The sequence below is a fragment of the Streptomyces sp. Tue6028 genome (assembly GCF_002300165.1).
In the GTDB taxonomy this organism is placed as follows: Bacteria; Actinomycetota; Actinomycetes; order Streptomycetales; family Streptomycetaceae; genus Streptomyces; species Streptomyces siamensis.
Map to the genome: position 1 here is coordinate 513871 of NZ_MLCE01000021.1, position 41653 is coordinate 555523.

General features: G+C 71.6%; 32 protein-coding genes (1 of these 32 cut by a window edge). 17 read left to right on the forward strand and 15 right to left on the reverse strand.

Features of this window, described 5'->3' with window-relative positions:
• Positions 1–2034, forward strand: partial view of an ATP-dependent Clp protease ATP-binding subunit gene (locus tag BKI49_RS20710; RefSeq protein ID WP_095935746.1) — the 3' portion only. It extends 492 nt beyond the left edge of the window; the window shows 2034 of its 2526 coding nt (coding positions 493–2526); its start codon lies off the left edge, out of view; the stop codon is at positions 2032–2034.
• Positions 2035–2139: 105 nt separating this feature from the next.
• Here the strand turns inward: BKI49_RS20710 and BKI49_RS20715 are convergent, their stop codons facing one another.
• The 3 genes from BKI49_RS20715 to BKI49_RS20725 all read right to left on the reverse strand — a co-directional run bounded on the left by BKI49_RS20715 (position 2140) and on the right by BKI49_RS20725 (position 9199).
• The gene (locus tag BKI49_RS20715; RefSeq protein ID WP_095935747.1) at positions 2140–5454 is read right to left on the reverse strand and encodes a serine protease; all 3315 of its coding nucleotides are present in this window, start codon (positions 5452–5454) and stop codon (positions 2140–2142) included.
• Complete coding sequence (locus BKI49_RS20720; RefSeq protein WP_095935748.1) at positions 5454–5804, reverse strand: trypco2 family protein; 351 nt, start codon at positions 5802–5804, stop codon at positions 5454–5456. The genes BKI49_RS20715 and BKI49_RS20720 overlap by 1 nt, the downstream gene beginning before the upstream one ends.
• An 80-nt stretch (positions 5805–5884) precedes the next feature.
• Positions 5885–9199 (reverse strand): NACHT domain-containing protein, encoded by a 3315-nt coding sequence (locus BKI49_RS20725; protein WP_095935749.1) that lies wholly within the window; start codon positions 9197–9199, stop codon positions 5885–5887.
• Positions 9200–9665: 466 nt separating this feature from the next.
• Between BKI49_RS20725 and BKI49_RS20730 the strand changes: the two genes are divergently transcribed.
• Positions 9666–10283 (forward strand): M23 family metallopeptidase, encoded by a 618-nt coding sequence (locus BKI49_RS20730; protein WP_095935750.1) that lies wholly within the window; start codon positions 9666–9668, stop codon positions 10281–10283.
• Positions 10284–10350: 67 nt separating this feature from the next.
• On the opposite strand, the gene BKI49_RS20735 is transcribed toward BKI49_RS20730, so the two are convergent.
• Positions 10351–10944 (reverse strand): TetR/AcrR family transcriptional regulator, encoded by a 594-nt coding sequence (locus tag BKI49_RS20735; protein ID WP_095935751.1) that lies wholly within the window; start codon positions 10942–10944, stop codon positions 10351–10353.
• Between the two features lie 192 nt (positions 10945–11136).
• Here BKI49_RS20735 and BKI49_RS20740 point away from each other — a divergent pair, with 192 nt between their 5' ends.
• The 3 genes from BKI49_RS20740 (at position 11137) to BKI49_RS20750 (ending at position 13916) form a co-directional block, all read left to right on the forward strand.
• A complete protein-coding gene (locus tag BKI49_RS20740) occupies positions 11137–12726 on the forward strand; it encodes an MDR family MFS transporter (RefSeq protein ID WP_095935752.1) in 1590 nt (529 codons plus the stop codon).
• A 246-nt stretch (positions 12727–12972) separates the two neighbouring features.
• Positions 12973–13404 carry a helix-turn-helix transcriptional regulator gene (locus tag BKI49_RS20745; protein WP_095935753.1) on the forward strand — a complete coding sequence of 144 codons (432 nt, stop codon included), beginning with the start codon at positions 12973–12975 and terminating at the stop codon, positions 13402–13404.
• 74 nt (positions 13405–13478) lie between these two features.
• Positions 13479–13916 (forward strand): VOC family protein, encoded by a 438-nt coding sequence (locus tag BKI49_RS20750; RefSeq protein WP_095935754.1) that lies wholly within the window; start codon positions 13479–13481, stop codon positions 13914–13916.
• A 60-nt stretch (positions 13917–13976) separates the two neighbouring features.
• Here BKI49_RS20750 and cseC read toward each other — a convergent pair whose 3' ends face one another.
• From cseC to BKI49_RS20775, 5 genes are all read right to left on the reverse strand, one after another.
• A complete protein-coding gene (gene cseC / locus BKI49_RS20755; RefSeq protein WP_257004882.1) occupies positions 13977–15563 on the reverse strand; it encodes a two-component system sensor histidine kinase CseC in 1587 nt (528 codons plus the stop codon).
• A gap of 8 nt (positions 15564–15571) precedes the next feature.
• The gene (gene cseB, locus BKI49_RS20760) at positions 15572–16279 is read right to left on the reverse strand and encodes a two-component system response regulator CseB (protein ID WP_095935756.1); all 708 of its coding nucleotides are present in this window, start codon (positions 16277–16279) and stop codon (positions 15572–15574) included.
• Positions 16280–16289: 10 nt separating this feature from the next.
• Positions 16290–16940 carry a hypothetical protein gene (locus tag BKI49_RS20765; protein WP_373557570.1) on the reverse strand — a complete coding sequence of 217 codons (651 nt, stop codon included), beginning with the start codon at positions 16938–16940 and terminating at the stop codon, positions 16290–16292.
• Complete coding sequence (locus BKI49_RS20770; RefSeq protein WP_095935757.1) at positions 16928–17479, reverse strand: SigE family RNA polymerase sigma factor; 552 nt, start codon at positions 17477–17479, stop codon at positions 16928–16930. The genes BKI49_RS20765 and BKI49_RS20770 overlap by 13 nt, the downstream gene beginning before the upstream one ends.
• Positions 17480–17732: 253 nt before the next feature.
• Positions 17733–18641, reverse strand: a complete 909-nt coding sequence (locus tag BKI49_RS20775) for an HhH-GPD family protein (protein ID WP_095935758.1) — start codon at positions 18639–18641, stop codon at positions 17733–17735.
• 220 nt (positions 18642–18861) lie between these two features.
• Here BKI49_RS20775 and BKI49_RS35080 point away from each other — a divergent pair, with 220 nt between their 5' ends.
• Positions 18862–19698 (forward strand): hypothetical protein, encoded by an 837-nt coding sequence (locus tag BKI49_RS35080; protein WP_095935759.1) that lies wholly within the window; start codon positions 18862–18864, stop codon positions 19696–19698.
• 228 nt (positions 19699–19926) lie between these two features.
• On the opposite strand, the gene disA is transcribed toward BKI49_RS35080, so the two are convergent.
• Entirely contained in the window at positions 19927–21051 is a 1125-nt protein-coding gene (gene disA / locus BKI49_RS20785; protein ID WP_095935760.1) for a DNA integrity scanning diadenylate cyclase DisA, read from the reverse strand.
• Between the two features lie 68 nt (positions 21052–21119).
• Positions 21120–22529: a DNA repair protein RadA gene (radA, locus tag BKI49_RS20790; protein WP_095935761.1), complete on the reverse strand. Its 1410-nt coding sequence runs from the start codon at positions 22527–22529 to the stop codon at positions 21120–21122.
• 298 nt (positions 22530–22827) lie between these two features.
• Here radA and BKI49_RS20795 point away from each other — a divergent pair, with 298 nt between their 5' ends.
• Positions 22828–24579, forward strand: a complete 1752-nt coding sequence (locus BKI49_RS20795; RefSeq protein ID WP_373557571.1) for a BACON domain-containing protein — start codon at positions 22828–22830, stop codon at positions 24577–24579.
• A gap of 123 nt (positions 24580–24702) precedes the next feature.
• Here the strand turns inward: BKI49_RS20795 and BKI49_RS20800 are convergent, their stop codons facing one another.
• Positions 24703–25551, reverse strand: a complete 849-nt coding sequence (locus BKI49_RS20800) for a DUF3109 family protein (protein ID WP_095935763.1) — start codon at positions 25549–25551, stop codon at positions 24703–24705.
• A 71-nt stretch (positions 25552–25622) separates the two neighbouring features.
• On the opposite strand from BKI49_RS20800, the gene BKI49_RS20805 reads away from it, so the two are divergent.
• From BKI49_RS20805 to ilvD, 4 genes are all read left to right on the forward strand, one after another.
• Positions 25623–26555, forward strand: a complete 933-nt coding sequence (locus BKI49_RS20805; protein WP_095935764.1) for a Ppx/GppA family phosphatase — start codon at positions 25623–25625, stop codon at positions 26553–26555.
• A 706-nt stretch (positions 26556–27261) separates the two neighbouring features.
• Complete coding sequence (locus BKI49_RS20810; protein WP_095935765.1) at positions 27262–28086, forward strand: sugar phosphate isomerase/epimerase family protein; 825 nt, start codon at positions 27262–27264, stop codon at positions 28084–28086.
• Entirely contained in the window at positions 28083–28700 is a 618-nt protein-coding gene (locus BKI49_RS20815) for a TetR/AcrR family transcriptional regulator (protein ID WP_095935766.1), read from the forward strand. Before BKI49_RS20810 ends, BKI49_RS20815 begins: the two co-directional genes overlap by 4 nt.
• Before the next feature lie 181 nt (positions 28701–28881).
• Entirely contained in the window at positions 28882–30735 is a 1854-nt protein-coding gene (ilvD, locus tag BKI49_RS20820; protein ID WP_095935767.1) for a dihydroxy-acid dehydratase, read from the forward strand.
• A gap of 143 nt (positions 30736–30878) precedes the next feature.
• Here ilvD and BKI49_RS20825 read toward each other — a convergent pair whose 3' ends face one another.
• Positions 30879–33254: a serine/threonine-protein kinase gene (locus BKI49_RS20825; protein ID WP_095935768.1), complete on the reverse strand. Its 2376-nt coding sequence runs from the start codon at positions 33252–33254 to the stop codon at positions 30879–30881.
• A 134-nt stretch (positions 33255–33388) separates the two neighbouring features.
• Between BKI49_RS20825 and BKI49_RS20830 the strand changes: the two genes are divergently transcribed.
• From BKI49_RS20830 to BKI49_RS20840, 3 genes are all read left to right on the forward strand, one after another.
• Positions 33389–33724 (forward strand): peptidase, encoded by a 336-nt coding sequence (locus BKI49_RS20830; protein WP_095935769.1) that lies wholly within the window; start codon positions 33389–33391, stop codon positions 33722–33724.
• An 82-nt stretch (positions 33725–33806) separates the two neighbouring features.
• Complete coding sequence (locus BKI49_RS20835; RefSeq protein WP_095935770.1) at positions 33807–34301, forward strand: hypothetical protein; 495 nt, start codon at positions 33807–33809, stop codon at positions 34299–34301.
• A gap of 377 nt (positions 34302–34678) precedes the next feature.
• Positions 34679–35470: a class I SAM-dependent methyltransferase gene (locus tag BKI49_RS20840; RefSeq protein ID WP_095935771.1), complete on the forward strand. Its 792-nt coding sequence runs from the start codon at positions 34679–34681 to the stop codon at positions 35468–35470.
• On the opposite strand, the gene BKI49_RS20845 is transcribed toward BKI49_RS20840, so the two are convergent.
• On the reverse strand, positions 35434–36855 hold the full coding sequence (locus BKI49_RS20845) for a SulP family inorganic anion transporter (RefSeq protein WP_095935772.1): 1422 nt from the start codon (positions 36853–36855) through the stop codon (positions 35434–35436). The genes BKI49_RS20840 and BKI49_RS20845 overlap by 37 nt on opposite strands.
• A 322-nt stretch (positions 36856–37177) precedes the next feature.
• On the opposite strand from BKI49_RS20845, the gene BKI49_RS20850 reads away from it, so the two are divergent.
• From BKI49_RS20850 to proC, 3 genes are all read left to right on the forward strand, one after another.
• Complete coding sequence (locus BKI49_RS20850) at positions 37178–38137, forward strand: ABC transporter ATP-binding protein (RefSeq protein ID WP_441350891.1); 960 nt, start codon at positions 37178–37180, stop codon at positions 38135–38137.
• Positions 38134–38958, forward strand: coding sequence for an ABC transporter permease (locus tag BKI49_RS20855; protein WP_095935774.1), 825 nt, complete (start codon positions 38134–38136; stop codon positions 38956–38958). The genes BKI49_RS20850 and BKI49_RS20855 overlap by 4 nt, the downstream gene beginning before the upstream one ends.
• A 96-nt stretch (positions 38959–39054) precedes the next feature.
• Complete coding sequence (gene proC / locus BKI49_RS20860; protein WP_095935775.1) at positions 39055–39864, forward strand: pyrroline-5-carboxylate reductase; 810 nt, start codon at positions 39055–39057, stop codon at positions 39862–39864.
• Positions 39865–40057: 193 nt separating this feature from the next.
• Here proC and trpS read toward each other — a convergent pair whose 3' ends face one another.
• Positions 40058–41056, reverse strand: a complete 999-nt coding sequence (trpS, locus tag BKI49_RS20865; protein WP_095935776.1) for a tryptophan--tRNA ligase — start codon at positions 41054–41056, stop codon at positions 40058–40060.
• Positions 41057–41653: the final 597 nt, after the last annotated feature.

Sequence of the window (41653 nt, forward strand, 5' to 3'; positions counted from 1 at the left end):
CTGGTCCTCGACCAGTTCGGCCGGAATCTCACCCAGGCCGCTCGCGAGTCCAAGCTCGACCCGGTCATCGGGCGCGAGAAGGAGATCGAGCGGGTCATGCAGGTGCTGTCCCGCCGCACCAAGAACAACCCGGTCCTCATCGGTGAGCCCGGCGTCGGCAAGACCGCCGTCGTCGAGGGCCTCGCCCAGGCCATCGTCAAGGGCGAGGTGCCCGAGACCCTCAAGGACAAGCACCTCTACACCCTGGACCTCGGTGCGCTGGTTGCCGGCTCCCGCTACCGCGGTGACTTCGAGGAGCGCCTGAAGAAGGTGCTCAAGGAGATCCGCACCCGCGGCGACATCATCCTGTTCATCGACGAGCTCCACACGCTGGTCGGTGCGGGTGCCGCCGAGGGCGCCATCGACGCCGCTTCGATCCTGAAGCCGATGCTGGCGCGCGGTGAACTCCAGACCATCGGTGCGACCACGCTCGACGAGTACCGCAAGCACCTGGAGAAGGACGCGGCCCTGGAGCGCCGCTTCCAGCCCATCCAGGTCGCGGAGCCGTCCCTGCCGCACACCATCGAGATCCTCAAGGGTCTGCGCGACCGGTACGAGGCGCACCACCGCGTCTCCATCACCGACGAGGCACTGGTGCAGGCCGCCACCCTGGCCGACCGGTACATCTCGGACCGCTTCCTGCCGGACAAGGCGATCGACCTGATCGACGAGGCCGGTTCCCGGATGCGCATCCGCCGGATGACCGCGCCGCCGGACCTCCGCGAGTTCGACGAGAAGATCGCCGGCGTCCGCCGCGACAAGGAGTCCGCGATCGACTCGCAGGACTTCGAGAAGGCCGCGTCCCTGCGCGACAAGGAGAAGCAGCTCCTGGCCGCCAAGGCCAAGCGGGAGAAGGAGTGGAAGGCCGGCGACATGGACGTCGTCGCCGAGGTCGACGGCGAGCTGATCGCCGAGGTCCTCGCGACCGCCACCGGCATCCCGGTCTTCAAGCTGACCGAGGAGGAGTCCTCGCGTCTGCTCCGCATGGAGGACGAGCTCCACAAGCGGGTCATCGGGCAGAAGGACGCCATCAAGGCGCTCTCGCAGGCGATCCGTCGTACGCGAGCGGGTCTGAAGGACCCGAAGCGTCCCGGTGGTTCGTTCATCTTCGCGGGCCCGTCGGGTGTCGGTAAGACCGAGCTCTCGAAGACCCTCGCCGAGTTCCTCTTCGGTGACGAGGACGCGCTGATCTCCCTCGACATGTCGGAGTTCAGCGAGAAGCACACGGTGTCGCGTCTCTTCGGTTCGCCCCCCGGATACGTGGGCTACGAAGAGGGCGGCCAGCTGACCGAGAAGGTCCGTCGCAAGCCGTTCTCCGTCGTCCTGTTCGACGAGGTGGAGAAGGCCCACCCGGACATCTTCAACTCGCTGCTGCAGATCCTGGAGGACGGTCGTCTGACCGACTCCCAGGGCCGGGTCGTGGACTTCAAGAACACGGTCATCATCATGACGACCAACCTCGGCACCCGGGACATCTCCAAGGGCTTCAACCTCGGCTTCGCAGCCGCGGGTGACGTCAAGACCGGCTACGAGCGCATGAAGGCCAAGGTCAACGACGAGCTGAAGCAGCACTTCCGCCCGGAGTTCCTGAACCGTGTCGACGACACGGTGGTCTTCCACCAGCTCACCGAGGAAGACATCATCCAGATCGTCGACCTCATGATCGCCAAGGTGGACGAGCGGCTGAAGGACCGGGACATGGGCATCGAGCTCAGCCCGACCGCCAAGTCGCTCCTCGCGAAGAAGGGGTACGACCCCGTCCTGGGCGCCCGGCCGCTGCGCCGGACCATCCAGCGCGAGATCGAGGACGTCCTCTCCGAGAAGATCCTCTTCGGGGAGCTGCGTCCCGGCCACATCGTGGTCGTCGACACGGAGGGCGAGGGCGACGCCAAGACCTTCACCTTCCGGGGTGAGGAGAAGTCCGCGCTCCCCGACGTCCCGCCGATCGAGCAGGCGGCCGGCGGTGCCGGACCGAACCTGAGCAAGGACGCGTGACACCGCGCCCGCGCGGAGCATGACAGCGACGCCCGACCGGGCGTCACCAGGGTGGCCCCCCGGAACCACGGTTCCGGGGGGCCACCCTTTTGTGCGAGAAGGGCCCTAGAACTCTCCGGGCCTCAGCACGCGCCCATTGGCCTCGATCACCAGCCCGGGGTGATGCCCCAGCGGGGACAGGTCGAGCGGAGCGTTCCGCGGGTAGTGGAGGGTGAGGCGGACGAGCGAGGGAAATACCCGGGCGAGATCCACCGCGGAACCGCCGCGGCCCACCGATCTCAGCGTCAGACTTCGAATTCCGGGCAAGGGGTCGAGTTCGCGCGGTTTGCGGGGAAGCAACTCAAGACCTTCGATACTGGGCGGCTCGATCTGCCGCGGCAGGTACAGAGAAGGCAGCGAGAAGTCCAGGCTGTGCAGTGAAGGAGCCCTCGACGCCGCGAGCAGCAGTGAGTGCGCGTCACAGTCGCCCTGCACGACGAGTTCCTCCAGCAAAGGCCACTGACCGAGTTCGTTGATCACTATCGGTATCTGACTGGCGACGCGCAGATTCCGTACGTTCGGATGTCCGGCGGGCAATGGGATATCGCTGTCGAGAAGACTTCCCACCAAGGACAGGGACGTGAGCCGGTCGAGGCGCTGGACGGAAGCCAGATCCGCCTTCCGCACTTCGTGGAGTTCCAGACCCAGTGAGGTGAGCGCCAGTCCTTCCAGCGCGGACAGGTCCCGTACCCGCGGGCAGGCGGTGAGCCGCAGGGAAGTCAGCCCGGACAACTGCCGTGCGAAGGAGAGGGAGACCAGGCGAGGATTGTCGACCACTTCGATTTCCCGGATGCCTTCGTGCGGCAGGAACGCGCGGAGTTCTCCGTCGTCGAGCGGTGTGTCCACGACCAGCCGGCCGATGGGCCCGCAGTGACGCAGCGCCGCCGTCATGCCGTTGTCGACGACGATGACCTGGTCGTCCGCCAGGTCCATGTGGGCGAGGACCTCACGGGCGTAGTCGTCCGCCGGATAGCGCGGCCACGCCGTGGTGAGGACGGCGCGGACCTCCGGGGAGGGGTGCGGGGCGAACCGCCGCAGCAGGGGCATCGACGCGGGGCCCCCGATGTCGCGGACCAACTGCACCACCGTTTCGGCCTGTTCGGCGCTCAGTTCCTCGGGGCCGGGCACGAGCGGCAGTACGTACGCGCCGAGGGATGTCAGCTTGGCGGCCAGGGTGGCGTCGGCCGGCGGGATCAGCGCCCGGACGCGGTCGGCGATCTGTTCCCGCACCTCCTCGTCCAGTACCACCGCGCTGATCGCGCACCGGGCCGCCAGGACGTGGATGTCGCCGCGGGTCCTGCCGTCCTCGGCCTGGTCGCCCCGTTCCACCAACCCCTCGACCAGACGCCGGACTTCACCGCGATGGCAGTGGCCGACGGCCAGCAGGACGATGTCCTGCCACTGTTCGTCGGCCGCGTGCTGCAGCAGCTCGCCCAGGCCGTCGCTCTCCTGGAGCTCCTTCGCCGCGAGGTAGTCCTGGAAGGTGCGGTGGATGAACTGGACGACCTTCTCGTTGCGTTCCTGGAGGAGGCCGCTGCGGTTGAGCAGGTGGACGAGTACGTCCTGCGGGGTGCCCTGGTCGCGGACCTGGGGCATGCCGCGCATCGCGAGCTCGATCTGCCGTGCCGCCTGGGCGTGGGTGAACTCGACGTGCCCGCTGCGCGCGAGCCACGCCGCGATGGTCTGGAGGAGCTGCTGGTGCTCCTCGACGCCCAGGCTGATGCCCTCCGGCGCACCCACCCTGCGCAGGGTGTCCCGGCCACCGAGGAGCATGGTCAGGGCGGCGTTGTAGAGGGACCAGCGGGATTCGGGCAGGAACCCCCTGCGGCGGCGGTGCAGCGCACAGACGACTCCGGCCAGCAGCGGGGTGCGGGCCAGTGAGCGCAGCGTCGTGTTGTGCCGCAACTCCCGTTCCAGGGTCTGTTCCAGGGTGCGCAGGTTCTCGTCCTCGGCGGCGGCCCGGTGGGCGTCGCGGAAGCCCGCGCATTCGAGGCGGGCCGCGTTGTGCCAGGCCTTGGAGAAGGCCAGGATGTCGTCGTCCCGCATGGGCAGCAGGCGGAGTTCCTCGAAGTGCTCCGAGGCCAGCCAGTCGCTGGCGACGGCGAGGGGCCGCACGGTGACCAGGCAGCGGTTGTGCGGGTGCATGCGCAGCAAGTCGGTGAGCCGGCGCCGTGCCGCGTCCCGTTCGGCCGGCGGCACCTCGTCGATGCCGTCGACCAGGATGAGGGCGCGGCCGGCCTCCAGCACGCGGCGCGCCCATCCCTCGGGGGCGCCGTCGAGGGGGAGTTCGGCGACCGAGGGAAGCTGCTGGGGCGAGGGGAAGGCCATGCCGAGGGTGGGCAGGCTCCGCATGGGGACGACGAAGGGCACCAGGTCGTTCAGTTCGGCGAGTTCGTGGCCGAGTGCCCCGCAGGCCGCGTGGGAGGCGAGCCACCACACCAGGGTGGTCTTGCCGGCTCCGGCCTCGCCGCGCAGCAGGGTCTTCGGGCGGTCGGCGAGCAGGTCGTTCACCCGGCGCGGCACGGCGACGGAGCCCTGCGCGGGTACGGGACCGGAGGGGCGTGCGGTGGGGACGGCCTCCAGGCTCAGATAGGCGGTGTCGAGGTCCCAGGTGGTCTCGGTGGTGCCGAGTTCGTCGATCCCGAAGATCTCGATCTTGCGGTAGCGGGTCCGCAGGGCGCGTGCGTAGTGCCGCTCGAACTCCTCGTCCCGGAGGTGGAATCCCGACACCGGCTCCAGGACGGGCGGCACATGGCCGGGTTCGGCGCCCATCACATGGCGGGGGAAGTCCGGCGCCTCCAGGATGCGTGACACGGGTACGGCCTCGACGCGGCGGTGGTCCCGGCCGTCCGGGACCTCCGTCACCACGCCGATGAGGACGGCCCCGGCGAACACAGGCGCTCCGGACAGTCCGGCGAGCGGTGACTCCCCGCGCCGGGGCGGGGCGACCGGCGGCCTGTCGAACTCGCACACCAGCGTCGACCGGATCCGCCCCGCCATGGGGAGCACGGTCCCGGTCAGCTGGTCGAACTCCAGGTGCTGTTCGGGCCCGTACCGTCCCACGGCGGGGAAGCCGACGGTCTGGCAGCCGGGCAGTGGGTCCGTGGTGTCGAGGACACCCCAGCGCAGCCGGGCGAGCGCCCACTTCTCCGGGGCGACCAGTTCCTCGCCGGTGAGCAGCAGCGCGACGTCGCTCTCCTCATCCCGCCAGATCGTCCGGCCCGGGATCGGCCGCTCGCTGTCCGGATGGACCGTGCGGATCCATTCCTTGTCGCGCAGGACGTGCGCACTGGTCAGCACGAGGCGCGGGGACAGCATCACGCCGCTGCCCTGCGAGCCCGCCAGGACCACCACGGTCCGTTCGGCCGCCGAGCGCAGCATCACGGTGCCGTGGAGGAGCCGCGGCCGAAGGCGTCGACACTTCCCTCGGTCTCGTTGCTCACCTTCAGCGGCGCGCCGGTACGGGCGTCCTGGGCCCGCAGGGTGAAGGACACCTTGTGCGTACGGCTGCCGGCGCGGGTGCCGTCGATGTTCGCGTCCACCACCCAGGCGCGCACCTTGGCGCCGGCCTTCACCTCCTTGCGCAGTTCGACGGTGAACTCCATCTGGATGTCGCCCAGTTCGAAGACGATGTCCTGCCCGGCCGCGTTGCGCGACGCGAGCAGCAGCTCGTCGCGGATGCTCCGCACGGCGTCGGACAGTCCGATGCGCGTCTCGTCGGGGTTGCTCATGGTCTCCCTCTTGCTGGTTCGGACAGGACGCCGGTGACGTCCGGCTCCTCGTTCTCCGGGCCGCGCCGCACACCGGGCGGCTACGTCTGCTGGGTCCAGGTCGTTCCGCCGAGGTGGCGCTGGGGCTGATGGACGACGGTCCGCTCCGGGAGCTGGTCGGCGCCGCACAACTCGCCCTCTCCGCCCGGGACGACGAGCAGCTCCCGCAGGCCGTGGGCGGCCTTCAGGGGGGAGACGTCCAGGCGGGTGCGGGTGGTGACGTCACCGATGATGTGCAGCTTCGTCAGGTGCGGGAAAACGGCCGGGACTCTCTCCAGGTCGAGGGTCCCGGCCATGTCGTCGAGGAGGAAGAGGTCGGTGACGCCTGGGAGTTCCAGGGAGTCCGGGCACAGTGCGAACAGGCTCACGCTCATCTGGAGATGGACGAGTTCGGGCAGTGCGGCGACGGCCGACCAGCCGTGGAGGAACCGGGTGTCCGCCGGCCAGCCGCTCGCGAGCAGAAAACCGAAGGTCAGCTCCTTCAGATGGCGCAGCGTCGCCAGCGGGCGCAGGTCCGGCTCGGGGCCCAGGTCGCTGAGGATCAGTGCCTCGATGGACTGTCCGGTCAGGGCCGACAGGTCGGTCAGGTGCGGGCAGGCGTCGATCTCCAGGCGGGTCAGCGTCGTCGCCCCGCCGAGGAAGGAGACGTCGGTGAGGGTGCTGTTGCTCCGGATGCACAGATGGGTGGGCGGGACCTCCGAGACGTACGCGCGTAACTGGTCGGCGGGCAGGTCGCCCTGGACGTCCACCATGGGGCGCCCGCCCAGCGCGCGCAGCGCCCGCAGCTGTGCGGCTTCGGTGACCAGGAAGTAGACCTCGTGCGGGTCGACCTGGGCGATGACCTCGCGGGCGAAGCGCTCGGTGTCGAACCGCGACCAGCTCCTGACGATCCGGTCACGGACCCGCGGGGAGTCGTGGCAGGCGAATCGGGTGAGGTACGGGATCGCCGCGTCCGACGCCAGGTGCAGCGCGGTCGCGACGACCGCGCCGGCCTCCTCGACGCTGAGTTCCTCGGGCCCGGGGAGCAGGTCCAGGACGAGGGGGCCGACGGTGGCGAGCTCGACGGCCTCCTGCGAGGTGGACGGCGGGATGAGTGTGCCGGTGCGTTCCTTGACCGCGAGCCGGACGGCGGGGTCGAGCTCGGCGGCGTGCTCCAGGCAGGCGGCGGCCAGCAGGAACACCCGGTTGCGCACCAGAACGTCCGTGGTCCGGTCGCCCACGGCGAGCAACTCGGTGAGGATGTCGGCACGTTCGCGCGGCCTGCTGTGGGCCACGGCCATCCGGATGACGTCCTCCCACTGGTCGTCGGCCGCGTGCTCGATCAGCAGGCCGATGTCCCACACCTCCACGGCCGCTCGTGCTCCCAGATAGTCCTGGAAGGTGCGGTGGATGAAGTCGACGGCGCCGGGGGCCGGTTCGCGCAACAGGCCGCTGCGCAGAAGGAGATGGCGGAAGACGGCCGCCGCGTCGCCCAGGGCTGCCGCGGCGGGCACCGAGGGGAGGGCCTCCTCGATGATCTGCTCGGCGCGTTCGCGGTCGAGTTCGGTACGGCCGTTGCGGATCAGCCAGTACGCGAGCCGCTGGAGCAGCTGGGTCTGCGGCTCCTGCTGCAGTTCGAGCGTCAGGATGTCGCGCTCCCGGTCCCGGCGGGTCAGCAGCATGGTGAGCGCGGCCTCGTACAGCTCCTTGCGTCCTTGCGGGAGATAGCCGCGCCGGTCGCGGTGGAGCGCGCAGATGAGCCCGCACATGAGCGGGTTGGTGGCGAGCCGGCCGAGATCTCCCTTGCTGCGTACGGCGGTCAGCAACTGGCTCTTGTACGTGGTGAGGGCCTCGTCCTCGTCCGGGCTGCCGATCCGTGCGGCGGTGTGCCAGCGCTCGATGAACGCGGCGACGTCCGCCGGGCTCATCGCGGAGAGGGTGAGCTCGGCGAAGTCGTCGTCCGTGAGCCAGTTCTCGCGCACCGCCGAGGGCCGTGAGGTGACCAGCCAGCGGTTGCCGGGATAGGCGCTGATGAGGTCGCTGAGCCAGACACGGGTCCGCTCCCGTTCGGCGTCGGGCACCTCGTCGATGCCGTCGACGAGGACCAGTCCGCGCCGGGAGCCGAGGACCCGGTCCGCCCAGCCCTCCGGCTGGCCGGCGGCGAGCGGGCAGCCGGTGGCCTCCAGGAAGCGGTCGGGCACGGGGAGCCGCTCCCCGTGCCGGGTGAGGGTGCGCAGGGGGAGCACGAAGGGGACCCGCTCGTGCAGGTACGACATCGGGCCCTGCGGTGCCGAGCGGGCGGCGGAGACGGCCAGCCACTGGACGAGGGTGGTCTTGCCGGAGCCGGCGACCCCGCGCAGCAGGACGCGTTCGTGGGCGGCGAGGGCCTGGTCGGCAGGGCGCGAGTCGAAGCGTTCGAGGTGGCGCCGGCCCGCCTCGGTCTTCGCCGGGGCCGGGACCGCACGCGCGCCGCGGTTGTCCGTGTCGGCGGGCCGCCGGTCGGGGGCGGCCGTGGGCGGGTGCGTGCCGGGCACCTCTTCCGCGGGTGCGGTGCCGGCGGTCTCCCCGGGTGCCGGGCCGGCGGTCTGCCAGGGTGCGCCGTCGTTCCGTCCGAGGCCCGGGCGGGAGGCGGTGAACGTGCCGGGCCGCACATAGCCGAGGAGTCGCTTGCGCGGGGCGGTCGCCTCCAGGCTCAGGTACGCGGCGTCCAGCGGCCACTTGCCGGGGGAGTTGGTCAGGTCGATCCCGTAGATCGTGAGCTGCCCCTGCTTCTTGGCGACATAGGCGAGGTAGCGGCGCTCGAACGAGGTGTCGCGGGCGTCGGGCCGCGGGACGCGGGTGATCAGCTCGTCGAGTTTCGCGACGAGCTCGGCCAGCAGGCGGGTCTGTTCCACCAGCGTGCGCGCCACGAACGTGGAGCGCTGGGTGAAGAAGTGCATGACGTGGACGCAGGCCCACTCGGTCAGGGAGTCGAGGAAGAAGGAGGCGTCGGCGGAGAGGTTCCCGGTGGGGGCCCGGTGGTGGAGCTTGCGGGCCAGTTCGCGGTGGCCGAGCCGGACGGCCTGGACGTCGTCCATGTCGAGGTCGCCGAGGGCGAGCAGCTTGCGGGACAGCGCGTCCGTGACCGCCGTCTCCTCGTCGGGCGGGAAGGGGCGCTCGCCCGGTGAGTCGAGCGCCGCCCGGACCAGCTGGGCGGCGAGGCGGCGGACGTCCTTCTCGGTGAGCGTGCGTTTCTCTCCGCGGAAGGAGACCAGGGCCGAGAGGCGTACCGGCTCGTCCACGAGGCCGGCTCCCGGGCCGTCGCGCCGGAAGAGTTTCTTGACCAGCGGCGCGATGAGGCTCGACGCCAGTTTCGTGCCCAGTACCGACGGATCCATACGGCCTCCCCCAAGAGCCCTGAACCAGGCAAGCAGCGTAGCCCCGGTCACATTCCCGGGGGGCTTGATCTTGCCGTCCGGTGACATGGCGCACAGGCGTTTTGTCCGGTACTAACCTGCCTAGTGGACAGGGCGAAACGGACATTCAGGACCTTTGACCCAGGGCTCTCGGAGCGGTCCGCGCGTCGCGGGGCCGAAGGGCCGCGAGGGGTTTTTTCCAGCGGGCGCAGCCCTCCGAAGTGCGGTTAAACCGTGTTTTGGGCGAGGGAAACGACAGATCTGGTACGGGATGTCCGAACTGTCAAGGTTCATTAAGTTTTTGGGTGAAGTACGACCTAACGTCGTAGGTCACACTGTTTGGGGGTCTGTGGGGTGGCGGGTTACCAAGGTGATGGGCCGCTCGCCGGACGACATGTCCACCGGGCGGTTTCCCGAGTCCCAGTCCCCGTTCTCGCGAGGTCCTCACATGTCGAAGCGCGTCACGTCCCGCCAGTCCCGTACGTCCCTGATTCGCACCCGGGCCGCCGTCCTGGCCGTGGGCCTCGGAGCCACGGCCGTACTGGGCGCCGGGGTCGCGAGCGCCGCCGAGACCGGCCTGAACAGTGCAGGCACCGTCAAGGCCGCGAACACCCTCCAGGCCCAGTCCGCCGCCGCCAAGAAGGGCGGCTCCTGGGTCGACCCGGTGAAGCGGTACGCCCTGTCCGCCAGCTTCAACCAGGCCGGCGGCATGTGGGCCCACAAGCACTCCGGCCAGGACTTCGCCGTGCCGCAGGGCACCCAGGTCGTCGCCGCGCACGGCGGCACCGTCGTGAAGGCCGGCCCCAACGGCGCCGGTGACGGCCCCGCGTACGGCAACGCCATCGTCATCAAGCACGGCAACGGCACGTACTCGCAGTACGCCCACCTGTCGCGCATCGACGTGCGGATAGGCCAGGTCGTCGGCACCGGTCAGCACATCGCGCTGTCCGGCAACACCGGCAACTCCAGCGGCCCGCACCTGCACTTCGAGATCCGTACCACCCCGAACTACGGGTCCGCGGTCGACCCCGTCGCCTTCCTGCGCGCTCAGGGTGTCGTCGTCTGATCACCTGACCCCCACAGGGTGATCACCCCGTAGGTGTGGCCGGGCGTCCCGAAAGGGGCGCCCGGCCTCATGCGGTGGCGCCGCCGTTGGCCTGTGTCACCAGATCGATCGCGACCTCCAGGACCGCCTTGCGCTTGTCCTCGGGGTCGCCTTCGACGTCCCTGAGGACGAACATCCCGGCGTGCATGGAGAAGAGCGCGCTGATGCACCGGACCTGGTCCTTCAGGTCGGCGTCCGGCTCCTTGAGCAGGTCGACCATCCGGATCATGCGGTCCTTGAAGTCCTCGCCCGTGCGCAGCTCGCGCACCGTCGCCTGGTTCTCCTGCATGAAGCGGAAGAGCGGGGCCGCCTCGGCGAGGGCGTCGCTGTAGCGGTGCAGGATCTCCTGCTTCGTCGCCAGCGTGCGCGGCTGCTGCGCCCCCCACTCGATCAGCTCGTCCATGGGCCGGGACAGGTCCTGGAAGAGGCTGATGAGGATGTCTTCCTTGGTCTTGAAGTGGTAGTAGAGCGCCGCCTTCGTCACGTCGAGGTGCTCGGCGATCTCGCGGAGCGAGGTCTTCTCGTAGCCCTGCTCGGAGAAGAGTTCGAGGGCCACGTCCTGGATGCGCTGGCGGGTGTCGCCGCGGCGCTGTCGCTTGGTGCCGTCCATGGTGCCGCCCATCCTCTTACTCCTCGCGCTCCCTGAAAACTTACCTGTCGACCGGCTGGTAAAACTAATTAAACTTACTTGACGCCCGGCTAGTTCGGGGTCTAGTTTCCCTGAGTGTAGTCAACTTGCCGGTCGGCAAGTAAGTAGTCGAGGGGCGGCGGCCGCATCAGAGGGCGGCGGCGGTACTCAGGGGAGTGGGAAACGATGGCGGACAACACGGCAGCGGCCGCACCGGTCGCCGAGGACGGCGGGAAACAGCCGCGCAGCGTACGGGTCGTACTGCTCGCGCTCATGATCGCGATGCTGCTCGCGATGCTCGACAACATGATCGTGGGTACGGCGATGCCCACGATCGTCGGTGAACTGGGCGGGCTGGAGCACCTGTCCTGGGTCGTCACCGCGTACACGCTCGCGACCGCCGCCTCGACCCCGATCTGGGGCAAGCTCGGCGACATGTACGGGCGCAAGGGCGCCTTCATGACCTCGATCGTGATCTTCCTGATCGGCTCCGCGCTCAGCGGCATGTCCCAGGACATGGGGCAGCTCATCGGCTTCCGCGCCGTCCAGGGTCTCGGCGCCGGCGGTCTCATGGTCGGCGTCATGGCGATCATCGGCGACCTGATCCCGCCGCGGGAGCGCGGCAAGTACCAGGGCATGATGGCCGGCGTCATGGCCTTCGCCATGATCCTCGGCCCACTGGTCGGCGGCTCCATCACCGACCACTGGGGCTGGCGCTGGTCCTTCTACATCAACCTTCCGCTCGGCGTCGTCGCGCTCCTCGCGGTCAGCGCCGTGCTGCACCTGCCCAGGAAGCGGGTCCAGGCGAAGATCGACTACCTCGGCGCCGGCCTGCTGGCGCTCGGCATCTCGTCGATCGTGCTGGTCACCACCTGGGGCGGCACCGAGTACTCCTGGGGCTCCGCGCGGATCATGGAGCTGATCGGCATCGGCGTCGCCGCGCTCGTCGGCTTCGTCTTCTGGCAGACCCGGGCCGCCGCGCCGATCATGCCGCTGCACATCTTCCGCAGCCGCAACTTCACCCTGATGTCCGTCATCGGCTTCATCACCGGCTTCGTGATGTTCGGTGCGGTGCTCTTCCTCCCGCTGTACCAGCAGTCCGTGCAGGGCGCGTCCGCGACCAACTCCGGTCTGCTGCTCCTGCCGATGCTCGGCGCGATGCTCGCCGTGTCGATGGTCGCGGGCCGGGTCACCACCAACAGCGGTCGCTACAAGGTCTTCCCGCTCGTCGGCAGCGTCCTGATGATCGTCGGGCTGTTCCTGCTAGCCCAGATGGACACCGGGACGACCCGCCTGACCTCGGGGCTGTACATGGCGGTGCTGGGCGCGGGCATGGGCTGCCTGATGCAGATCACCATGCTGGTCGCACAGAACAGCGTGGAGATGAAGGACATGGGTGTCGCGTCCTCCTCGACCACCCTGTTCCGGACCCTCGGTTCCTCCTTCGGCGTCGCCATCATGGGCGCCCTGTTCAACCACCGGGTGCAGGACGTGATGGCCGAGCGGGCCGGAGCACTCGGCTCCAAGGTGACGGAGCAGTCCGCGCAGCTCGACGCGGCCAGCCTGGCGAAGCTGCCCACCGCGGCGCGCGAGGCCTACCAGTACGCGGTGTCCTCCGGTACGCACTCCGCGTTCCTGCTCGGCTCCGTGGTGGCGGTGGTGGCGCTGGTCGCCGCCGTGTTCGTCAAGGAGGTCCCGCTGAAGGGGGCGGGCGCGCCCAAGCCGGACGACGCACAGGACGCGGCCCCCGCGGCGAGCATCGCCGAGGCGGTCTGACCCCCTCCGCGAACCCCACGAGTTCCGCGAGCTCCGGAGTTCGGCGAAATCAACCCGAGTTCCGCGCGTACTCGGACCGAAGGCCCCCGGCGTTGTCCGCCCCGGGGGCCTTCTCCCGTCTCCGGCGCCGGGCCCGCGACGGACCGGTCGCTCCGGCCCCGGCCCGCGACGGGCCGGGTGTTCCGGCGCCGGGCGACGGCCGCGGCGATGTCAGTGCCGCGTGCCACCATCGGGAGCGTGGACAGGATGCGGCAGCTGCGGCTGGCCAAGGATGCGATGGACCGGGACTGGGCCGAGCCCGGCCTCGATCTCGACGCGCTGGCCGCGCACGCCGGGTACTCGCGCTATCACTTCATCCGCGCCTTCAAGGCGGTGTACGGCGAGACGCCCGGCCAGTATCTGACGCACCGCCGCATCGAGCGGGCGGAGGAGATGCTGCGCACGGCGAACCTCTCGGTCACCGACATCTGCCACCTGGTCGGGTTCAGCAGCCTCGGCACCTTCTCGGCGAGCTTCAAGACGTGGACCGGACTGACACCGAGCGAGTACCGCGCGAAGCACGTGCGGAAGGGGGCCGCCCTCATCCCCGGCTGCTACGCCATGTTGTGGGCGGGCGGCTTCCGGCGCAGGGCCGCTTCCCCGTCCGCCGAGGACCGCAACTCTGAAGAAGCACCCTGAGCCGGCCCGCGCCTACGGTGGCGAGCAGGAGCTGGTGCCGGACGGGCAGCAGTGGACGACAGGAGAGCAGAGCCATGATCAAGGGCCTGGGCATCACCACCGTCTGGACGTTCGACCAGGAGCGGACCAAGGCCTTCTTCACCGAGAAGCTCGACTTCGAGGTGCGTAACGACCTGGCCATGGGGTCCATGCGGTGGATCACCGTGGGGGCCAAGGACCAGCCGGACGTCGAGCTCGCGCTGATGAGCCTGGACGGCCCGGGGCTCGACCCGGAGTCCGCGGAGGCGCTGAAGAAGCTGGTCGGCAAGGGCGCGCTGGGCGCAGGCGCCTTCCGTACCGACGACTGCCGCGGTGACTACGAGAAGTTCAAGGCGCGCGGAGTGGAGTTCCTCCAGGACCCCCAGGAGCGGCCGTACGGAATCGAGGCGATCTTCCGCGACGACAACGGCAACTGGTACTCGCTCACCCAGCGCAGCGAGGAGCTCGACTTCTCGAAGGACTTCGGCTGCTGAGCGTGCCCCCGCGTGCCGCGACCGCCCCCGGTCGGTGAGGGTTTCGGGGCCGCCGGACCCTCACTTGCCGGAGGCCGACGGCAGCATGGGATAGCTCCCGGTGTTCGTCGGGGCGTGCTCCGGCAGCCACAGCACCGCGACCGCACCCTCCGCGGGCACCTCGTCCGGAGCCCCGGCGGGCCGTACGTTGCGGAACGTCAGCCGGGCCCCGAGCACCCGGGCCTGCCCCGCGGCGATCGTGAGGCCCAGCCCGTGCCCATGGCCGGCGCGGTCGGTGCTGCCGGTACGGAAGCGGCTCGGGCCCTCGGCGAGGAGCTTCTCCGGGAAGCCGGGGCCGTGGTCGCGGACACGGATGACACGGCCCTCGACCGTGACCTCGACGGGCGGCCTGCCATGCCGGGAGGCGTTCGCGAGGAGGTTGAACAGGACGCGCTCCAGGCGCCGCGGGTCGGTCGTGACCTCCGACTCGTGGACCACGCGCACCTCGACGCCCGCGTCCTTGGCGGCCACGCGGCGCGTGACGAACTCGCCGAGCATGATGTCCTGCAGCTCGGCCCGCTCGGAGGCGCCGTCGAGGCGGGCGACCTCCAGGACGTCCTCGACGAGCGTGCGCATGGCCTGCGCCCGGTCCCGGACGAGTTCGGTGGGACGGCCGGGCGGCAGCAGCTCCGCCGCCGTCAGCAGCCCGGTCACCGGCGTGCGCAGCTCGTGGGCGATGTCGGCGGTCACCCGGCGCTCCGCCTCGATGCGCTGCTGGAGCGCGTCCGCCATCGCGTCGACGGCCCGCGCCAGGTCGTCGGTCTCGTCGCGCACGACACCGCCGATCGCGTCCCGCACCCGCACGTCGGTGTCGCCCTTGGCGACCTGGTTCGCGGCGGCCGCGGCCTTGCGCAGCCGGCGCGACAGCTGGCCGCCGATGAGTACGCCGAGCGCGCTGCCGCCGAACACGACCGCGATGGACCCGATGATCAGGGCCTGGTCGAGGTCCTTCATGACGTCCGCGTTGCGGTCGGTGAACCGCTCGTGCCAGGACAGCACCCGGCCGTCCCTGAGCGGTACGGCGGCCCAGATGTCGGGCACCCCGTGCGTGCCCTCGGAGATGTAGGTGGCCCGCCGGCCGTGCGAGACGCTCTCCAGCAGGTCAGCGGGGATGGACGGATCGTCGATCTTGGCCCCGAAGGGCGGTGGCCGGCCGGGTCCGTACATGCGCTGGGCGAGCTGGATGCGCTCGTCCGCGAGGTCCCGCGAGTTGTCGAGCATCGACACCCGGGCCGCGTTGTGCACGACCAGGCTCAGCGCGATCGCGACGAGTGCGCCGACCAGGGCGATCGCCGTGCTCAGCTTCCAGCGGATGCCGGTACGGATGTTCGTGCCCGAGTCGGAGCCGTCGTCGGCGGCACCGCCGGGACGCGGTCGCACGCCCGCATCCGTCCGTGCGCCCGGAACCGGGCCCGCACCCGTCCGTACGCCCGGAACCGCGCCGGTACCCGTCCGTGCGCCCGGAACCGGGCCCGCACCCGTCCGTACGCCCGGAACCGCGCCGGTACCCGTCCGTGCGCCCGGAACCGGGCCCGCATCCGTCCGTTTGCCCGGAACCGGGCGCCCGGCCGGCCCACCGGACCCCGGACGCCGAAATATCCCCCGCATATCCCTGCTCAGGCCTTCAACTTGTAGCCGAAGCCACGGACCGTCTCGATCCGGTCCTGGCCGATCTTCGTACGCAGCCGCTGCACGTGCACGTCGACGACGCGGGTGTCACCGCCCCAGCCGTAGTCCCACACGCGTTCGAGCAGCTTGTCGCGGCTCAGCACCGTACCCGGCGCGGCGGAGAACTCCAGCAGCAGCCGCATCTCGGTGGGCGTCAGCGCCACGTGCGCACCGCTCCTGCGCACCTCCATGCCCTCGGTGTCGATCTCCAGATCACCGAAGGCGAGGACCCCGCCGTCCACCGGGGCCGGCTCGTCGGCCGCCGCGCCCCGCCCGCCGTTGGCGTGCCCGAAGCGGCGCAGCACCGCGCGGATACGGGCGACCAGAACGGCCCCGTCGAAGGGCTTGGTCACATAGTCGTCGGCGCCGGCCTCCAGGCCGAGCACGACGTCGATCGAGTCGGCGCGCGCGGACAGCATGATCACGGGGACGGTCGACTCGTCCCGGATGCGGCGGCACAGCGAGACGCCGTCGAGCCCGGGGACCATCACGTCCAGCAGGGCGATGTCCGGGCGGTCGGCACGGAAAGCCTCCAGGCCCGACAGCCCGTCGGGCATGGCGGTCACCGCGAAGCCGTCGCGCTCCAGGGCGAGTTGCGTGGCCTCCCGGATGACGTCGTCGTCCTCGACGAACAGGACGTGGGTCTGCTCTGCCATCCGTCTGCTCTCAGTTCGCCTCGGGCGAGGGCGAGTCGGCGCCGCCCACCGCGTTGCTGTAGTCGTTGTGGATCCGGGACTCCTCGGTGAAGCGGGTCGCGGACCAGCCGTAGGTGATCACTTCTTCGCTGGAGGGGTACGACACCGGGTCGCCCTTCTCGTACAGCTGCTGGGTGACCACCAGATCGCCGCGGTCTATCTCCGCGTAGACCGGCGGCTCCTCGGCCTTGAACACATTCTGGTACCTGCCGTTGGCCTCGCGGTACACGTACGAGCCGATGCCGACGGCGTCGCCGCAGGTCATCACGTTGACCACGACGTCGTTCGAGGAGCTTTTGGTGAGGTTGCCGTACGACACGTCGACGGGGTACTCGTCGCCGACGCACGGCTTCAGGTCGCGCTTGACCGCCGCGCTGACCCCCGGGTCGTTCTTGACCAGCCGGACGGCGTCGACGCGCCGTGCCGCCTTGCTCGGCGAGGCGGCGGCCGTGGGCGTGGCCGCGCCCTTCGCGACGGCGTCGCCGCCCGCCGGGCCCTCGTCGCGGGCGCCGGTGCCACCGGTGGCGCAGGCGCTCACGAAAAGGCCGAGGGCGGTGAGCACGGCCGTGGCCGTACTCCCCGCCTTCAGGACCTGACTGGCCCGACTTTCTAGGCCGCGCAACGCTCCCGCTCCTCACCCGGTTCGAGCGCGCGGGCACCGCGCTCCGCGAGGTCGCGGCTCTCCAGCTCCTCGCGGAGCCGGGCCAGCGCCCGGTGCAGCGTGCTCTTGACCGTTCCGGCCGACATGCCGAGGGCGGCGGCCGTCTCCTCCGTGGACATCTGCTCCCAGTGTCGCAGCACCACGACACTGCGTTGCTTGGGAGCGAGAACCTTCATGATGTCCATCAGCAGCGCGCGGTCCGCGTGCTGCTCGGTGGAGTCCTCGACGCTGGCGTCCGGAAGCTGCTCGGTGGGCACCTCTTCGAGCTTGCGGGCCCGCCACCACTCGGTCCGGGTGTTGATCATGACGCGGCGCAGGTAGGCGTCGGCCAGCCGCTTGTCCGCGATGCCGTCCCAGCGGCCGTACGTCCGCACGAGCGCGGTCTGCAGCAGATCCTGCGCGTCGACCGGGTCGGGGACCAGGCGGCGGGCACTGCGCAGCAGCGCGTCCTGCCGGGTACGGACGTACTCCTCGAATTCGAGCACCTCGCCCTGCGCCATGATCAACCGCCTCCATCCCCGTTTCCGACCTGCCTGCTGCCGGTTGTCCGTCTGCTGTCGCACCGCCTGCGTGCCGCGGTCTGTGCGGCCGCTCCTGCGGTACGGCAATGAAGCTACGGAGGCGTTGTCACGGGGTTGTCCGAGACAGCCTGCGGCAAGCAATCGGCTGTCCGTCGGTTGTGTAACGGATGTAGGCGCGGGGTAAGAGAGAGGCTGCTTTCTGCCCGTACTGGTCCCGTTGTGGGTGTTTTTGTCAGGTCAGGGGGAGTCGATACAGAGCGCCGGGGAGCGGCTCCACCAGTCCGTCGGCGACGAGCCCGTCGAGCGCGCGCGCCCGCTGCACCGGTTCGCCCCACACACGGTCAAGTGCCGCCTGCGGCACGGGCGCGACCGCTTCCCGCAGTACGGCGAGCAGCTTTCCGCGCACCTGCCGGTCCGTTCCGGCGTACGTCTGACCGCGCCGGGGCGGGCCCTGGTGCTCCGGCTTGCCCGCCAGCTGCCACGCGCACTGCGCGGCGATGGGGCAGCGGTGACAGGTCTCGTTCTTCGCCGTGCAGACGAGCGCGCCGAGTTCCATGGAGGCGGCAGCCCAGCGGGACGCCGTGTGCTGGTCCTCGGGCAGCAGCGCCCGCGCGAGCTTGCGCTCGGCCGCGGTGGTGGCGTTCGGCGGGTACTGGACGCCGGTGACGGCCCGCGCGAACACCCGTCGCACATTCGTGTCCAGCACGGCGTGCCGCTGGCCGTAGGCGAATGACGCGACCGCCGCCGCCGTGTACTCCCCGATGCCGGGCAGTGCCAGCAGCTGGGCGTGCTCCGCCGGTACGTCGCCGCCGTGCCGCTCCGTTATGGCCACTGCGGCGCCGTGCAGGCGCAGCGCGCGTCGTGGGTAGCCGAGCCGTCCCCAGGCGCGGACGGCCTCTCCCGGGGCCTCCTTCGCCAGGTCGGCGGGGCGGGGCCAGCGGGCCAGCCACTGCTCGTACACGGGGAGTACGCGGTTGACCGGGGTCTGCTGGAGCATGAACTCGCTGACCATCACTCCCCAGGGACCGGCGTCGGGGCGCCGCCACGGGAGGTCACGGGCGTGCTCGTCGAACCAGGCGATGACGGGTGCGTGGAGCGTCTCGCCGGAGGCGTTCTGGGTGGGTTTGGTGGGTGCAGTCATGGCTCTGTCGATCCTGCCAGATCTTTGCAGCCCGTCCGGCGATTGAGCGCGGGCCCGTCCGGGCCGTCACGGTGTCCGGGCACGAAGTCCGCAGGTACCGGACGGGTGGGGGCGGAGGGGGTGAAAACTCGCCGTGTCCCGGGATGATGATCCGGAAAAGTTGCCGACAGGGCGGCGGGTGCGGCAAGCCGCGGCGCCGATCTCTCGTACAGTTTGCGCCGTGGGATCTCTGCGCAATCCTGTCGGGCCGCTTCCCTCCACCATCTACTGGCGTCGGAGGGCCGTTCTGCTGTCTGTGGTAGCGCTGTTGGCGTTGCTCATCGTGTGGGTGGTCGGTTCCGGAGGCGGAGGCGGAAAGCACGACAACGGCGGGTCCAACGGCAAGAACCCCGCGCCCACCATCACTCCCGGCCCCTCCGGTTCGGGTCCCGCGATCAGCCAACACCCGGGCGGGCGCGACGAGTCGAGCGGTAGCGGTAGCGGCGGCGGCGACGAGGGCGGCGACGGTGACGGCGACGCGAGCGGCGGCGGTTCGGCCGGCGGTGCCGGTTCCGGCGGCTCCGAGGAGAGCGGCGGCGGGACCGGAGGCGGCTCGGACGACGGGTCCAAGAACGGCGGCGGGTCGGGGGACCGGCTCCCGGCCGGCTCCACGCTCCCCAACTGCACACCCGGCAACGTGAAGTTGACGCTGCACAGCGAGCACAACAGCTACGCCCCCGACGAGACCCCCACGGTCGATCTCATCGCCAAGAACTCCTCGGGCAGCGCCTGCAAGCTCGATCTCGGCCCCGAGAACACCGTGCTGACGATCACTCAGGCCGGGAGCGACGACGACATCTGGTCCTCGGACGACTGCCCGAAGGGCGGCGGCAGCCAGTTGTACCGCGTGCCCGCCGACGACCAGGTGATCTACAAGGTGAAGTGGGACCGCAAGGCCAGCGCCCCCGAGTGCGCCACGCCTCCGGCGGGTTCGGCGTCCGCGGGCACGTACCTGGTGGAGGCGAAGGCGCCCGGACTGGTCAAGGCGCAGACGTCGTTCGTCCTGGCCAAGGACTGACCGAGGGCTGAGCGAGGGCTGAGCGAGGACTGGGCCCGGGAGTTCGGCGCGAGTGTCGAGCCCGGGCGCGGCACCCGGCTCGCGCGCCGGCCCCGAGCGCTCAGGCCTCGGGCAGGCCGCCCAGACCCGGGGCTCGGCCCGCGGGCCGAAAAGAAGGGGCCGGCCCGAGCGGTGAAGAGCCGGAGGGCCGAGGGCCCGGCGATCCGGCGGTACGTCTGGACGTACCGGCTAGACGTACCGCTCCAGGATCGACGACTCGGCCAGGCGGGACAGGCCCTCCCGGACACTGCGCGCCCGCGCTTCGCCCACGCCGTCGACCGTCTGGAGGTCGTCCACGCTGGCCGCGAGCAGCTTCTGCAGCCCGCCGAAGTGCTCGACGAGCCGGTCGATGATCGCGCCGGGCAGCCGGGGCACCTTCGCGAGCAGCCGGAAGCCGCGCGGCGAGACCGCGGAGTCCAGCGCCTCGGGGGAGCCGGTGTAGCCCAACGCCCTCGCCACGGTGGAGAGTTCGAGGAGCTCCGCGTGGGTCAGCGCGTCCAGCTCGGACAGTGCCTCGTCGACCGTGCGGGAGCGCTTGGCGGTCGGCTCCGGCACGTAGTCCCGTACGACGAGCTCGCGCTCGGGCTCCACGCCCGCGATCAACTCGTCCAGCTGGAGCGCGAGAAGACGCCCGTCGGTGCCCAGTTCGACCACGTACTCGGCGATCTCGGTGGCGATGCGGCGGACCATCTCCAGGCGCTGGGCGACCGCCGAGACGTCCCGGACGGTGACCAGGTCCTCGATCTCCAGCGCGGAGAGCGTGCCCGCGACCTCGTCGAGGCGGAGCTTGTAGCGCTCCAGGGTCGCGAGCGCCTGGTTGGCGCGGGAGAGGATCGCGGCGGAGTCCTCCAGGACCCGGCGCTGACCGTCGACGTACAGCGCGATCAGGCGCATCGACTGGGAGACCGAGACGACGGGGAAGCCGACCTGCTTGCTCACCCGGTCCGCGGTGCGGTGCCGCGTGCCCGTCTCCTCCGTGGGGATCGTCGGGTCGGGCACCAGCTGCACGCCCGCCCGGAGGATCTTGGTGATGTCCTTGTCGAGGACGATGCCGCCGTCGAGCTTGCACAGTTCGCGCAGCCGCGTGGCGGTGAATTCGACATCCAGGACAAAACCGCCCGTACACATCGCTTCGACGGTCTTGTCGGAGCCCAGCACGATGAGTCCGCCCGTGTTGCCGCGGAGAATCCGCTCGAGCCCGTCGCGCAGGGCCGTGCCGGGTGCCACGGCGCTCAGAGAGGCGCGCATCAGGCCATCGGCACCGGAGCTCCCACCGGACTTTCCGGGAGCTGCTGCCCGGTCGTTGGCTGCCACTGCACTCCTCCGGTCGCAGGTTTCCGGTCGCCCTCGGTTCGTACGGACGGGCGAGACCAGGGCAAAGTCTACCGGCGCTCTTCCTCCTCCCGTGGGGCCTCTCGACGACGGGAGCGAGGAAGGACCCGCAGCGCGTCGCCCATGTCGGCGACTTCCAGGACCTTCATACCGGGAGGGATCTTGCCCGGGTCGGTCGGTACGAGGGCGTGCGTGAAGCCCAGGCGGTGCGCTTCGGCGAGCCTGCGCTGGACGCCCGTGACCCGTCTGACCTCGCCCGCGAGCCCCACCTCGCCGATCGCCACGAGATTCTTGGGCAGCGGGGTGTCACTCGCGGCCGAGGCCAGCGCGAGCGCGATCGCGAGGTCCGCGGCGGGCTCGGAGAGCTTCACGCCGCCGACCGTCGCCGAGTAGATGTCCCGCTTGCCGAGGGCGCTGATCCGTCCGCGCTGCTCCAGGACGGCGAGCATCATCGAGACCCGGGAGGTCTCCAGGCCGGACGTCGTCCGGCGCGGGGAGGGGATCTGCGAGTCCACGGTCAGTGCCTGCACTTCGGCGACCAGGGGGCGGCGGCCTTCGAGCGTCACCGTGAGGCAGGTCCCGGGCACCGGCTCGTCGCGGCGCGTCAGGAACAGGCCCGAGGGGTCCGCGAGGCCCGTGATGCCCTCGTCGTGCAGCTCGAAACAGCCGACCTCGTCCGTCGTCCCGTACCGGTTCTTCACTCCTCGGACGAGCCGGAGGCGGGCGTGCCGGTCGCCCTCGAAGTGCAGCACGACGTCCACGAGGTGTTCGAGCAGGCGGGGGCCCGCGATGGCGCCGTCCTTGGTGACATGGCCCACGAGGAGGGTGGACATGCCCCGCTCCTTGGAGGCGCGGATGAGCGCTCCGGCGACCTCGCGCACCTGCGCCATGCCACCGGGGGCGCCGTCGATCTCCGGAGAGGCGACGGTCTGCACCGAGTCCATGATGAGCAGGGACGGCTTCACCGCGTCCAAGTGGCCGAGGACGGCAGCCAGATCGGTCTCCGCGGCGAGATAGAGGTGGTCGTCGATCGCCTTGATGCGGTCGGCGCGCAGCCGGACCTGGCTCGCCGACTCCTCGCCGGTCACATACAGCGTGCGGTGTTCGTCGCTGGCCGACTTCGCGGCGACGTCGAGCAGGAGGGTGGACTTGCCGACGCCGGGCTCGCCCGCGACCAGGACGACCGCGCCGGGCACCAGGCCGCCGCCGAGGACCCGGTCCAGCTCGGGCACGCCGGTGGAGCGGGCGGTGGCCTGACGGCCGTCGACCTGCCCGATCGGTACCGCGGAGGTGGTGACGCGGCCCGGCGCCGTGGTGCGCACGGCGGGCGCGCCGTACTCCTCGATCGTCCCCCATGCCTGGCACTCGGGGCAGCGGCCGAGCCACTTGGCCGTCTGCCAGCCGCACTCGGTGCAGCGGTAGGACGGCCGGTCCTTCGCGGATTTCGTACGGGCAGCCATGACGGAACCGTAACCGAGCCCACTGACACCCCGGCCTCGACCGGTGGGAGAGGCCGGGAGGCGGGGCCGGGGCGGTGGGCAGACGCTCGGCCGGGGCGTCCGCCGGGCCGGTGCCTCCCGGTCCGCCGGCCCACCCGACGGGGGTATCTGCCATGGCCTGCCATCGCCGCCCGTGACGGCCTGGGCCACGGGATCGAAGGTTCGTGTACCCGATTGAGGGATCGTTTCACCCGTACGGATTAAATGTGCTCAAGGTGGAAGAAGGGGCCACCTCAGGGCGCCTACGGTCGCACGGGTGATGAGCAGCAGTCCGGAGACCACCACGCACACCACCGGCGCACACCGGGCGCATGGACCTGCCCGCAAGCGGGTGGCGGCGCCCCGTGGCGCGAGCACCCGCACCCTGGCCCAGCGTCCTCCCGCGCGCTACGAACCGTACCTGGACGGCCTGTTCACCTACTGCCTGAGCGTGCTGTGCGACCACGACTCGGCCACCGCCGCCCTCGGCGACGTCCTCGCGCTGGCCGAGCGCCGGAGCCCGCGCGGCCCCGAGTCCGCGGCCGACCGCCGCGCCTGGCTGTACGCGCTGGCCCGCTGGTCCTGTCTGCGCAAGCTCACCGAAGCCCGGCGCAGACGCCAGGCGGCGCACGCCTCCGGGCGGCGCGCGGCCCACCGGTCGCACCAGGACGCCGCCGACCGGCGCGCGGCCGAGGCGCTCGGCGGCACCGTGTCCGAGGAGGTCAGGGCGCGGCGCCAGCGCGAACTCGCCCTGCTCGCCTGGCCGGAGGCCGCCGGCACCACTCCCGAGCAGCGCGAGGCGCTCGAACTCGCCGTGCGTCACCAGCTCGCCGCCCACGAGGTCGCCGCCGTCCTCGGCATGGACCTCGCCGCCGCCCGCGAGCTGCTCGCCTCCGCCGCCTGCGAGGTCGAACGCACCCGTGCCGCGCTCGCCGTCGTCGAGACCGGCGCCTGCCCCGGCGTCGCCCGCCTCACCGGCGACAACCAGCTCGTCCTGAGCGCCGCCCTGCGCTGCGAGCTGGTCCGGCACGTCGACGACTGCCCCCGCTGCCGCCGCACCGCCGAGCGCGCGGTCCCCGGCGCCTGGCCCGGCACCAGCGTCACCCCCGCCGCCCTGCCCGTCCTGGAGGCGCCCCGCCGGGCGCTGCACACCGCGATGGCCCACGCGTCGCGCGCGCGGAGCGGTGCTCCGCGCTTCGACCGGCGTGGCTTCCCGATGGACCCCAAGGACCACGCGGCCCGCCGGGACCGGCTCCGCGCGCGTGCCGTCACGACGACCGTCGTCGCCACCGTCGTCGCCGCACCGGTGCTCGCCCTCTGGGCGGCCTACCGGGGCGCGCCCCTCACTGGTGAAGGGACGGACGGCCGCCCGGTCACCGCGAGCGAGGCGCACGGCCCCGACGGCATGGAAGGCGACGGGTCGGGCGGCTACGAGAACGCGGGCAACGCCAGCGCCCGGCCCGATGCGCGCTTCACCAAGGGCAGTCGCTCGCCGGACGTCTCCGTGGAGGTCGTCAGTGCCCCCGGAAGCACCCCGGGGCAGGGCGCAGGGCAGCTCGCCGTGACGGCGGGCAACACTGGGGACACCACCCTCGTCACGCTGACCGCGTCCGGGAGTTCGCCGGTCCACTGGTCCGCCCGCACCGGAGCCTCGTGGCTCTACCTGAGCCAGTCCGCGGGGACCCTCGACCCGGGCGAGTCGGTGACGGTCAAGGTGTACGTCGATCATCTCCGGGAGCCGGTCGGCCACTGGAACGCGCAGGTGGCGATCGCCCCCGCGGGTGCCGTGGTCACGATCGCCGGCTACGGCAACGCGGGGCCCTCCGGCCCCGGGGGCCACGACCCGGCGCCGACGCCCAGCGACCCGGTCCCGACCGACCCCGGCTCCACCCCGCCGCCGTCCGACCCCGACCCGTCGCCGACGCCGTCCGACCCGACGACCTCCCCGACGCCCACCGAACCGACGCCGTCGGACCCGGGCGGTTCGACGCCGCCGCCGAGCGACAGCGGCGCGCCGACCCCGTCGTCGTAGGGCGACGTGTCCATACGGCCCCGGGGCCGTCGTCCGGGCCCGGCGCACCGGGCGCGGACGCTCCGCGGCCCCGTCGTCCCGGCCCGCCGTGCCCGCGGGCGTGGACGCCCCCCGTGCCCCGTCTCAGCCCGTCGGGTCCGCCGGGTGCGGTGCCAGCAGCGGCAGCTGCGACGCCAGCCGCTCCTCGCAGAGCTCGACGAGGCGGTCGTACCCCGCCTTGCCCATGAGCTCGATCAGCTCCGGGCGGTACGACACGTACACCGGGTCGCCCGCGCCGTGCGCGGAGGTCGCCGAGGTGCACCACCAGTGCAGGTCGTGGCCGCCGGGGCCCCAGCCGCGGCGGTCGTACTCGCCGATGGAGACCTGGAGCACCCGGGTGTCGTCGGGCCGGTCGATCCACTCGTACGTCCGTCGGACCGGCAGCTGCCAGCAGACGTCCGGCTTGGTCTCCAGCGGCTCCCGGCCCTCCTTCAGGGCGAGGATGTGCAGCGAGCAGCCCGCGCCGCCCGCGAAGCCCGGACGGTTCTGGAAGATGCACGAGCCCTGGTACGGGCGCGTCTGGCGGTCGCCGTCCTCGTCCTCGGAGACCCAGCCGGTCTTCGTGCCCACGTCATGGTGCTGCCAGATGTCCGGCGTGAGGCGCGCCACGTGCTCGGCCACCCGCTTCTCGTCGTCCTCGTCCGAGAAGTGGGCCCCCAGCGTGCAGCAGCCGTCGTCGGCGCGGCCCGCCTGGATGCCCTGGCAGCCGCTTCCGAAGATGCAGTTCCAGCGAGAGGTCAGCCATGTCAGATCGCACCGGAAGACCTGCTCGTCATCGGCCGGATCAGGAAATTCCACCCATGCGCGAGCGAAGTCGAGTCCCTTCTCGTCGGACACGGCGGCCTTCGTCGGGGACTTCTTGGGCTTGGGCGCCTTCGTCTGCGAAGAACCCTTGGCTGATTTGTCGGGCTTCGCCTTTTTCGTCTTTGGCACCCGTCCAGGGTAAGTCGCTTCTGCCCGCTCCGGGGACGGCCGACGGTCGTGGGGGCAGTAGCGTTCCGTATATGAGACTCGGTGTCCTCGACGTGGGTTCGAACACGGTGCATCTGCTGGTGGTGGACGCCCACCCCGGCGCCCGCCCGTTGCCCGCGCACTCGCACAAGGCCGACCTGCGGCTCGCCCAACTGCTCGACGGGAGCGGGGCGATCGACCCCGCGGGTGTCGACAAACTGGTCGAAACGGTCCAGGACGCGCTGGAGGCCGCCGAGGACAAGGGCGTCGAGGCGCTGCTGCCCTTCGCCACGTCCGCGGTCCGCGAGGCGCGCAACGCCGACGACGTCCTGGCCCGGGTGCAGGCCGAGACCGGCGTGGAGCTCCAGGTCCTGACCGGCGAGGAGGAGGCCAGACTCACCTTCCTCGCTGCCCGCCGCTGGTTCGGCTGGTCCGCGGGCAAGCTCCTCGTCCTCGACATCGGCGGCGGCTCCCTGGAGATCGCGTACGGCATGGACGAGGAGCCGGACGCGGCGGTGTCCCTGCCGCTGGGCGCGGGGCGGCTCACCGCCGGCTGGCTGCCGACCGACCCGGCCGATCCGGCCGACGTGAAGGCGCTGCGCCGCCATGTGCGGGCGCAGATCGCCCGCACGGTCGGAGAGTTCAGCCGCTTCGGCGCCCCCGACCATGTGGTCGCCACCTCCAAGACGTTCAAGCAACTGGCCCGCATCGCCGGCGCCGCGCGCTCCACGGAGGGCCTCTACGTCCAGCGCGAGCTGAAGCGGCGGGCCCTGGAGGACTGGGTGCCGCGTCTCGCGTCGATGACCGGGGAGGAGCGCGCGGAGCTTCCGGGCGTCTCCCCCGGCCGCTCGGGCCAGCTCCTCGCGGGCGCGCTCGTCGCCGAGGGTGCGATGGATCTCTTCGGCGTCGAGACCCTTGAGGTCTGCCCCTGGGCTCTCCGCGAGGGCGTCATCCTCCGCCGCCTGGACCACATGCCCTCGGAGTAGCCCCCACACGCCCCGCACGGGTGAAGGTGGTCCGGGTCCGGCGGGCCTGGGGGCGCGGGGAACTGCGCACCTGGTGGCACCCGGCGGGCACGGGTGAGCGTGGTCCAGGTCCGGCGGACCTAGGGGCGCGGGGAACTGCGCGCCCAGCGACACCCGGCGGTTACGGGTGAAGGTGGTCCGGGTCCGGCGGGCCTGGGGGCGCGGGGAACTGCGCACCTGGTGGCACCCGGCGGGCACGGGTGAGCGTGGTCGGGGTCCGGCGGACCCAGGGGCGCGCCCAGCCACACACAACCCGCACGGACCGGCGCATACCGAAACCGCCCCGCCCCGGACGGGGGGAGCGGCGCAGCCCGGTGGGGTGGCGCAGCCCGGTGGGGCGGCGTTGCCCCGTGGCGGTTGGCGACGCGGGGCGACCGCGGCACGGTGGGGGCCAGGCGCGCAGTTCCCCGCGCCCCTGGCCGGGTGGCCGCAACCCGCGCTCGACCGTGCGGCCCCACTCGACCCCGGGAACCGGGCGTACCGCCCCGGAGCCCCACCCCCAGGAACAGGACAAAACACCCCCGCACCGCCGAGACCCCCACCACGTGACGGAGCCCACCCCCGGCGCGAAAAGGCCGGGAGACCACGGGCCACAGCCCCTGACGCCCCCGGCCGGAAGCCCACCACCCACGGCTCCCGGCCGAACCCAACCCGTACTCTGTCCCTCGTGGCAGAACCAGTCGTGCGCATCGCGGATGCGAAGGTCGCGTTGTCCACGGCCTCCGTGTATCCGGAGTCGACGGCGACGGCCTTCGAGATCGCCGCACGCCTCGGCTACGACGGAGTCGAGGTCATGGTGTGGACCGACCCGGTCAGCCAGGACATCGAGGCACTGCGCAGGCTCAGCGACTACCACCAGATCCCGATCCTCGCCGTACACGCCCCCTGCCTGCTGATCACCCAGCGGGTGTGGTCCACCGACCCGTGGGTCAAGCTCCAGCGCGCCCGGGCGGCGGCGGAGAAGCTGGGCGCGTCGACCGTCGTGGTGCACCCCCCGTTCCGCTGGCAGCGCCAGTACGCGCGCGACTTCGTCAGCGGGATCTGGCGGATGGCGCACGAGACGGACGTACGGTTCGCCGTCGAGAACATGTACCCCTGGCGCTACCGCGACCGCGAGATGCTCGCGTACGCCCCCGAGTGGGACGTGACGAAGGACGACTACCGGCACTTCACGATCGACCTCAGCCACACCGCGACGGCCCGCACCGACGCCCTGCAGATGATCGACCGCATGGCCGACCGCCTCGGCCATGTCCACCTCGCCGACGGCAACGGCTCCAACAAGGACGAGCACCTGGTCCCGGGCCGCGGCACCCAGCCCTGCGCGGAGCTGCTCGAACGCCTCGCGCTGTCCGGGTTCGACGGCCACGTGGTCATCGAGGTCAACACCCGCCGCGCGATGTCCAGCGCCGAGCGCGAGGCCGACCTGGCCGAGGCCCTGGCCTTCACCCGGCTCCACCTCGCCTCCGCGGTGAAGGTGCCCCGCCGGTGACGGACGCCACGTCCCGCCGCGGCCGGGGGCGCCCCTCCCGCACGCAGACCGAGGCGGCCCCCGCCACCCGCGACCAGATTCTGGAGGCGGCCCGCGCCGAGTTCTCCGAGCGCGGCTACGAGAAGGCCTCGGTCCGGGGCATCGCGAAGGCCGCCGGGGTGGACTCCGCGCTCGTGCACCACTACTTCGGCACCAAGGAGCAGGTCTTCGAGGCGGCCATCGAGGTCGCCTTCGCACCCGCCCTGGCCGCTCCGGCCGCCATCGAGGACGGCCCCCTCGACGGCGTCGGCGAACGACTCACCCGCTTCGTGTTCGGTGTCTGGGAGAACCCGGCCACCCGCACCCCGCTCCTCGCGATCGTGCGCTCCGCCGTGAACAACGAAGCGGCCGCCGCCGTCTTCCGCCGCCTCGTGGCCGCCCAGCTGCTGCGCCGCATCGTCCAGCAGCTCGACCTCCCCGACGCCGAGCTGCGCGCCGAGCTCGCCGCCGCCCAGCTCGTCGGCACCGCGATGCTGCGCTACGTGATCAAGATCGAGCCGCTGGCGTCGGCCGACCTGGAGCGGATCGTGGCGCGGGTGGCGCCGGTGGTCCAGGGACACTTGACGAACCCCTGAGCGATCGGCCCCCCGGGCGGCGTACCGCTGTTTCACTGGCCGTACGCCGATGTCCGGACCCGTCGTTCGGCGTGCGGCCGGCGACCGAGATGTGCGTCCCGTATTTCGGACTGCCTGTCCGGATCCTGGAGCACCGGCGTACGCTCGACCCAGTCATAACTCTCCGAAGGAGCGAGCGACGATGCCCGAGCTGAGGTCCCGCACAGTCACCCACGGCCGCAACATGGCGGGCGCCCGCGCCCTTATGCGCGCCTCCGGTGTACCGGGCGCGGACATCGGGCGGAAGCCGATCATCGCGGTCGCCAACTCCTTCACGGAGTTCGTGCCGGGCCACACCCACCTCCAGCCGGTCGGCCGGATCGTCAGCGAGGCGATCAGGGAGGCGGGCGGCATCCCGCGCGAGTTCAACACGATCGCCGTCGACGACGGCATCGCCATGGGCCACGGCGGCATGCTCTACAGCCTGCCCTCCCGCGACCTGATCGCCGACAGCGTCGAGTACATGGTCGAGGCCCACTGCGCCGACGCGCTGATCTGCATCTCCAACTGCGACAAGATCACCCCGGGCATGCTGAACGCCGCCCTGCGGCTGAACATCCCGACGGTCTTCGTCTCCGGCGGCCCGATGGAGTCCGGCCGTGCGACCCTCGTCGACGGCACGGTCCGCACGCTCGACCTGGTCGACGCGATCTCCGACGCCGTGAACGACAAGATCTCGGACGAGGACATCCTCCGCATCGAGGAGAACGCCTGCCCGACCTGCGGCTCGTGTTCCGGCATGTTCACCGCCAACTCGATGAACTGCCTGACCGAGGCGATCGGCCTCTCCCTCCCGGGCAACGGCTCGGTCCTGGCCACGCACACCGCCCGCAAGGCGCTGTACGAGAACGCCGCCCGCACGGTCATGGACATCACCCGGCGCTACTACGAGCAGGACGACGAGACCGTCCTGCCCCGCAACGTCGCCACCTTCGCGGCCTTCCAGAACGCGATGGCCCTCGACATCGCCATGGGCGGCTCGACCAACACGATCCTGCACCTGCTGGCGGCGGCGCAGGAGGCGGGCGTCCCCTTCGGCCTGGAGGAGATCAACGAGGTCTCGCGCCGTGTGCCCTGCCTCGCCAAGGTCGCCCCGAACGTGGCGAAGGACCGCACGTACTACATGGAGGACGTGCACCGCGCCGGCGGCATCCCCGCGCTGTTGGGCGAACTGCACCGCGCGGGCCTGCTGAACGAGGACGTGCACGCCGTGCACAGCCCGTCCCTGGCCGACTGGCTCAAGACGTGGGACGTGCGCGGCGGCTCCCCGTCCGCCGAGGCGGTCGAAATGTGGCACGCGGCCCCCGGCTGCGTCCGCTCCGCCGAGGCGTTCTCCCAGTCCGAGCGCTGGGAGGCCCTCGACGAGGACGCCGAGGGCGGCTGCATCCGTTCCGCCGAGCACGCGTACTCCAAGGACGGCGGCCTGGCGGTCCTCACGGGCAACCTCGCCGTCGACGGCTGCGTCGTGAAGACGGCCGGCGTCGACGAGTCCATCTGGACCTTCGAGGGCCCGGCGGTCGTCTGCGAGTCGCAGGAGGAGGCCGTCCAGAAGATCCTCACCCAGCAGGTCAAGGAGGGCGACGTCGTCGTCATCCGCTACGAGGGCCCCAAGGGCGGCCCGGGCATGCAGGAGATGCTGTACCCGACCTCGTACCTGAAGGGCCGCGGCCTGGGCAAGACGTGCGCCCTGGTCACCGACGGCCGCTTCTCCGGCGGCACCTCGGGCCTGTCCATCGGCCACGCCTCCCCGGAGGCGGCCGCGGGCGGCACCATCGCCCTGGTGCGGGACGGCGACCGCATCCGCATCGACATCCCGAACCGCTCGATCGATCTGCTGGTGGCGGACGAGGAGCTGGACGCCCGCCGCGAGGCGCTGAACGGCGTGTACGCCCCCGCGAACCGTGACCGCAAGGTCTCCGCCGCCCTGCGCGCCTACGCCGCGATGGCGACCAGCGCGGACAAGGGCGCGGTGCGCGACGTCTCGAAGCTGGGCTGAGCCCGGCCGGCGGCCACGACGGCCGCCCGGACCGACAGCCGTGCGAGGGGCCGCTCCTTCAGGAGCGGCCCCTTCGCTTTCCCCTCACGCCCGGGCGTGAGGGGAAAGCGAAGGGGCCGCGTCGGAACCCCGGGGCTCGTGCCTCACCACGCAGACGGATCGCGGGCGTCGACCGCGAACAGCGAGCCGTCCGGGGCGGTCCCGTAGACCCTGCCCGGGGCGGCGACCGGAGCGGGAAGCACATTGACGAGAGAGCCCCGCCGGTCGCCGAGGCGTGCCTTCGTCTGGCCGAGCAGGGTGCCGCGCGCCGTGTCGACCGCGAGGAGCCTGCCGTCCACGGCGCTCAGGTACAGCCGGTTCCCGGCCACGACGGGCGCGGACGCCCAGCTGACGGACGTCTCCGCCCGCCACAGCTGCTTCGACGTCCTGGTGTCGACGGCCACCAGCGCGCCGCCGTCGGCCAGCAGATAGACGGTGTCGCCCGCCACGGCGGCCTGCGCGCCGGGCAGCGGGAAGCGCAACGCGACCCGCTCGGCCGCGCGGTGGGCGACGTCGTAGCGGACGACGGCGTCGGTGTAGCTGTCGGTGGCCGTCGAGGTGAACCACACCGCCCCGCTGTGCGCGCCCACGATGCTCAGCGTCCCGGCCAGGTGCCGCTGCCAGCTCATGGCACCGGTCTGCGGGTCGACCGCGGCCACCCGGGTCTCCTTCCCGGCCGCCGTCACCGCGTAGGCGACTCCGTCCCCGTACGAGGAGAAGCTCGGCATCGTCTGTCCCGGGAGGGTGTGCTGCCACTTCTCCTTGCCGGTGGCCGCGTCGAGTGCGGTGACCCGGGAGTCGGGGCCGGTGAGCAGGACGACGCCACCGGCGTGCGCGACGCGCCCCTCGTAGCGGGTGACGTCGCGGCTCCAGCGGGTCCTGCCCGTGGCCGGGTCGAGCGCCGACAGCTGCTTGCCGCCCCGGCTGAGGACGTGCAGGAGCCCGCCGGAGAGGACCGGTTCCTGGGCCACGTCGGTGCCCCGCCGGGCGGTGTCGTCCCGGGACCACAGCACCCGGCCGTCCGTCGCGTCGACGGCGGCCGCCAGCACACCGGGCCTGATGCAGTACAGGGTGTGCGGTGTGTACGTGCAGTGCGGCTGGCCCGTGGCCTCGGCGCCCCGTGCGGTCAGCTCGACCTCCCACGGCCGGAAGGCGCTCGCCGACCGCTGCCGGGTGTCCTTCTTCTGCGGTGCCGGGTCGTCCGATCCGGCGAGGAGGACCGTGGCTCCGACGGCCACCGCGACCGCGAGCCCGGCCGCCGCCACGGCGCGGAGCAGACGCCGCCGGGCCGACCGCGGCCCGGCCGGGTCTGTCTCCGTCCCTGATGTCCCGGGCGTCCCGGGCGTGCCGGGCGTGCCGGGCTGCGCGGGCCTGTTCTCGGGCGCGGGTGCCCCGGGACGCGCCGGACCGCTGCCGCGCGCGTGCGTCTCGTCGTCGGCCGCCGGACCGCTCCCGGCTCCGGACACCGGACCGCTCCAGGCATCGGACACAGGTCCGCTCCCGGACGCGGGACTCGCGTCGTCGGCCGCCGGGTCGGTCCACGGCGAGGCGGCCGAAGGGGAGGGTGCGTCCGCCCGTTCCTCCTGCGCGTGCCGCTCCGACTCCCCGTTCCGGGTGCGCTGTTCGGGTATGAACGCCTGGGTGTCGTACGAGGCCGACACCGAACGCAGCGCGGTCATCAGCTCGTCCGGTGTGGGCCGGTCCTCGGGCTCCTTGGCGAGGCACCGCGAGACCAGACCTGCGATGTCCTCCGGCACTCCTGTCAAGTCCGGCTCGTCGTGGACGACTTGATACGCGACGAGATACGGACTGTCCGAGTCGAAGGGCCCGCTCCCGGTGGCCGCGTGCACGATCACCGAGCCCAGCGCGAACACGTCGGCGGCCGGTCCGACCTGCCGTGGCCTGCGGAACTGCTCGGGAGCCATGAACGGCGGCGTGCCGATCAACTTGCCGGTCTCCGTGCGCAACTCGCTGTCCGAGGGCCGGGAGATGCCGAAGTCGATGACCTTGGGACCGTCGCCCGCCAGCAGCACGTTGCTCGGCTTGAGGTCGCGGTGCACGACACCGGCCCGGTGGATGTCGCGCAGCGCCTCGGCCAGCCCGGCCATCAGATGGCGCAGCCGGGCGGGCGGCAGCGCGCCGTTCCGCTTCACATGCTCGGCAAGGGTCGGCCCGGGGATGAACAGGGTGGCCATCCACGGGTGTCCGGCCTCCGGGTCGGCGTCCACCACGGGCGCGGTGAAGGCGCCGCTGACCCGTCGGGCCGCCGCGACCTCCTGCCTGAACCGCCCCCGGAATTCCGGGTCTTGAGCGAACTCGGCGTGGACGACCTTGACCGCGAGCCGTAGCCCGGAGGCGGACCGTGCGAGATGCACGATGCCCATGCCACCGGATCCGAGTTCTGCCTCCAGCAGGTACTGCCCGGCGTACCGCGGATGTTCCGCTTCCGGGTCCGTACCGGTGCTGCGCCGTGGCGGCATCACTCACCCCCGTGTGTTCGTCCGCACGCGCGACGCGCAGAGCCTAGTCGATGCTTCGTGCGAAACCTCGGCGGCTTGCTAGCCTCGGCGCTCAGCATGAACTTGGCGTGAACCATTCACGGGGGGAGGCCAGAATGGCCACGGAGGACATCGAGATCACGGGCGCGGCGGAGACGGCGGACGCCGAGGCTCTGAGCGCCGGGACACTGAGCGCCGAGGCGGCGCGGACGTACCCGCTCGCACCGGGGTACAGCGTCAACGTCCGCAGCGGCCCGGGCACCCACTACAGCATCGTCCGCACCCTGCCGGCCGGCTCCAGCATCCCGATCCGCTGCCAGTGCCCGGGCGAGACGGTCACCGGCCCGTACGGGACGTCGAAGATCTGGGACAACATCGCCAACGCGCAGTTCGTCGCGGACGCGTACGTGAAGACCGGCAGCGACGGATACGTCGCCCCGCGCTGCTCCTGACCGAGGACGGTCCCGGCCGTCGTCCGACGACGGCCGGGAATCCCGCGGCGGAGCGCCGGAGCGCCGGAGCGATAATCGTCGGGTGAGCGACGAGACAGAGACCGGCACCCCTGCAGGCCCCCGGCCCGAGCCCCTGCGTTTCTTCGGGACGACCTGGGTGGCGCACGAGGGCGGCTACACGGGTCGCCGGATCGGGGTCGCCGTGGGGTCGCTGGCCGCCGCGGTGGCCTCCTGCCTCGTACTCCGCTTCGCCTACCAGGGCCTCGCCATCGCGGACGTCGGCAAGCCGGTGACCGTACTGGTCGTGGTGATGTTCGCGGTGTGCAGCGCCCTCGCCTTCCGTCACACCTGGGACTCGTTCGCCAAGCGCCCCGACGCGGAGCGTCAGGCGTCGCTCCGCGGTCTGCTGGCCATCGGCTTCATCGGCTCCCTCTTTGCCTACTTCTTCCGCTCCCTCACCGAGGCCCCGGGCGAGCGACTGCACCGCGAGGAGTACGAGGAGGCCCGGCAGCAGTACGAGCGGCGCAGCAAGCGCCGTACGGGCAACCCGTCGAAGAAGCGGGGCCGACGCTCCTGACTCCTGGCCTCGGATCGGGGTCGGGACCCCGGTAGCCGGGGCTCGTTCGTGGTTCCTGTGCGTGGCTCGTGGGCGTGGGCGTGGGCGCGGGCGCGGGATCGGGCGCGGGATCGGGTGACCGACTGCGGGCAGGGCCGAGTCACCGCCGAGATGCCGGGCCGCCGAGGTGCCGAGATGCCGCGCAGCCCGGGCTGCCGCGATCCCGGGCTGCCGCGATGCCGGGCTCACCGGGGCGCGGTCCGCAGCCGCGGCAGGCCGAGCCGGAACCCGGTACGTGTCCCCGGGGGCAGGTACCGGACGACAGGCGGCGGCGCTCAGCCAGGGGCACCCGCCGAGGTCCCCTGCCCCCGGCTCGTACCACCCGCCACCATGGACACATGACCGCTTCCGCCTCCGCGTCCTCGCACGCCACCCGAGCCCACTCCTTCAACGCCGCCGCGGCCCAGTACGCCGCGAACCGCCCCTCCTACCCGCCGGCTCTCTTCGACGCGATCGAGGACCTGGCGTCCCGCCCGCTCGCGGGTGCGAGGGTCGTCGACGTGGGTGCGGGCACCGGCATCGCGACGGCGCTCCTGCACGCGCGGGGTGCGGACGTGCTCGCCGTGGAGCCCGGCGAGGGCATGACCGCGCAGTTCCGCCGCACCCTGCCCGGCGTCCCGATCGTCCGGGGCACCGGCGATGCCCTTCCGCTGGCCGACGCCTCCGTCGACTTCCTCACCTACGCCCAGGCCTGGCACTGGACCGACCCGGCTCACTCGGTGCCCGAGGCGCTGCGCGTCCTGCGTCCGGGCGGCGCCCTCGCCCTGTGGTGGAACACCGACGCCCTGGACGTTCAGTGGATCGCCGAGGAGGCCGAACGCGTCCAACGGCACTTCGGCATCGACCCGGTCGTGGAGAAGAGCGGCAGCGGCGCCCGGGCCGCCGCCGCGCTCGCCGCCGACCCGAGCCGACGGCTGGACTTCGACCGCCGCCAGGTCCGCTGGAGCCGCCGAGTCGCCCTCGACACGCATCTCGCCAACCTCGGCAGCCACTCGGCGTTCCTGGTCCTCGGCGAGGAGGCCACCCGGGCGTTCCTCGCCGAGGAGCGCCATCACCTCCTGCCCCTCTTCCCGGACGGAATCGTCGAGGAGACCTACGTCGTGGACCTGCTGGTGGCGACCCGCTCGTGATCCCGCCCGGCGGCCCAGCCCTCCAGGGCCGCCGCACACGCGTGGTCCAGATGTCGGAGCCCGCCCAACTCCAGCCGTACGTCACGGTCGTGAGGCAGCGCCTCCAACGCGTCCAGCAGCTTCGGCAGCCGCAGGAAGGTGGCGTTGCCGACCACCCGTACGACGATGCCCGCGGTCCCGCGGTCCTCCGTCTCCACGTGGACATGGCTGATGTCCCACGCCGTCTTCGCCACCGCGAGCGCCAGCCCGGCCAGCACGCCCTCGAACAGGTTCCCGACCACGATGGCCACGGCCGTCACCGTGAGCACCACCAGCTCGCCCCGGTGCGCCCGCCACAGCGGCCGCAGCTCCCGCACCGGCACGAGCTTGCAGCCCGCGTGCACCAGCAGCCCGGCCAGCGCGGCCACCGGGATCACGCCGAGCACTCCCGGCACCACGGCCGTGAAGAGCAGCAGCCACACCCCGTGCAGCACCCGCGAGGCCTTGGTCCGCGCCCCGGCCTGCACGTTCGCCGCGCTCCGCACGATCACCGCGGTCATCGGCAGCGCCCCGAGCATGCCGCACACGGCGTTGCCCGCGCCCTGCGCGATCAACTCACGGTCGTAGTCGGTGCGCGGACCCCGGTGCAGCCGGTCCACGGCCGCCGCGCTGAACAGGGACTCCGCCGAGGCGATCAGCGCGAACGCCAGCACCGTCCCGATCACGCCCACTTCCGTGAGCCGCCCCAGATCGTCGGCGGACGGCGGACGGACGGCGTCGAGCAGGCCGCGCACCTCGACGCGGCGCACCGACAGGTCGAACAGCCCGGTCACGAGTGAGGCGAGCGCCACCGCCACGAGCGGCGCCGGCACCAGGCGCGCCCCTCGCCGCCACCGCGGCCACAGCAGGAGTACGGCCACGGTGGCGCCGCCGACCGCCAGCGCCACCGGGTCCGCGTCACCCGCCAGCGACACCAGCCCGGCGATCTTCCCGAGCCCGCTGCCGGGCGCGGTCGCGTCGCCCATCGCGTACACCTGGCCGGCGATCAGGACGAGCCCGATCCCGGCGAGCATGCCGTGCACCACGGCCACGGACACGGCCCGGAACCACCGTCCGAGCCGCAGCACTCCGAGCGCGAGCTGCACCAGCCCGGCCGCGAGCACCAGCACACCCAGCGCCTCCACGCCGTACGCACGCACCGCCTCGTACACCAGGACGGTCAACCCGGCGGCGGGCCCGCTCACCTGGAGGCTGCTCCCGGGCAACGCCCCGGCCACCAGCCCGCCGACGATCCCGGTGACCAGCCCCAGTTCGGCGGGCACACCGGAGGCCATGGCGACCCCCACACAGAGGGGCAACGCGACGAGGAACACGACGAGGGACGCGAGTAGATCGGCTTTACGCATGACAACGGCACCTCCGGTCGACGAGCGGGAGATGCGTGGGTGCCGGGCCGGGGGAGGGCACGGCGGACCTGCCGACGCGTCACACGGTCACACGGCACCCGTCGTCCGGGCGCCGAGCGGCATATGTCCGCGCACTGAAATCCATTGTCAGGAAGGGGCGTTGATCGCGCACCCCTTCCGTGCGACAGCCATGTGAACACGGAAGCGAAACGTCCCGCGCACGCCCGGAGCGCTCCCTTCCGATCACGCCGACGCGCGCTTGCGCCGCCTCGTGCGACCGGGGTTGACCGGCGCGCCGCGCAGGAGGAATATTCATCGCATGATGATTATCCGGTCGCGTCCGCCCGACCCGTCGGACCCCTCCACTCCCATTGACCAGCCCGCTGTCCGCGCCCAGGAACTCACCGTCGTCCGAGGAACGCGCACCGTCCTCCGCGGACTCGAATTCGCCGTGCCCCGCGGCCAGATCACCGGACTGCTCGGCCCCTCCGGCTGCGGCAAGTCGACACTCATGCGCTCCATCGTCGGCACCCAGGCGAAGGTCACCGGCACACTCGACGTCCTGGGCCGCCCCGCCGGCGACCCCGCACTCCGCTCCCGCATCGGCTACGTCACCCAGGCCCCCTCCGTCTACGACGACCTGACCGTCCGCCAGAACCTCGACTACTTCGCCGCGATCCTCGACCCCGGCCGCGCCGCCGCCGAACGCCGCCGCGCCGACGTCACCCAGGCCATCGCCGACGTCGACCTCACCTCCCACGCCGACGCCCTCGCCGGCAACCTCTCCGGCGGCCAGCGCAGCCGCGTCTCCCTGGCGGTCGCCCTCCTCGGCACCCCGGAACTCCTCGTCCTCGACGAACCGACCGTGGGCCTCGACCCCGTCCTGCGCCGCGACCTGTGGAACCTCTTCCACACCATCGCCGCGGAGCGGAACGCGACCCTGCTCGTCTCCTCCCATGTCATGGACGAAGCCGAGCGCTGCCACCGCCTCCTGCTCATGCGCGAGGGCCGGATCCTCGCGGACGACACCCCCGACGCCCTGCGCGCACGCTTCGACTCCGACACCGTCGAAGCCGCCTTCCTCCGCCTGGTCGACGAGGCGACAGCGGCCGGCAACCAGCCGGCGAAGGACGCCGAGCGGGCACCGGACACCAAGCCGGCGAAGGACGCCAAGTCGGCGCCGGACGACGAGACCGCGACGGGCGGAGCGTCCGCGGCGGGCGACGGACAGGGAACCGACCCCCGCACCGGCGACCCCACCCGAAAGGAGACCGCCCGATGAGCACCACCAGCACCACCAGCGGCACGTCACCCGCGAGCCCCGGCACCAGCGCTTCGGCGGCCCCCGCACCACGCCCGAACGCACTCAGCCTCTCGCGCACCACCGCGACGGCGACCCGCGTGCTGCGCCAGCTCCGCCACGACCCGCGCACCATCGCCCTGATGATCCTCATCCCGTGCGTGATGCTCTTCCTGCTGCGCTACGTCTTCGACGGGAGCCCCGCCACCTTCGACTCCATCGGCGCCTCCCTCCTCGGGATCTTCCCGCTGATCACGATGTTCCTGGTGACCTCGATCGCCACACTCCGCGAACGCACCTCGGGCACCCTCGAACGCCTCCTCGCCATGCCCCTCGGCAAGGGTGACCTGATCGCCGGCTACGCCCTGGCCTTCGGCGCCCTGGCCATCGTCCAGTCCGCCCTCGCCACGGGCCTGGCCGTCTGGTTCCTCGGCCTCGACGTGACCGGCTCCCCCTGGCTCCTCCTGCTCGTCGCCCTGCTCGACGCGCTTCTCGGCACCGCCCTGGGTCTCTTCGTCTCCGCCTTCGCCTCCTCCGAATTCCAGGCCGTCCAGTTCATGCCGGCCGTGATCTTCCCCCAGCTCCTCCTCTGCGGCCTGTTCACACCCCGCCCCAACATGCACCCCGTCCTCGAAGCCATCTCCGACGTGCTGCCCATGTCCTACGCGGTCGACGGCATGAACGAAGTCCTCAAACACACGGACATGACGGCCGACTTCGTCCGTGACGCCGTGGTCGTCGCGGGCTGCGCCCTGCTCGTCCTCACCCTCGGAGCCGCAACGCTCCGGCGCCGCACCGTCTGACGGCCCGCACCGTCCGCACACCGGACACACCGACCCGTCCGCCCCCCTGAGTGCGAGGATGAACCCAGGACGACGCACCCCGGAGGGCACCCGCACATGACGCAGAAAGTCGCAGTCCTCGGCACCGGCAAGATCGGCGAAGCCCTGCTCAGTGGAATGATCCGAGCAGGCTGGGCTCCCGCCGACCTGCTGGTCACCGCCCGGCGCCCGGAGCGGGCCAGGGAGCTCCAGGAGCGCCACGGAGTCACCCCGGTCACCAACCCGGAAGCGGCGAAGACCGCCGACACCCTGATCCTCACGGTCAAGCCACAGGACATGGGCACCCTCCTCGACGAACTCGCCCCGCACATCCCCGCCGACCGCCTGGTCATCAGCGGCGCGGCCGGCATCCCCACCTCCTTCTTCGAGGAGCGCCTGGCCACAGGCACCCCGGTCGTCCGCGTCATGACGAACACGCCCGCCCTCGTCGACGAGGCCATGTCCGTCATCTCCGCCGGCAGCCACGCCACCGCCGACCACCTCGCCACCGCCGAGGGGATCTTCGGAGCGGTCGGCAAGACGCTCCGCGTCCCCGAGAGCCAGCAGGACGCCTGCACCGCCCTGTCCGGCTCCGGCCCGGCGTACTTCTTCTATCTGGTCGAGGCCATGACCGACGCGGGCATCCTGCTCGGCCTGCCCCGCGACAAGGCCCACGACCTGATCGTCCAGTCCGCGATCGGCGCCGCCGTGATGCTCCGCGACAGCGGGGAGCACCCCGTGAAGCTGCGCGAGAACGTCACGTCCCCCGCGGGCACCACGATCAACGCGATCCGCGAACTGGAGAACCACGGTGTGCGCGCCGCGCTCATCGCCGCCCTGGAAGCGGCCCGCGACCGCAGCCGCGAGCTGGCCTCCGGCAACAACTAGCCGAGCAGCTCCCGACTGCCCGGGCGTCCGGGCACAGCCCCGGGACGCCGGGCAGCCTCCGGGCCGCAGCGGGAGACGGTGGGCCGGCCCACGCCGGCCCGCCGTCCCTCAGCTCACACCGACCCCGCCCGCCCGGCCCCCGCGTCTTCGCGCCCACTCCCCGCCGAGCCCTGTCGACGCGTACGGGACCGCATCAGCCGGCCGGCAGCAGCCCGATCGCCCGATAAGCGGCATCGACTCTCGGCCTCGCCATGGCCCTGGCCTTCTCCGCCCCATTTCGGAGCACCCCCTCCACATACGCAGGATCCGCGCACAACTGCTTGTGCCTCTCCTGTACGGGCCTGAGGAGCTCGACCACGGCCTCGGCGGTGTCCTTCTTCAAAGCGCCGTACGACTCATATACACCGGCCAAGGCCTCGGGGTTCCCACCCTCACAGGCCGCGAGGATCTCCAGCAGATTCGAGACCCCCGGCCGCTCCTCCCGGTCGTACACGACGTCCTGACCGCTGTCCGTCACGGCACGCATGATCTTCTTCCGCACGACATCCGGCTCGTCGAGCAGATAGACCACCCCCGGTCCCACGTCGTCGCTCTTGCCCATCTTCGACGTCGGCTCCTGGAGGTTCATCACCCGTGCGGCGACCTCCGGACGGGTGGCCCGGGGCACCACGAACGTGTGGCCGTACCGCTGGTTGAAGCGGACCGCCAGATCCCGGGTCAGCTCGACGTGCTGGGTCTGGTCCTCCCCGACCGGCACCTCGTCGGTTCCGTACGCCAGGATGTCCGCCGCCATCAGCGCGGGATACGTCAGCAACGACAGCCGCACGCTCCCGCCGCGCTCCCGCTCCCGCGACGCCTTCTCCTTGTACTGGATCATCCGACGCATCTCCCCGTCGGTCGCGACGCACTCCAGCACGTAGGACAGCCGGGCGTGCTCGTCCACATGGCTCTGCACGAACACCGTGCACAGGTCCGGATCGAGCCCGGACGCGAGCAACAGCGTCGCCGCCTGCCTACTGAGCCTGCGCACCCGCGCCGGATCGTGGTCCACGGTCAGCGCATGCAGGTCGACTACGCAGAACAGGGCGTCGGCCCGGTGCTGATCGACGTCGGCCCAGCGCCGTACGGCCCCCAGGTAGTTCCCCAGCGTCAGATGCCCGGTCGGCTTGACCCCGCTGAAGATCCGCGTCATCTCTCCACCTCCTGGTCGAGGCCGCCGCGCCCGCCGGCCGACTCTCCAGGAGGGAGATACAAGAACGGCCGCCGAGGCGGCGGCCGTTGAGTACATACGTGAGTACGGCCGCCGTCAGGCGGCCCACCACAGCTGGGTGCACGTACGCGTTGTCATGGAGACGAGCGTACGCCTCCAGGGCACCGTCCGGGCTCGAGTTGACACACCTTGGCCCCGTCCGTAGTGTTCTCCGAGTTGTCCGACGTGAGCGCCGACTCCGGTCGGTCCCCGGACAGCCATTCCGCACCAAGCACTCAACGATCGACGACCTCGTCGTCGACGCGTTTTCATGCATGTTTGCGAAATGAGGAATCCGCGTTCGAAAGAGCGCGACCCCGATTAGCTCGGGGGCCGCGATTCCGCTAAAGTCTCACTCGTCGGACCGGCCCAACAGCCGCGAAGACAAACCCCGCCGACAGGGAATCGGACACGAAAGAGTCTGATAGAGTCGGAACCGCCGGAAAGGGAAACGCGAAAGCGAGAACCTGGAAAGCGCCGAGGAAATCGGATCGGAAAGATCTGATAGAGTCGGAAACGCAAGACCGAAGGGAAGCGTCC

Coding starts and splice junctions, on each gene's coding strand:
- BKI49_RS20825 (WP_095935768.1), bottom strand. CDS start 33,254: ATGCCGCCACGGCGCAGCACCGGTACGGACCCGGAAGCGGAACATCCG.
- BKI49_RS20830 (WP_095935769.1), top strand. CDS start 33,389: ATGGCCACGGAGGACATCGAGATCACGGGCGCGGCGGAGACGGCGGAC.
- BKI49_RS20750 (WP_095935754.1), top strand. CDS start 13,479: ATGATCAAGGGCCTGGGCATCACCACCGTCTGGACGTTCGACCAGGAG.
- BKI49_RS20795 (WP_373557571.1), top strand. CDS start 22,828: ATGAGCAGCAGTCCGGAGACCACCACGCACACCACCGGCGCACACCGG.
- proC (WP_095935775.1), top strand. CDS start 39,055: ATGACGCAGAAAGTCGCAGTCCTCGGCACCGGCAAGATCGGCGAAGCC.
- BKI49_RS20735 (WP_095935751.1), bottom strand. CDS start 10,944: ATGGGCGGCACCATGGACGGCACCAAGCGACAGCGCCGCGGCGACACC.
- cseB (WP_095935756.1), bottom strand. CDS start 16,279: ATGGCAGAGCAGACCCACGTCCTGTTCGTCGAGGACGACGACGTCATC.
- BKI49_RS20720 (WP_095935748.1), bottom strand. CDS start 5,804: ATGAGCAACCCCGACGAGACGCGCATCGGACTGTCCGACGCCGTGCGG.
- radA (WP_095935761.1), bottom strand. CDS start 22,529: ATGGCTGCCCGTACGAAATCCGCGAAGGACCGGCCGTCCTACCGCTGC.
- BKI49_RS20840 (WP_095935771.1), top strand. CDS start 34,679: ATGACCGCTTCCGCCTCCGCGTCCTCGCACGCCACCCGAGCCCACTCC.
- ilvD (WP_095935767.1), top strand. CDS start 28,882: ATGCCCGAGCTGAGGTCCCGCACAGTCACCCACGGCCGCAACATGGCG.
- BKI49_RS20845 (WP_095935772.1), bottom strand. CDS start 36,855: ATGCGTAAAGCCGATCTACTCGCGTCCCTCGTCGTGTTCCTCGTCGCG.
- BKI49_RS20770 (WP_095935757.1), bottom strand. CDS start 17,479: ATGGCGCAGGGCGAGGTGCTCGAATTCGAGGAGTACGTCCGTACCCGG.
- BKI49_RS20805 (WP_095935764.1), top strand. CDS start 25,623: ATGAGACTCGGTGTCCTCGACGTGGGTTCGAACACGGTGCATCTGCTG.
- BKI49_RS20730 (WP_095935750.1), top strand. CDS start 9,666: ATGTCGAAGCGCGTCACGTCCCGCCAGTCCCGTACGTCCCTGATTCGC.
- BKI49_RS20725 (WP_095935749.1), bottom strand. CDS start 9,199: ATGGATCCGTCGGTACTGGGCACGAAACTGGCGTCGAGCCTCATCGCG.
- BKI49_RS20745 (WP_095935753.1), top strand. CDS start 12,973: ATGCGGCAGCTGCGGCTGGCCAAGGATGCGATGGACCGGGACTGGGCC.
- cseC (WP_257004882.1), bottom strand. CDS start 15,563: ATGCGGGGGATATTTCGGCGTCCGGGGTCCGGTGGGCCGGCCGGGCGC.
- trpS (WP_095935776.1), bottom strand. CDS start 41,056: ATGACGCGGATCTTCAGCGGGGTCAAGCCGACCGGGCATCTGACGCTG.
- BKI49_RS20775 (WP_095935758.1), bottom strand. CDS start 18,641: ATGACTGCACCCACCAAACCCACCCAGAACGCCTCCGGCGAGACGCTC.
- BKI49_RS20850 (WP_441350891.1), top strand. CDS start 37,178: ATGATTATCCGGTCGCGTCCGCCCGACCCGTCGGACCCCTCCACTCCC.
- BKI49_RS20855 (WP_095935774.1), top strand. CDS start 38,134: ATGAGCACCACCAGCACCACCAGCGGCACGTCACCCGCGAGCCCCGGC.
- BKI49_RS20715 (WP_095935747.1), bottom strand. CDS start 5,454: ATGCTGCGCTCGGCGGCCGAACGGACCGTGGTGGTCCTGGCGGGCTCG.
- BKI49_RS20740 (WP_095935752.1), top strand. CDS start 11,137: ATGGCGGACAACACGGCAGCGGCCGCACCGGTCGCCGAGGACGGCGGG.